35 protein-coding genes are annotated in these 45,465 nt (G+C 42.3%); 15 read left to right on the top strand and 20 right to left on the bottom strand.

Annotated features, from left to right (window positions below):
• Nucleotides 1–1,520: IS66 family transposase (gene tnpC, locus A1019T_RS05480; RefSeq protein WP_077450768.1), on the top strand; the 1,520-nt coding region annotated here is incomplete at its 5' end.
• A 142-nt stretch (nucleotides 1,521–1,662) separates the two neighbouring features.
• On the opposite strand, the gene A1019T_RS05475 is transcribed toward tnpC, so the two are convergent.
• The 6 genes from A1019T_RS05475 to A1019T_RS05450 all read right to left on the bottom strand — a co-directional run bounded on the left by A1019T_RS05475 (nucleotide 1,663) and on the right by A1019T_RS05450 (nucleotide 9,340).
• Nucleotides 1,663–2,268 (bottom strand): 3'-5' exonuclease, encoded by a 606-nt coding sequence (locus A1019T_RS05475; protein ID WP_077450767.1) that lies wholly within the window; start codon nucleotides 2,266–2,268, stop codon nucleotides 1,663–1,665.
• Nucleotides 2,269–2,284: 16 nt separating this feature from the next.
• Entirely contained in the window at nucleotides 2,285–4,273 is a 1,989-nt protein-coding gene (locus A1019T_RS05470; RefSeq protein ID WP_077450766.1) for a DUF294 nucleotidyltransferase-like domain-containing protein, read from the bottom strand.
• A 90-nt stretch (nucleotides 4,274–4,363) separates the two neighbouring features.
• Complete coding sequence (gene dapC / locus A1019T_RS05465) at nucleotides 4,364–5,587, bottom strand: succinyldiaminopimelate transaminase (RefSeq protein WP_077450765.1); 1,224 nt, start codon at nucleotides 5,585–5,587, stop codon at nucleotides 4,364–4,366.
• A 126-nt stretch (nucleotides 5,588–5,713) separates the two neighbouring features.
• Nucleotides 5,714–8,413 (bottom strand): [protein-PII] uridylyltransferase, encoded by a 2,700-nt coding sequence (glnD, locus tag A1019T_RS05460; RefSeq protein WP_077450764.1) that lies wholly within the window; start codon nucleotides 8,411–8,413, stop codon nucleotides 5,714–5,716.
• 311 nt (nucleotides 8,414–8,724) lie between these two features.
• Entirely contained in the window at nucleotides 8,725–8,928 is a 204-nt protein-coding gene (locus A1019T_RS05455; protein ID WP_143514088.1) for a hypothetical protein, read from the bottom strand.
• The gene (locus tag A1019T_RS05450) at nucleotides 8,903–9,340 is read right to left on the bottom strand and encodes a hypothetical protein (RefSeq protein ID WP_077450763.1); all 438 of its coding nucleotides are present in this window, start codon (nucleotides 9,338–9,340) and stop codon (nucleotides 8,903–8,905) included. Before A1019T_RS05450 ends, A1019T_RS05455 begins: the two co-directional genes overlap by 26 nt.
• A 305-nt stretch (nucleotides 9,341–9,645) precedes the next feature.
• On the opposite strand from A1019T_RS05450, the gene A1019T_RS05445 reads away from it, so the two are divergent.
• A complete protein-coding gene (locus A1019T_RS05445) occupies nucleotides 9,646–10,038 on the top strand; it encodes a surface-adhesin E family protein (protein ID WP_077450762.1) in 393 nt (130 codons plus the stop codon).
• 238 nt (nucleotides 10,039–10,276) lie between these two features.
• On the opposite strand, the gene map is transcribed toward A1019T_RS05445, so the two are convergent.
• Nucleotides 10,277–11,140, bottom strand: coding sequence for a type I methionyl aminopeptidase (gene map / locus A1019T_RS05440; RefSeq protein ID WP_279626172.1), 864 nt, complete (start codon nucleotides 11,138–11,140; stop codon nucleotides 10,277–10,279).
• 560 nt (nucleotides 11,141–11,700) lie between these two features.
• On the opposite strand from map, the gene rpsB reads away from it, so the two are divergent.
• The 3 genes from rpsB to A1019T_RS05425 all read left to right on the top strand — a co-directional run bounded on the left by rpsB (nucleotide 11,701) and on the right by A1019T_RS05425 (nucleotide 14,721).
• On the top strand, nucleotides 11,701–12,489 hold the full coding sequence (gene rpsB, locus A1019T_RS05435) for a 30S ribosomal protein S2 (protein WP_077450761.1): 789 nt from the start codon (nucleotides 11,701–11,703) through the stop codon (nucleotides 12,487–12,489).
• A gap of 245 nt (nucleotides 12,490–12,734) precedes the next feature.
• Nucleotides 12,735–13,613, top strand: coding sequence for a translation elongation factor Ts (tsf, locus tag A1019T_RS05430; RefSeq protein WP_077450760.1), 879 nt, complete (start codon nucleotides 12,735–12,737; stop codon nucleotides 13,611–13,613).
• Between the two features lie 217 nt (nucleotides 13,614–13,830).
• Nucleotides 13,831–14,721, top strand: a complete 891-nt coding sequence (locus tag A1019T_RS05425) for a hypothetical protein (protein WP_244156549.1) — start codon at nucleotides 13,831–13,833, stop codon at nucleotides 14,719–14,721.
• 129 nt (nucleotides 14,722–14,850) lie between these two features.
• On the opposite strand, the gene ppc is transcribed toward A1019T_RS05425, so the two are convergent.
• Nucleotides 14,851–17,631 carry a phosphoenolpyruvate carboxylase gene (gene ppc, locus A1019T_RS05420; protein WP_077450758.1) on the bottom strand — a complete coding sequence of 927 codons (2,781 nt, stop codon included), beginning with the start codon at nucleotides 17,629–17,631 and terminating at the stop codon, nucleotides 14,851–14,853.
• A 204-nt stretch (nucleotides 17,632–17,835) separates the two neighbouring features.
• Nucleotides 17,836–18,138, bottom strand: coding sequence for a monooxygenase (locus A1019T_RS05415; protein WP_077450757.1), 303 nt, complete (start codon nucleotides 18,136–18,138; stop codon nucleotides 17,836–17,838).
• A 117-nt stretch (nucleotides 18,139–18,255) separates the two neighbouring features.
• Here A1019T_RS05415 and A1019T_RS05410 point away from each other — a divergent pair, with 117 nt between their 5' ends.
• The gene (locus tag A1019T_RS05410) at nucleotides 18,256–19,242 is read left to right on the top strand and encodes a DMT family transporter (RefSeq protein ID WP_077450756.1); all 987 of its coding nucleotides are present in this window, start codon (nucleotides 18,256–18,258) and stop codon (nucleotides 19,240–19,242) included.
• An 83-nt stretch (nucleotides 19,243–19,325) separates the two neighbouring features.
• On the opposite strand, the gene A1019T_RS05405 is transcribed toward A1019T_RS05410, so the two are convergent.
• Complete coding sequence (locus tag A1019T_RS05405) at nucleotides 19,326–20,711, bottom strand: solute carrier family 23 protein (RefSeq protein ID WP_077450755.1); 1,386 nt, start codon at nucleotides 20,709–20,711, stop codon at nucleotides 19,326–19,328.
• 312 nt (nucleotides 20,712–21,023) lie between these two features.
• Between A1019T_RS05405 and A1019T_RS05400 the strand changes: the two genes are divergently transcribed.
• Nucleotides 21,024–22,325 (top strand): oxygenase MpaB family protein, encoded by a 1,302-nt coding sequence (locus A1019T_RS05400; RefSeq protein ID WP_077450754.1) that lies wholly within the window; start codon nucleotides 21,024–21,026, stop codon nucleotides 22,323–22,325.
• 62 nt (nucleotides 22,326–22,387) lie between these two features.
• On the opposite strand, the gene A1019T_RS05395 is transcribed toward A1019T_RS05400, so the two are convergent.
• Together A1019T_RS05395 and A1019T_RS05390 are read right to left on the bottom strand one after the other, a co-directional pair.
• Nucleotides 22,388–22,939 carry a protein disulfide oxidoreductase gene (locus A1019T_RS05395; protein WP_077450753.1) on the bottom strand — a complete coding sequence of 184 codons (552 nt, stop codon included), beginning with the start codon at nucleotides 22,937–22,939 and terminating at the stop codon, nucleotides 22,388–22,390.
• A gap of 66 nt (nucleotides 22,940–23,005) precedes the next feature.
• Nucleotides 23,006–24,643, bottom strand: a complete 1,638-nt coding sequence (locus A1019T_RS05390) for a carbon-nitrogen hydrolase family protein (RefSeq protein ID WP_077450752.1) — start codon at nucleotides 24,641–24,643, stop codon at nucleotides 23,006–23,008.
• 571 nt (nucleotides 24,644–25,214) lie between these two features.
• On the opposite strand from A1019T_RS05390, the gene A1019T_RS05385 reads away from it, so the two are divergent.
• Nucleotides 25,215–25,856, top strand: coding sequence for a BLUF domain-containing protein (locus A1019T_RS05385; RefSeq protein ID WP_077450751.1), 642 nt, complete (start codon nucleotides 25,215–25,217; stop codon nucleotides 25,854–25,856).
• A 95-nt stretch (nucleotides 25,857–25,951) separates the two neighbouring features.
• Here A1019T_RS05385 and A1019T_RS05380 read toward each other — a convergent pair whose 3' ends face one another.
• Nucleotides 25,952–27,364, bottom strand: a complete 1,413-nt coding sequence (locus A1019T_RS05380) for an FAD-binding oxidoreductase (protein WP_077450772.1) — start codon at nucleotides 27,362–27,364, stop codon at nucleotides 25,952–25,954.
• A 463-nt stretch (nucleotides 27,365–27,827) separates the two neighbouring features.
• Here A1019T_RS05380 and serA point away from each other — a divergent pair, with 463 nt between their 5' ends.
• From serA to A1019T_RS05365, 3 genes are all read left to right on the top strand, one after another.
• Nucleotides 27,828–29,054: a phosphoglycerate dehydrogenase gene (gene serA, locus A1019T_RS05375; protein WP_077450750.1), complete on the top strand. Its 1,227-nt coding sequence runs from the start codon at nucleotides 27,828–27,830 to the stop codon at nucleotides 29,052–29,054.
• A 281-nt stretch (nucleotides 29,055–29,335) separates the two neighbouring features.
• Nucleotides 29,336–30,214: an MBL fold metallo-hydrolase gene (locus A1019T_RS05370; RefSeq protein WP_077450749.1), complete on the top strand. Its 879-nt coding sequence runs from the start codon at nucleotides 29,336–29,338 to the stop codon at nucleotides 30,212–30,214.
• A 307-nt stretch (nucleotides 30,215–30,521) separates the two neighbouring features.
• Nucleotides 30,522–30,884: a hypothetical protein gene (locus A1019T_RS05365; protein WP_244156548.1), complete on the top strand. Its 363-nt coding sequence runs from the start codon at nucleotides 30,522–30,524 to the stop codon at nucleotides 30,882–30,884.
• A gap of 140 nt (nucleotides 30,885–31,024) precedes the next feature.
• On the opposite strand, the gene A1019T_RS05360 is transcribed toward A1019T_RS05365, so the two are convergent.
• The 6 genes from A1019T_RS05360 to gmk form a co-directional block, all read right to left on the bottom strand.
• On the bottom strand, nucleotides 31,025–32,083 hold the full coding sequence (locus A1019T_RS05360) for a cation diffusion facilitator family transporter (protein WP_077450748.1): 1,059 nt from the start codon (nucleotides 32,081–32,083) through the stop codon (nucleotides 31,025–31,027).
• 64 nt (nucleotides 32,084–32,147) lie between these two features.
• On the bottom strand, nucleotides 32,148–34,478 hold the full coding sequence (locus tag A1019T_RS05355) for a primosomal protein N' (RefSeq protein ID WP_077450747.1): 2,331 nt from the start codon (nucleotides 34,476–34,478) through the stop codon (nucleotides 32,148–32,150).
• A gap of 101 nt (nucleotides 34,479–34,579) precedes the next feature.
• Entirely contained in the window at nucleotides 34,580–34,975 is a 396-nt protein-coding gene (locus A1019T_RS05350; RefSeq protein ID WP_077450746.1) for a Rid family detoxifying hydrolase, read from the bottom strand.
• A gap of 67 nt (nucleotides 34,976–35,042) precedes the next feature.
• On the bottom strand, nucleotides 35,043–37,232 hold the full coding sequence (locus A1019T_RS05345) for a RelA/SpoT family protein (protein ID WP_077450770.1): 2,190 nt from the start codon (nucleotides 37,230–37,232) through the stop codon (nucleotides 35,043–35,045).
• Nucleotides 37,233–37,945: 713 nt separating this feature from the next.
• Nucleotides 37,946–38,206 carry a DNA-directed RNA polymerase subunit omega gene (gene rpoZ / locus A1019T_RS05340; protein WP_077450745.1) on the bottom strand — a complete coding sequence of 87 codons (261 nt, stop codon included), beginning with the start codon at nucleotides 38,204–38,206 and terminating at the stop codon, nucleotides 37,946–37,948.
• Nucleotides 38,207–38,363: 157 nt separating this feature from the next.
• Nucleotides 38,364–38,978 (bottom strand): guanylate kinase, encoded by a 615-nt coding sequence (gmk, locus tag A1019T_RS05335; protein WP_077450744.1) that lies wholly within the window; start codon nucleotides 38,976–38,978, stop codon nucleotides 38,364–38,366.
• A 257-nt stretch (nucleotides 38,979–39,235) separates the two neighbouring features.
• On the opposite strand from gmk, the gene ispH reads away from it, so the two are divergent.
• The 4 genes from ispH (at nucleotide 39,236) to pncB (ending at nucleotide 44,914) form a co-directional block, all read left to right on the top strand.
• Entirely contained in the window at nucleotides 39,236–40,192 is a 957-nt protein-coding gene (gene ispH, locus A1019T_RS05330) for a 4-hydroxy-3-methylbut-2-enyl diphosphate reductase (protein WP_077450743.1), read from the top strand.
• Nucleotides 40,193–40,364: 172 nt separating this feature from the next.
• Nucleotides 40,365–41,177, top strand: a complete 813-nt coding sequence (locus A1019T_RS05325; protein WP_077450742.1) for a thioesterase family protein — start codon at nucleotides 40,365–40,367, stop codon at nucleotides 41,175–41,177.
• 336 nt (nucleotides 41,178–41,513) lie between these two features.
• Nucleotides 41,514–43,484, top strand: coding sequence for a molecular chaperone HtpG (htpG, locus tag A1019T_RS05320; RefSeq protein WP_077450741.1), 1,971 nt, complete (start codon nucleotides 41,514–41,516; stop codon nucleotides 43,482–43,484).
• Nucleotides 43,485–43,699: 215 nt separating this feature from the next.
• On the top strand, nucleotides 43,700–44,914 hold the full coding sequence (gene pncB / locus A1019T_RS05315; RefSeq protein WP_077450769.1) for a nicotinate phosphoribosyltransferase: 1,215 nt from the start codon (nucleotides 43,700–43,702) through the stop codon (nucleotides 44,912–44,914).
• A gap of 196 nt (nucleotides 44,915–45,110) precedes the next feature.
• Here pncB and A1019T_RS05310 read toward each other — a convergent pair.
• A partial coding sequence (locus A1019T_RS05310; RefSeq protein WP_143514087.1) for a transposase occupies nucleotides 45,111–45,465 on the bottom strand: 355 nt, incomplete at its 5' end.

The raw sequence follows: 45,465 nt of genomic DNA, 5'->3' as shown, positions 1-45,465 counted from the left end.
GACAAAAAAGCGAAGGCATCACTGCCAGACAAACCCACTTAAACTATGAGGCGGCGCAAGAGGACTTAGCGCAGCTTGAACAAATCCGAGATGACTACCGGAGTGGCTTAAGCAAAGATGAGCTTGCCAAGCTGCCTGCGATTGATCGTACTGAGGCAGAAACCCTCATTAATGAGGGTGAGCTTAAAGCCGCCAAAGAGAACACAGATGAGCTGCCAGCTTCAACCACTGGTCAGCCTAAAAAAACAAAGCGTGCCAAATACACAGTGATTCCTGACAACCTTGAGGTCAAAACCTGGGTTCATGAACCACTCACCACCGTCTGTGACTGCGGCTGTCAAATGAAGCGAATTGGGGAGGATAAACAAGACAAACTTGGCATTATCCCTAAGCAGTTTTATATTGAGCGTCACATCTATCCTAAATGGGTATGCCGTGAGTGTGACATCATTCATCAAGCGGTTGCCCCCAAGCAGATTATTAACAAAAGCATCGCCACCCCAGAGCTGCTTGCACACATCCTTATTAGCAAATATGCAGACCATCAGCCGCTATATCGGCAGAATATTATCTATCAGCGAAGTGGGGTAAATATCCCCGATGCTACTATGGCAGACTGGGTAGGACGCTGCGGCGTTGCCCTTGAGCCTTTAGTCAGTCGCTTGCATGAACTATTACTGTCTGAGCCTATCTTACATGCCGATGAAACCCCGGTATCTATCATGAAGAACCATGTAAAGGTAGGTGGTAAATCATTAAAAAAAGGCTATGTCTGCGCGTATCTTACGCCACAGCAAAGCTCCTTAAAGGCGGTGGTCTATGACTTTGCCGAAAGTCGTCGTAATGAGCACCCTAAAGCCTTTTTAGATAAGTGGCGCGGTAAGCTGGTTTGCGATGATTACAGCGGCTATAAGTTCTTATTTCATCAAGGTGTGACAGAAATCGGTTGTCTGGCCCATGCACGGCGTAAATTTCATGAACTGCATATCACTGGGCAAAGTATCGTGAGTATTGAGGCATTAACGTTATTTAGGCAGTTGTATGCCATTGAACGTGAGATTGATGAGCGCTTTGAAAAAAATACACCCCCAATACCAAGAGATCCCCAAATAGTTCGGCAAATCAGGCAAGATAAAGCCAAACCAATTGCCGATAAGCTGCACCAATGGCTACAAGAAAAAAGGCAGTTAACCACTAAAAATGCCAGTATTAGTAAGGCGATGGATTATTGCCTGAAACGTTGGCAGGCGCTGACTCAGTATCTAGATGATGGCAGGCTGCCGATTGATAATAATTGGGCGGAGAATCAGATGCGTCCGTGGGCACTTGGGCGTAAAAACTGGTTGTTTGCCGGTTCGCTGCGAAGTGGGCAGCGGGCTGCAAATATTATGTCCATCATTCAGTCAGCTCGCTTAAATGGCTTGGATGTGTCTGCTTATTTGACAGACGTGCTAAGACGCCTGCCTACTCAAGAGGATCTGGATGAGTTGTTACCTCATCGCTGGGTGCCACCGCAATAGGGGTTGGTCGGATGCTTACATTATAACGGTTCAGACAGTTAATAAACACAGGGGCAGGGACAAATAGTCAGTCAAAGGCATTGTTAAAGCAGCGGTGGGCTAGCAGTACTCAAAGGACTTAAAGCGATATTATATGAGGAGTTTATTTAAGATGTAAAAAGGCCATAGCCGTCATTAAGGCGTCATTGTAAGCATCATGGGCTGCTAGCTCAGGCAGTTTTAATTGCTGACAAATGGCACTTAGCTGCTGAGCTTGATGCGAGATACCTTGAGTACGATTGCCACTATATCGGCTATATAAGTCCCGTATATCGATAACGGGGTTAGGCAGAGCAGTCCCCATATAGGATTTGGTTATCTGATTCAAAAACCCTAAATCCAATTGCGGGCAGTAACCCACAATGGGTCTATTGCCAATAAAGGGTAGTAACCTCTCGAGCATTTGTTCATAACTTAAGCCGTTTTCCACGTCCAGCGGACGTAAGCCATGAATGACAATGGTGTCTTTTTTTGGCATAACAGGCGGACGGCAAATGAGATGTAGACCCTCACCACTTTGTATTTGTGAGCCATTGATATGAATGGCGGCAATGGACAGCAGATGATCTTTTTTTGGATTTAATCCAGTCATTTCACAATCAATAGCCACCCATTGATTCGGCTGTGGTGGCTGAAACATCCCCTTATACTCAGGACGAGTCAACTTCTTTAGATACCAAGCGGACTTTAGGTTCTGTACTAAGTTCATGATTGCCGCCTTTAGGTCAAGCGATATCTAATTGATAGCGTTGACGCAGTTCATTTTTGAAACTTTTTACCACATTGAGGCACTCTTTTAATAAGTCTCTTTCTAACGCGGATAACATGGCAGGGTCTACTTCTCGAGCCAGTTTATTATCGGTAGCAAGGGCAATATCTAACCGTCTTGCCATAAAAAACTCTAACGCTTCATTTAAAGTTTCTGCCCGTTTAGGAGTAATAACGCCCAACTGGGCTAATTGTTGTAGCCGATCTTTGGTACTGGTAGCCTCAAAGATATCGTTTTCTAAGGCCAAGGCACGAATACCATGTACCAAAGGAAAAATACCGGCCTTTTTTAAGTCAATGTCTTGTGGCATGGGTTTGCCGATTAAAGGCACGAACTTTTTCCACCACTGATTGATTTCACCAAACTGTAAAGCGGCTTGGGCAAAGCTGCGCACGAACATAGGGTCGGCACTGCGATGAGCGATCTGTAGGTGTTTACGTAGCCCCTCAAGCAGACGCTCATCACCGCAAACATATGAGGCATCTAATAAGGATGACAGCCATATGGCGTGTTCCGGCTCTTTTTGACTAAACCAAGTAGATACTTCAGATTTGAAACGGTTTAGAGGCTGTCGCCATAACGGGTTGGTCATCATAATATTGCCTTCGCACAGAGGATAGCCCATGTCGGCTAATGTCTGATTAAAGGTTTCTGCATAGTCAGCAAGATTGGGATCGCTAAAACCATTGCGAATAATAAGCGCGTTATCTTGGTCTGTGCGCATGATTTGTTCACCGCGGCCTTCAGAGCCCATGACGATTATACAAGTGTTTTCATAAACCATATCTGGAACAATTAACCGCCACAACTTAGCAAATACGTGCGCATTTAAGGCTTGGACGATACGACTGATGACGCCGATTTTAATGCCATTATTGTGCTGGGTACGGATATATTGACCGATAGATTCAACCGGCTGTTTTAGACCTTCGATACTGTTGGCCTGCTCAATTTGTAACGACAACAGCTGTGAGTGATGACTCAAAAATGCCAATAAATCACTTTGCCCCAGCACTCCGATAACCTCCTCATTTTCATCCAAAACGGGAAGACGGTGCACTCGATAGCGAATCATGGTCAATAATGCTTCACTAATATCTTGTTGATGAGAAATAGTGTGCAGTTTGAACTTGGCATAATCTCGGCACAGGGCTGTGCTCATGTCTACTTGCTCACTTACCGCACGGCAAATGTCTGCATCGGTCAGTATCCCCAGATTACTTTGATGGGAGCGGGTAGGGTGACGCTCTATCGTAGGGGTGCGTTTGACCAACACATGCTTTAAGCCAGCTTTGGTCATGGTCATCGCCGCTTCAAATAAGGTAGCGGTCTCTGAAATGGTATGCACCTCTAGCATACGAATGGCGGTGACGGGCTGTAGCATCAGCTGCTGCGACTCAGCTTGATTACCTACTATAGACTGATTCAAAGAATAATTAAGATGTTGAGCAGCTGTACTGCTCTGGCTTCGCTCGCTATAAGCCTGCATCCTTTCAGCCAACTCGCCACTAAGAAGCTTGCGGATATGACGGTTTTGTACCGAAAGCTTATCAATGGCCTCAGAGTTTACCTGAAGTAATAAGCTGTCTTCTACGGCATGGTACTGATACTGATAGGCGTTATGCGGTTGATGTAGGGACAAAGTTGCGGCGGCTTCAGAGTTTATCTGATCGATAGATGAAATTGAGTTGAACTCATTTGTGGGCTGCTTTCGAGCATCAAACCAGTCATTGCTAAAGTTAGTAGCTGCAAAATCATGCAGCTCCTCGCCATTAAGCGTTTGCTGGATACGCCCTTTTAAAACCACATAAAAGTAGTTATGGTCCTCAGCCGTTAAGGCTTCGTTTTTGGCCAAATAGCGAATTTGGGTTTGCTTTTTGATACTTTCACGTTCGCTTGAGCTTAAAACGTCAAAAGGAGGCTGGGTAAAGTCTAGCCTTGTCATGAACCACTCCCTGGTTATGTTTTTGCGTAATTGTAATCGTTTTGGTTTTATCTTTAACTATTCAGCGGCAATTTTAATGATAGTACAGGCTTAGCTAAGTAGGGTCTTAATGCGAGTGATGGCATCCTGGCTTTCCTCAACACTGGCTACCAAAGCCAACCTGACAAAGCCTTTACCTGGATTAGTACCATCAACTTCTCGTGATAAATAACGACCGGCTAAGGCGTGGATATTTACCTTTTCAAATAAAGCCTTCACAAAAGCCTCATCATCTAGATTACCTTGTTCATCTTTAAATTGCTCGGGAACTTGTACCCAAAAGTAAAAGCCAGCATCCGGTTTATTAAGCTTTAGCAAGTCTGCAAGCTCACTCATCCATAAGTCGAACTTTTGGGCATAAAGCCGTCGGTTTTCCTCTACATGACTCTCATCTTGCCAAGCGGCAATAGACGCCAACTGATGGTGAATAGGAAGGGCACAGCCTTGATAAGTACGGTATTGAAGATAGGGCATGAGCAGTTCAGCATCACCGGCCACAAAGCCTGAGCGTAAACCTGGTAAGTTTGAGCGCTTTGATAAGGAGTGAAAAACGACACAGTTTTTATAGTCATGGCGACCCATATGGGCACAGGCCTCTAGCAGACCTACTGGTGGTTTATCAAAATAAAGCTCGCTATAACACTCATCACTGGCAATAATAAAGTCGTACTGATCAGATAACTCGATTAATACCTGCCAGTCAGCTTCACTAAATACGGCGCCAGTAGGGTTGTTAGGACTACAAACGAAGACCAGCTGAGTGCGCTGCCATATTTCACTCGGCACAGAGCGGTAATCGCCTTTAAAATCATTATCAGCATTACAGGAGACAAAATAGGGCTCTGCTCCAGCCAGTAACGTGGCTCCCTCATAGATTTGATAAAAAGGGTTGGGCATGACTACCAAAGGTTTGTCATTGCTGTTTGTCACTTTAGAATTATCAATGGCCGCTTGTACGAAGCTAAATAAAGCTTCACGAGTGCCCATAACCGGAATAATCTGTGAGTCGACATCAATGTTTGATAACTTAAAGCGGCGGCTTAACCATTGGGCAATCGCTTGGCGTAACTCCAGTAGTCCATTGGTGCTAGGATAGTTTTGTACCTTGTTTAAGTTATCGGCTAAGGCCTTAATAACAAAATCTGGAGGCGTATGCTTAGGCTCACCAATCCCTAATTTAATGGTTGGATACTCAGTAGCAGCTACTGAGTCCTGAAGCAGGGTGGCCATCTTGGCAAAAGGATAAGGGTGCAGCAAGTCTAATTTTGGGTTCATGGATTGCCTACTTATGGTCATCTTTGATTATTTATGCTCTTCTCTGAGCTTCTGTATTATATCTTGCCTGAATGGTTAGGTTAGTAAAAGCAGGAGGCTAACCCTCTAACCATTGGCTCTATTGGGCTAGCCGCAAGGCGTAAGCTGTTGTATCAAAATACTCTTTAAGCGCTCAAGCTTCGCTTCACTAAGCATCGCATCACCTCTATCACTAATATAAAACATATCTTCAGCGCGCTCCCCTAAAGTGGTAATTCGAGCTGCATGCACCTCAATTTGCTCATTCAAAAACACCTGACCAATACGGGCCAACAACCCTGGCTGATCGAGCGTGGTTAAACTCATTACGTGCTGACGACTCGCTTCATTATAGTGAAAATCAATAGTGGTTGGTACTTGGAAGTTCTTTAGTCGGCGCGGCAAACGCTTCTGTACCAACTTGGGAGATTGAGGGTTTTTAAAGGCCTCAATTAAGCGGCGACTTAATTCTGCTCGAGACTCAGGGTCGGTTAATAAAGTGCCATGACGGTCTAATAACACATAAGAGTCCAAAGCAAAATCACGGGTGGCAGTGATAATCCTAGCGTCTAATACATCCAAGTTCATTTGATCAAATACGGCCATGGTCACTGCAAATAGATTGGCCTGATTTTGAGTATAAATAAAGATTTGTACCGCATCTAGTGCCAGCTCTCGGTGCTCACGCAGCACAATAAGAGGCTCACTATTGCTGTCCGAGGCTCGACCAATAGGAGGGTGGTTTAAGATGGCTTCAGTATGCCACATGATGGCTTCAGGAATCTCTCGTAAGAAATACTCATCACCCAGCTCATCCCATAAGGCCAACACTTCTTCTCTATTCATATGCTGATTGTCTACTTTATCTAGCATGGCCAACGCTTGCTGACGGGTAGTGGCAATCATCTCTTGACGGTTGGTGGGGGCGTCTAAATCTGCTCGTAAGATTCGGCGTGTCTGGGTATAAAGCTGCTTCATTAGGCTGGCGCGCCAGCTGTTCCATAACTGAGGGTTGGTCGCATTCATATCAGCGACCGTCAACACATATAAGTGGTTCAAGTGAGTGACGTTACCCACAAGATTAGCGAATTTAGTGACCACTTCAGGGTCAGAGATGTCTTGTTTTTGGGCGGTCATCGACATCAATAAGTGATATCGAGTTAACCAGCCAATCAGCTTGGCATCGGCTTCACTCATGCCATGATTTAAACAAAACTCAATGGCGTCAATTTCTCCGAGTTCACTGTGATCGCCGCCACGCCCTTTAGCAATATCATGAAAAATAGCGGCTAATATAATGATTTCTTTGCGCTCGATACGTTTATAAATTGAGCCTACCAGGCCAAAATCATCTTTATACTTAGGATCGGTAAAACGATGCAGCATACGAACCAGTAATAAAATATGAGCATCTACGGTGTAACGATGGAATAAATCATACTGCATTAGCCCTACCAAATTAGCGAACTGAGGCATATAGTTGGTCAATACCCCGTAGCGTTTCATAATACGCAGGCGCTGATATAAGTAATTTTGCTCTTTGAGGTTGGCCAAAAATAGCTGTTTATGCAGCTCAGTATCGCGGTAACTTTGATCAATACCTCGAGCAGCAATTTTTAGTGCTCGTAAGGTGCGAGTACGAATCTTTTTAATACCTTGCTGTCCCATCAATAAGAACATCTCTAAGATGGCTTCAGGATGCTGAGCAAAGACATGGTGATGGGCGATACCGATTTGATCGCCTACTTGATTGAAGCGAGCGTTTAATACAGTTTTGGTGGGGCGCTCTGACTCAGGAAGACGGGCTTCAATTATAGTTTCATAATAATGAGAGGTAAGCATTTCCGAGAGCGTTGATATCTGCATGGCGCATCTATAATAGTCACGCATAAAGTTTTCAACAGCGGTATTAGGCTCGTCCTCTGCAGTTTGTTCATAGCCCATACGCTCGGCAATATCACGTTGGTAATCAAATAGCAGTTTGTTTTCATTGCGGCCGGTTAAGTGATGCAAATGATGACGGATAAGCCATAAGAAATCCTCAGCAAACATCAGCTCATCAAACTCTCTTTCAGTTAGGAACTCTTGTGGCACTAAGTCATAAAGCTTACCGATTCTAAAATAGCGCTTGGTTATCCAGCCAATGGTATGGATATCACGTAAGCCACCGGGCGATTTTTTGATATCAGGTTCAAGGTTGTACTCAGTGCCGTTATGACGGAGGTGACGGGCACGAGCTTCGGCCATTTTTGCTTCATAGAAATCTTTTTGAGACCACAGCTGCTGCACAATATCATTAGGAGCCTGGCTCAGACTTTCATTACCCACCAAGAGGCGGGCTTCGAGTAAGTTGGTGGCAACAGTTATGTCGGTGGCCACTTCTGCACAGTCTTGAACGCTACGCACTGACAATCCTGGTTCAATACCTATGTCCCATAGTCTGGCCACAAAAGCATCTACTTTTTTATTGTCCTCATCGTTTAAGGTATCAGGAGACAATAATAAAATATCGACATCAGAGTAGGGGGAGAGCTCACCACGCCCATAACCGCCGACTGCAAATAATGCCAACTCAGTCTGTTGTAACTCATGCAACTTGAACAGTTCAATGAGCAGGCTGTCTATCGCCTCAGCACGTGCCTCAACCAAACTCCTTATGTCTACGCCCTTCGCCAATGCAGCTGAGATGTCTTCTTCAATCTGTTTTAGCCAGTCAGGTATGCCTAAGTTCCTAGACTGGGCAGAGGAGACATTCGATAAATCAGGTAACTCAGTAATTAAAGTGTCGATTGAGTCGGCAATAAACATGTTGGAATCCAAGCAAGGTTTGTGAGTTGAGGATATTTAATTTATAAAACGGTTTAATTCATATCCACCGTTTATAGCATTATTCTTGTAAAAAGCAGGGCGTAATGAAGGTCTGCTTAATTTATACAGTATAGAGCCATGTTAATAAGGTTTACATCATTTTTGTCAAAAAAAAAGACTGTCTATCGTATTTCTTTTTAATAAATTATGCTCAGGTCTAGTCAAGCTGAACTGAAACATTGATTATTAATTGTAGCCATAAAAAAGTCCCACTCATTAAGGCAGGACTCTCTCATCTAGATTAAAATATTCTACTCTACATATTCGCTTACTTCAGTAGGATCAACTCTAAATGTAATAGCTAGTTTTGATACCTCAGCAACATAAGCATTACTACCTACCACATTAACCTCTCTTTGACTCTCTTGGGTCTCTACAAATTTACCAGTTACTCTCTCTAATGAACCCATTGAGACGTCTTGTGCTTTTTCATCTTCTAACTGCAGTGAATGCAAGGCTGCTTAATGTAAGTGCTGCACCGCTAGCGTCAATGGTAGGCAACATATATTGCAAACTTCTAAGCTCACCATTTTTATATACGGTGGCATTTAAAGTTATGTCTCTAGGATAGTCTTTGATTATTGAGTCAAAATACTCACCTTCATCATTAAACTTGCTCCAGTCACCGCTATTTATGCCAAGCTGACTCAAAATTGGATCAACTCTCTCTCCAAACTGTACTGGTGTTATACCAAGTGTTATGCCAAGACCTAAACTATCTTCGAGTGATGTCTTATTCGATTTTGCTGTAGACGTATCTTCAATTGAAGTCTTAGTTGACTCCACTGTAGAAGTATCTTCCGTTGGTTCTCCACCGCACCCAATTAAAGCTAAACTTAAAAAACCAATACTTAATAATTTATTCAAATCTAACTCCTTTTATATCGAATTAATATATCAGATATTCTAGATAGTCGCTTCAGATTATGATGCCTATAAAAATGACAATACTTAACCACAGCTAAACAGCATGAAAGAGTGGTAATTAATTCTAATGTTAGTATTATTATTGAAATTGATAATTTTGAGACAAGACAGACCCGATAGTTATAAAGCATTTATAGGTGAGTTTATTTCCTAGTGTGGGAGTCATACACACTTTTTGATGCTATTTGCTGGCAGGTGAAGTGTATTGCTTGAGGTATAATCAGAAAATTTGCAATGGGAGTGGTATGAAAAAGTTAGTGGTTTTAGCAGTGGCAGGTTTAATGTCAGTAACAGTAAGTGCAGCAAATTGGATTTTTATAGGTGAGGGTGATTCAGTAGCAGTAAAACTCTATGTTGATTTAGATTCCATTTCTCAATCAAATAATATCGCTAAGGCATTTATTAAAAACGAATATGAACAAAGCCAAGGTATTGGTGGATCTGCTTACGATAAAACTGTTACCTTAAGAGAATTTCATTGTAATGAGAAACCGATAAAACTTAGGACTCTATCAGTGCGCTCCTATTTAGGTGATAAAAGAGTGTTTGCACGTGATAAGCCAACAGAGTTTACATATAGCTATCCAGATACTTTTGGTGAAGCAGCGGCAAAATTCGTTTGCTCTATCAAAAAATGATATTTTGCGACAAGGGACTTGGATTAATTGCGGTATAAAATAAATCTTAATCACTATATTCCACCAATGACAAGCGATTGATAATTAAATTTAGCTCCTACAATTGCCACCATACCGAGCCACTTACTCCAATAAATAGCTACAAAAACGGCTACATAAACCTATAGTTAAAAAAACTTATAAAACAATAGTTTAGGTTATATAAAAAAAGACTGCCTAAGCAGCCTTTTCTATTGAATTAAGCAGTTAAGAAGCTTAAGTCTTCTTCTGGACGGGTAGTGAATACTTCACAGCCATTGTCCGTCACCATTAAGGTGTGTTCCCACTGAGCGGTTAATTTGCGGTCCTTGGTAATAGCTGTCCACTGATCAGGTAAGATTTTGGTCTTCCAAGTGCCCTGGTTGATCATCGGCTCAATAGTAAAGGTCATGCCAGTTTTTAACTCCATGCCAGTACCTTTACGGCCGTAGTGCATCACTTGTGGCTCATGGTGAAATTGATTACTGATACCATGACCACAGAATTCACGAACGATGCTAAAGCGTTCAGGCTCTACCACTTCTTGAATGGCTGCGCCAATATCGCCTAAGTGAGCGCCATTTTTTACCACGCTCATACCCGCATAAAGCGCCTTTTGTGCCACTTCACAGATACGCTGTGCCATGATTGAGCCTTCGCCAATAATCCACATCTTTGACGTATCACCATAATAGCCATCTTTAATTACAGTCACATCGATATTGATAATATCACCGTCTTTTAAGATTTTATTATCGCTAGGAATACCGTGACATACCACATGGTTTACTGAGGTACAGATAGATTTGGGGAAAGGGGGCTGGCCATAATTCAACGGCGCAGGAATCGCACCTTGCTCATTAACAATATAGTCATGAGCCAGTTGGTTTAAAGCTTCAGTAGTTACGCCTTCTTTAACATGCTCATCAAGCATGACTAGAACATCGCTGGCAAGTTTACCAGCAATACGCATTTTTTCGATGGCTTCTGGGCCAAGTATTAAATTGTCTGTTTTACTCATAATATTTTTGTTTTTCAAGTTGGTTTGGAGAAATAAAAGACGGCTGATATAGCATCGAGGCATAGCATTGGCCACGTGCAGGAAGGATCAGAGGTCTGATAACGAAAGCTGCTTACTTTGTACTTGCCTTGGCTTATCTTTTTACTAATCGCAAAAAATTGATAGCAGCAAAACTTTTATATATACAAGCCAAGCGCTTTTGGTAATGCCTTAATAAGGGGCCTATTATAGCATAGCCATCGTAATCATTTATTTATAGAAGTGTTATGCCACTTATTCTACGGACCGGTTGGACCTCTATTAAAGTGGGTGTAAATTGCCATTAAATAGGGTTAGGGCAAGACTTCTATATTTACTTTATTTGTGGTAAAATATCGACCTTATTTTCTTTCTGTCTTGTGGGCAACCAAAAGGTTAGTCTCTAAGACGTATCTAAAGTAAATATATATTCATTTATTTAACCAATGACACACACATTGCGTTTAAGAATTACTGGGTGTTTGTCGGCTTGATTAATTTGTTTGGTTATACGGCTTATAGCTGGTTAATAAAACAAATGCGTGTCGATAAATCGGTAGTTTTTGCAGTGTGGAGGCATAACCCAATTTTACTAAGGAATTCACATGTCAAACAGTCCAACTAATATGCCAATGCGCGACCTTCTACAAGCGGGCGCTCACTTCGGTCACCAAACTCGTTTTTGGAACCCAAAAATGAACCAATATATCTTTGGTGCTCGTAACAAAATTCATATCATCAACCTTGAGCACACTGTTAAAGCGTTCAACGAAGCATTGACTTACGTTAACGGTTTAGCGGCTAAGAACAACAAAATCTTATTTGTTGGTACTAAGCGTGCAGCAAGTGGTGTAATCCGTGAGCAAGCTTTACGTGCTGGCATGCCATACGTTGACCATCGCTGGTTAGGTGGTATGTTGACTAACTGGAAAACTTTACGTCAGTCAATCAACCGTTTAAAAGAGCTAGAAAAACAAGCAGAAGACGGTACTTTCGCTAAGCTAACTAAGCGTGAAGCGTTAGAGCGTACTCGTGCAATGGAAAAACTAGAGCGCTCTTTAGGTGGTATTAAAGACATGGGCGGTCTACCTGACGCTATCTTCGTTGTAGACGTTGATCACGAAGCTATCGCTATTAAAGAAGCTAAAAACTTAGGTATCCCAGTTATCGGTATCGTTGATACTAACTCAAACCCAGACAATGTTGACTACGTTATCCCAGCTAACGACGACGCTATCCGTGCTGTAACTTTATATGTTACTCGTATGGCTGACGCTATCATCGCTGGTAAAGAATACGCTAAAACACAAGCTGGCGGTGCTGCTGAAGCTCCTGCTGCTGAAGAAGTTCAAACTGAAGAAGCTGCAGCCCCTGAAGCTGATTCAGCTGAGTAATAGAAGTAACAAGCAGAAGAATTGAATTAAGTAACATTTTTTAGACGGTGCTGTAACTCAGCTTAAATAGCTGAATGATAAAAAACGGTATAACTCTAAACCGTTACTTAATCTCATAAGTACTCTATGACTTATTGCGGCATGATGTGGAAAACCTCGTCATGCCCTTGTCATTTTAGAAACTTACACTGCGCAATTGATCGAATAATTTTCTACACCATAACTACTCAAATAGAGGAAAAGATATGTCTAATATTTCTGCTAAATTAGTAAAAGAACTTCGCGACCGTACTGGTCTTGGCATGATGGAATGTAAAAAAGCACTAGAAGAAACTGGTGGTGATGTTGAACAAGCGATCGACAACCTACGTAAATCAGGTCAAGCTAAAGCTGCTAAAAAAGCAGGTAACATCGCAGCTGACGGTGCTATCGTTATCGCTCAAGAAGGCAACAAAGCTCTTTTATTAGAAGTAAACTGCCAAACTGACTTCGTAGCAAAAGACGACAACTTCACAGAATTTGCTAACAAAGTAGCTGAGCTAGCTCTAGCTAACAACACTACTGATGTAGCCGCTATCTCTGAGCTTGACTATGGTAATGGTCAAACTGTTGAAGAAGCTCGTGTATCTTTAGTACAAAAAATCGGTGAAAACATCCAAGTACGTCGTGCACAAATCGTTGAAGGTGACAACTTAGCTTCTTACCGTCACGGTCTACGTATCGGTGTTGTAGTATCAACTGAAGGTGGTAGCGAAGAAACTGGTAAGAGCCTAGCAATGCACATCGCCGCATTCAACCCAGTAGCTGCTAACGACACTGACGTACCAGCTGATGTTCTAGCTCGTGAAAAAGACATCGCTGAAGCCAAAGCTCGTGAATCTGGCAAGCCTGATAACATCATCGAAAAAATGATCGAAGGTAGCCTACGTAAGTACCTAGACGAAGTGGTATTGGTTCGTCAAGCATACGTAATGGACAACGACAAGAAAGTTGGCGATGTTCTAAAAGCTGAAGGCGTAACTGTTAAAAACTTCGTACGCTTTGAAGTTGGTGAAGGTATCGAGAAGAAAGAAGAAGACTTCGCTGCTGAAGTTGCTGCTGCTCAAGCCGCTGCTGCTAAGTAAGTTTAAGGTCAGTCTCATATAGTTTGTCTGGATTAGAGAGTATCAGCTTAGCCTAATATAATCTGATATCACGACTGAACTAATGATACGAAAAGCCCATCACAATGTGATGGGCTTTTTTATTATCGTTTATTTGTACTTGCTTTAGTTAATAGTAAGATATTTAATATAATATAGTCGCTTAATATACATTTTATTTTCACCACATTATGAGAACATGCCAAATACGGATATTATTTTCAAGGATCTAAACAGCAAGGATAGGCCCTTCTTTTCACATCCTTCCACTCATGCCGCTTTAAGGATTCGACAGCGTACTTCAATGCTACCTCATGAGCTAATGCATTTTTTAGATCTAAATATTTGTATTGATATCACTCAAGAATATGGAACGTATGGCAATCATAAAAAGCATCTATTATTTTATAGCCCTAAAGATTATTTTTATTATGTGGCCATACAAGATGGGTTGAGTGGTAAAGTTATTACCGTACTTCACTTAGGTTTTCACAAGACTCTAGCTTGGCCTGTTACTGATGAGCAATGTAAAGCTGCGCGTCAAGTCTACTTTGACTATATTTCCCAGCTTGAACAAGAGATGAGCACTGTTAAAAGTGAGTCTAATATTAATCAAAATTTAAATTATCAACAGGCTAAAGATAAAGTAGAGAATGACCGAAAGTTTAAAGAAATAACGAATTTTAAAAGAACGTATAAGGTTTTAGTCAACGCACTGTATATTTGTGAAGAGGGTCAAGCTAAGAGAAGAACTTTATTTAAATTGTCTGTCGATTATTATATCAATGATTTTGAAAAAAGTATTAAGCAACTGCTTTATAACAACATTGAGATTACCAAGAGAATTGATCATCATATTAGGCGAAAAAGACTATTTCACGAGACGATTTATAGATTAGTTTTTGAGAATAAAAAGAATAGAAATGAAAACTATGTTTTTGATTTTAGGCCCTCATGGGAAGCCCAAGAGCATGCTGCGCACTATGCAAGACAAAGAAAAATAATGAATCAATGGTTAAGTGGTTATCAAACTAAATGCTTAGCCTTACCAGTCCCTAGCTCTATGAAGCTATTAAGACTGTCGTACTAATTTAGCTCACAACTTTGAGTCACAAGATAGTCTACGCCGTGCCTCCTATCATAGTAGTCAAAAGCAGCAGTAAAAAGCCCATCACATTGTGATGGGCTTTTTTGTGTTGCTAAGTTTATTTATAAGCTCTTAGCCCGTATTACGTAGGCCTGCAGCCAAGGCGTTGATACTGCGAATTAAGGGGTCTTCCACATCTAAGCTGTTGTGAGCCTCTTGTTGCGCTTTATCAGAACGACGCAGACGCTTTAGCAGCTCAATCTGGATGTAGTTCATGGGGTCTAAGTAAGCATTACGCCACTCCAAGGAGTTTGCCAGCTCCTGTTGCCCAGAGAGTAGGGATTGCTGCTCAAGTAAGGAGTTTAGCCCTGACTGAGTCAACTCATGCTCCTTAATGACGGCTTGCATCACCGTTTCACGTAAGGTCTCATCTTCGCATAACTGGCTATAAGCGCGGGCAATATTCATTTCGGACTTGGTGAATGCCATTTCAATATTACTGATAAAGGCTTTAAAAAATGGCCAGTTATCATTCATCTCTTTCATTAGCGCTTCATCTTGCTTAACACTATCAAGAGCACTGCCTACACCGTACCACGCTGGTAAGGTGAAGCGGGCCAAAGACCAACCAAATACCCACGGAATAGCGCGAATGGTCGATTTGCTGGGTAAGCCTTTTTTGCGGTGAGCCGGTCGGGAGCCAATATTTAATAATGAAATTTCTTGAACGGGCGTCGCTTGCGAATAAAACTCATAGAAGCCTTCAGTATTATCGGTAAGCGCACGGTACTGCTGTTCTCCAGCTTCTGCTAAGCGCGCAAATAAGGACTCATAGCTCGTTAGCTGCTTGGGTTGCTCAACAAAGCGAGACGAACTGGCCTTTAAGGCACCCGTGATACCCATGGTCAACTCGAATACTGCTGTGTCTGGATTGGCGTATTTGGCGTAGAGCACTTCCCCTTGCTCAGTAAATTTAATTTGGCCATTTAGGGTGCCTGCTGGCTGAGCAGCAATGGCTTGGTGAGTTGAGCCACCCCCACGGCTAACAGATCCGCCGCGGCCGTGAAATAAGCGGGTTTGGATGCCGTACTTTTTCGCAATCTCAGTGATGGTCTGTTGGGCGCTGTATAGTTGCCAAGCGGAGGTAATAATGCCCCCATCTTTCGATGAATCTGAATAGCCCAACATAATCTCTTGGATATTGTCTGAGCCTTGCAATAGTTGACGATACAGTGGGTTGTCTAATACTGCAGGCATAATATGATCGATGTTCTTTAAGTCATCGATGGTTTCAAACAGAGGGGCTACAGGTAAGGCTGCAAATAAATTGCCCTCCTCATCTACACCAGATAGGCCAGCAAAGCGCATTAATAATAAAACTTCCAACAGTTGACTGGCATTGTTGGTCATCGAGATGATATAGCTGCCAAAGGTGTCTTCACCAACCAGTTTTCTGAGCTTAGCAATAGAGTTCATTAAAGCCAGCTGTTCATGAGTTTGCTCACTTAAGTTGTCGCTATAAATGAGCGGTGTGCCGGGCTGCTGCAGAAGACGAGTTAACCACTGCTGACGCTCTTCTTCACTAAGATTACGATAGTCGGGTAGGTTAGAGGCGCTGTCAAAGATATCTGCAATAACTTCACCATGATAAGCGGAGTCTTGACGAATATCTAAGGAGGCAAGGTGGAAGCCACAAGTTTTGACCAAGCGAATCATATCTAGCAGCAACCCTTTTGAGTGGGCTTCATCATGAATACTGACACTTTGTCTAATTAGACGTAAGTCATCTAATAGCGCCTCAGGACTGGCGTAAGCATAAGCTGCGGCCTCTAAATCCTCTCCTCGGCTTTGAATATATTGATTGGTGGCTGAAATTTTTTCAAGTATTAGGGATAGAAGCCTACGGTAAGGTTCATGGTTGTAGTCCTCTGGGTTGTAGTAAAACACCTTTTGATCCAGGTCACGGTAGTCCTCAATACGCTGATAGATTTCAGGAGAAATATCAACGATGGTGTCACTGTGAATCAGTTCACGGCGTAACTTTTTGAGGACAACGCGGTAATGACGCAGCACAGTATTGGCATGCATCAACACTGCCATTTCTGTGGTTTCGTGAGTAACAAAAGGGTTGCCATCTCTATCACCGCCAATCCAAGAGCCAAAGCGTAAGAAGGCTGGTAACGGGTAGTCAGACAATTCCGGGTAAATGTCTACAATGGCATTTGTTATATTGCGATATACCTGAGGAATGGCGGTAAATAAGCTGGCATTAAAGTAGTGCAGCCCGTTATTAATCTCATCAAAAACTAAGGGCTTGCGAGTGCGAACCTCATCCGATGACCACAGCAAATCAATGGCTTCAGCTGTTTTTTGTTTGGCTTCTTCATAAGCTAAGCTGCCTTCAGGTAGCTCATTTAGGGTATTGCTATGAGCGTAAAGGTTCTGCAAGATGTTCATCGTAGTGCGGCGACGAGCTTCGGTAGGGTGAGCAGTAAATACCGGTATAAACTTCAGGTGATCGATCAACTCTTTGATTTGATCCGCTTCAATATTGCGCTCTTTGCACTCTAATAAAGTGTGGCGAAATGAGCCCTCCCAATAATGGTAAGAGTTCTGTTTTAGGGTGCGCCGCTCTTGTTGTAAGAAGTTTTCTTCTGTGAGGTTGGCTAAAAAGAAATAAATTGAAAAGCCACGAATAACATTTTGTAGCGTCTTATTGTCTAAAGAGGCAATGAGATCTATTAGTTTTTGCTTATTTTTTGGATCAGGGGAGCGACGCTCTTGAATGAAGCCCTTGCGTAATACTTCAATGGTTTCAACCGTCTCTTGCCCTGATTGGCGAGCAATAGCTTCCCCTAAAAACGACCCGAGTAATCTGACGCGCGAACGCAAAATATTATTATTCGATGGCATTTATTTGTCCTTAAATTCACAGCTTATGTCTAATATGCTGAATCTTTTATGTGATGGTGTGTCTTATTTAATTCATTCTATTCTGTTTTTCGCTTTAAGGGCGGGTTATTGCCCTATAAAAAACTTTATAGAAATCTTCTAATTAAAACAATACCTGAAAATTAAGGACGTATCATCTATTTAATATTAAATAGTAATTACTTACTAAAATTTGGCATGACAAATCGCACTTAGCTCTTCATTGATTTTAAATACTTTGGCTTTAATGTCGGTAAATCCAAAAGAGTGTAGCCTTTGGGTATGCTTATCTAGGTAGCGATGGGCATCCTTTAGATTGTCAAAGACATAAATACCCCCTGCCTCTTGAGTCTCTTCGTTTTCGGTCCAAATTTTTGAGACAAGGCCAGGTTCAGTAGCAATGTCTTCAGCCAATTCTTTCATGGCTGTAAAAAACTCATTACCAAAAGGGCCTGAGTAGGGAAAATCTACTTGTAGTAAATATTTCATAGCGGTTCCTAAATAATATTGTTCAAAGAGTATCTTCTATCTCTAAGGTAAGGTTATACTTATCACTATTCAAGCTGATTTCGCGTTATTTTATAAGGGATAGTGTTAGGTCGATTTATGATACAACAAAAGGACAACTCTCAGTTGCCAGCGATTGGGCTGATTATTGGGTGCGTGATATTTGGGTTAGGCAGTCTTATCGTTGCCCATGTTGAGGTAGGGGGCTATGCCATGGCCTTTTGGCGATTGGCAGTATCTGGCATAGTCTTTACTATCTTGGCTACAGTATTTCGCCAAAAAATGCCCAATGTCAATGACAACAACCCTAACATTACCAACAGCCGCCTAAATAATAAAAAAGCACTTGTTTTCGCCCTGCTGTCTGGTGCCTTTTTAGGTTTGGATTTGGCGTTATGGCATGAAAGTATTTATGCGGTCGGCCCAGGGATATCTACCTTACTCAATAGCTTACAAATATTCTTTTTGGCGGCTATAGGCTTTTTAATATTTAAAGAGCGTCAGACCATATTACAGTTAATAAGTTTGGTTATTGCCCTGATGGGTGTGGTATTTATTGCCAGCCCAGAGTTTGCCAGTAACGATCACGCTGCGTATGGTTTTATAACCGGTATCGTCTCAGCCAGTATGTTGGCAGCATCGATGACCTTTATTCGCTTAACCCACCAAGCCTCACCAACGCCCATATTTTTATTAATGCAGCGAATTAGTATTGGGGGCAGCTTGGCTATGCTGATCCCCATGTTTTTGTTTGATAAAGGCCAAATACTGCCAAACTCGCTCTCTGATTTGGGCTGGATTATCGTTTATGGCACGGTGATGCAGTGCTTGGCTTGGGGTTTGATTGCTTATTCAATCCCAAAACTATCGTTAGCATTAACTGGGTTATTACTCTTAAGTGAGCCTGTTGCAGCCTTATTCATCGACTATTTTTGGTTACACAAGTCGATTAATATCTTGCAGTGGACGGGTGCTGGATTAACCATGTTTGCTATTTATCTAGGCTCATTAAAACCCAAGCCATTAACTCAAACTACCAAAATGCGACGCTATCGGTTTTTCTCCAGGTTCTATCGCCGCAAATAAAAAAAGCCCACAGCGTTAACTGTGGGCTTTTTTATATTCAGACTATTAACAGGGTTAACAAATAATTGGCGTAACCAATCCGCCTAAGCTGGACGCTTATTGGCAATTTCACGATTGAATAAAGCGTTTAGCACGATGGCCGCTAAAGTGGCTGTACCAATGCCGCCTAAGTCAAAGCCACCCAAATGTAGGCTAAAGTTACCGGCCCCCATAATAACGGTCACAGCAGCAATAATGAGGTTACTGTTTTTGCTAAAGTCGATCTTATTATCAATCCAGATTTTCACACCAGCCACAGCAATTAAGCCAAACACCACAATGGAAGCGCCGCCCAGTAGTGCAGGGGGGATGCTTTGAATAATAGCGCCAAACTTCGGTGATAAACCTAAGAAGATAGCCACAATACCAGCCATAACGAAAATGGTGGTGCTGTAAACCTTAGTCACCGCCATAACCCCAATGTTCTCCGCATAAGTGGTTACCCCAGTACCACCAAAGCCTGCAGAGAAAGTGGTGGCCAGACCATCCGCTAAAAAGCCACGACCAATATAAGGGGTAACATGAGACTTGGTCATGCCCTCTACTGCCTTAAAGTGACCTAGGTTTTCAGCGATTAGAATAAAAGCAATTGGGGCAATAAGAATAATGGCATTCAAGCTAAACTCTGGCTTATGTGTCGTAGGTATACCAAACCAGGCCGCTTGTTGGACGCCACTAAAGTCAATAGGAGTCCCAAAGCCCATAACGTTGGTTACCAGATAATAAATCACATAAGACAGAATTAAGCCTACAAGTAGCAGTAGACGGCGCAGCATACCTCGGGTAAATATGGCCACACTACTAATCAATACTACGGTCAACGTCGCCATCCAAGCATCAAACTGGTTGGCCGAAACTCCCTGTACCGTAACAGGCGCAAGGTTCAGACCAATAATCATCACAATTGCACCGGTAACCACTGGAGGCATTAATTTTTCAATCCAGTTGGTACCGATTTTCATCACCAGCAGACCCACTAGAGCATAAAGAATACCACACACCATAATGGCGCCCAGTGCCACATTTAAATTGGTATTAGGACCACTGCCGGCATAAGCCGTGGCTGCAATAACAGGGCCAATAAAAGCAAAGCTAGAGCCTAAATAACTGGGCATACGTCCGCCCGTCATCAAGAAGAATAAGATAGTACAGATACCTGACATTAAGATGGCAAGGTTAACATCAAAGCCCATTAATAAAGGCGCTAGCACGGTTGCCCCAAACATAGCAAACGTATGCTGTACTCCTAGCATGATACTTTTACCGGCAGGTAAGTACTCATTAATAGCGACAGGATGCTGATCTAGATCCCCTTGGAAAGGCTTCCAAGTCGGAAACCATTTTCCATTACTAAAGTCAGGGTCATACTCATATAAAGGGGTGGGTTCTACAGTGTGAGATGTGGGAGTATCCACAGGGCGAGGGTCCATAGGTAGTCCTTAGTGTGGGGTTATATTGATGTATTAATGACGCTAATAGAGGAGAAGTTGACAGTAGTATTGTAAGGAAATGTATTATAGACGAATTTAATAGGTTATAAGTAGAGTGTTGCGATGACAATTTAAAATAAACAATGAAATAATGGAAGTGTTGATAAAGATGAATCTTAAGCAACTTGTATAGAATAAGTAATATTAACTCAATAATAGTTAAGTCAGGCTATACTAATATTTAAAACCATATTTAAATGCATATTTTTTATCCCCTGTTATCATCTTTATATTCAGTAGGATAAATCTAACATGAGTAACTCAATGATTCGAAAGCATGGTCGTACCACACAGATAACTCAGCATGCTGAGTTACAGGTATTAAAGCGAATTCGCAAATTCTTATTACCAAAGGATTTTACAGTATCTTCAGCATTGCTTGAAGAAATGGCAGAAGGCTATGACATCGGTGATCCGGTTGTCGATAGACTACTGGCGAATAATCGAAAATTTGCCAAACCATTGCAAGCTTACATTCTTCAAAAACCCTCAAGCACTGCATCGAGTCAATTAGATGCTCAGTCTAATAATCCTTTAAATATTGAATCAAACCCTAATTTAGATTTAGAGATAAACTTAAGCTTAAAAAAAGACTTAACCGATAACCCTGATTTTCAGCAGCTGATTAGCCAATTTTCTACTCATCCAGAGTGGTTTGATGTGGACTTGGCTGAAATTGGTGCCATAGCCTATCGCCGTTACCCCTTAATGCTGATTTGGCTATTAAGGAATGTGGCTTTAATGGCAGGATACAGTATTCCTGCTTTATCATTGCCATTAATACAGACCGGTGCTTTGGTTCATGAGGCATTGCCTAGACTGATGCGCACTTACTCATATATTTTGGCAGTTTCAGAACACCCTGGACTTAATGATGCCCCAACAGTGTTGGCCATCGGTAGTGAAGGGTGGCGTCAGAGCATCAACGTACGTCAAATACATGCCATAGTGCGTCAAAAGCTTATTGAGGAAGGCTGGGATAGCGACTATTGGGGCACACCTATCAATCAGACCGACATGGTGGCCACGCATCTACAGTTTTCGCTGCTTATCATGCGTGGACTAAGAATATTAGGCGCAAGAATTAGCGCAGAGGAGGCCAAAGGTATCCTACATTTATGGCACTTAGCCAGTTGGTGGATGGGTATTGATTTGAAGCGTCTGCCACAGAATGAGACGGATTGCTGGGCGTGGCTCTATACTTATTTGGCGACGCAGCATTTAGACTTTGAAGTAGGTAAACCCTTGGCAGATGCACTGCATAGATTACCGTCACAAATTATGGGTGAGGACAATAGAAAGGGCAGGTTTGTAGAGCTGGTCAATGCCAGTGTGACCCGCACGCTTGTCGGTGATGATATTAGCGATGGGCTGGGGTTGCCTAAGTCTCGGCTACGTCACGTGGTATTGGTCAGTGTGCCTATATTGTTTGGGTTAGATACTTTAAGGCGTCATAATAGCAAGGCGGCTATCAAGCTTGAAGATTTTAGAGCGAAACGACAAAATAATATGAACTGGTGGCTGCGAAAAAATGACAGCTATTATAGTCAGTAGCTGTTACCAACCCAAAATGTATATCAATAGAAATTGATAGGTAAGTGTTTAGAATCAAGAGATTAAAATAAAGAAGATAGCCATAGTCTTAACTTAAGTGACCACTCAGGTTGAATACCGGTTAAGCCTTGCTTCATCTCGCCATCTTTAAGAACCACATAAGAGGGAGTAACTTGCCCCTCCCAGTCACTAAATATCTTGCCAGACTCATCATTAATGGTGGTGAATGAGTAGTTGTGCTCAGTCATATACTGCTCAATATCCTTATTACTGCCAGACTGAACAGCAATGCTTACCACAGGGTAGTTGCCTGATTGCGCCAATGAATTTATTTTTGGAGAGGTGGTGCTACAGATAGGGCACCAAGTTCCCCAAAAATAAACCAACACCGGCGACTCGTGGCTCAGAGCTTCGATATCAACGCTTTGTCCTTGGTAGTCTGTCAATTGCAGCTGAGGATCGGCTGGCATGACCGGTTGTCGCCACCAGTTAATCGCAGTGTAGATAACCGCAAAGAGCGCCAAGAACTTAAGAGCAGACCAGCCCCAAGAGAGCAGTTTTGACTTTGGTTTTTCAAGTTGTAAGCCATCTACTGACTTTTGATCCTGTATCATAGTTATTCATATCTTTAATAAATAAATGGGTTCAAAAGCCAGAGAAATTCTATATCAAGCTTTTACTTAAAAGGGTTTGGTCGCTCTATCGTGCAGAGGCACCCCTTCTGTGACGCTATGAGAGTTTTGTTTTAACTCTTCTGGTGAGCTGTGTTCCACAGATTTCTTAGCTTTCTTTTTCCATTTAAGGGTAAATAAGTCTTCACGGCGGTCTTTTAAGTTATTGACCGATCCTTCGTTACGCACATGGATAAGCTTATCTAAGTCTAAATCTGAGAAGAATACCATCTCCGTATTCGGGGTGGTTTCCGCCATGATTGCGTCGTGTGGGAAAGCAAAGTCAGACGGAGAAAATACCGAAGACTGAGCATATTGAATATCTAAGCTTTCAACTTGAGGTAAGTTACCCACAGAGCCGCAGATCATAACATAGCATTCGTTTTCAATAGCACGAGCTTGGGCACAGTGGCGAACGCGTAAATAGCCGTTTTTGGTATCTGTCCAGAAAGGAACGAACAAGATATCCATGTCTTCTAGGGCCAATAAACGAGCGAGCTCTGGGAACTCTACATCATAACAAATCAAAATGCCAATGCGCCCAGCATCCGTATCGAATACTTGTACCTTGTTGCCACCCTCAATAACCCAAGCACTACGCTCATGTGGGGTAATATGGATTTTGCGTTGTTCTTCAACGGTACCATCACGGCGACATAAGTAGCTGACGTTATAAAGCACTTCTTCGTTTTCATCAAACAATGGCATAGAGCCGGTGATGACGTTAACGTTATAACTGACGGCTAAATTTGAAATCTCATTTTTGAACCACTCGGTGTAGTCGGCTAAAAAACGAATCGCAATGTTTTGATCGGTTGACTCACACAGCCCCATAAGTGGCGCATTGAAGAATTCTGGTAGACAAGCAAAGTCAGCATTATAGTCGGCCATAATGTCTACGAAGAACTCAACTTGTTGTAATAACTCTTCAGGAGACTCCACCTCACGCATCTGCCACTGAATGCCACCAATGCGCACATCGGTTTTACGAGTATTGGGCTTATAATCCTGAGGCTCATAATAGATGTTGGCCCACTCTAATAAAGTCGCAAAACCTTTAGACTGCTGATCATCAGGGAGATAGCCAGTCAATATGCGTTTAACGATGAAGCCATTAGACAGTTGGAAAGATAGAGTGGGGTCGTATATCTCACGGTTTTCAACAGCATCAATATACTCACCTGGAGTCATGTCTTGGTAACTGTGGTATTTGGGAATACGACCCCCTGCCAAAATAGCTCTGAAGTTCATCTGACGGCACAATTCTTTGCGAGCATCATAAAGACGGCGCCCTAAGCGATAACCACGATAGTCTGGATCAATTAGAGCATCAATACCATATAGAGCATCGCCTTCGGGATCATCTTTAATAATCTCACGTTGCCCCAGTAGGTCATCATAAGTATGCGGGTTAGAGAATTTTTGATAATTAACACGCATGGTTAACACCATACCGATTAATTTATCATGGTCAAATAAAGCGATTTGTCCTTCAGGGAAAGAGTCAATCAAGGTATGGATGGTATTTTTTGACCAGGCACCGCCTAAGTTAACGTAAACGCGGTCCATCAAAGTTTTCAGTTGAGGATAATCTTTTTTCTTAATTTCAGCTATTTTTAAGTGAAAGTCTTCAGTTTTTTGGGTCATAGGATTACTCGTCGCGAGGATAGAAAAGTTTGGATTTAAAGCTTTTATAAATATAAAGAGGCTATAGCGTGATCAACTTAGCTAGTGTCATCAATAAGTAAATGATTAGTAAATAAATAAGTGAATCTAAATAATTTACAGCTAGCCAAGACAAAAGAGGCCGCTGCTTAAGTGCTCATTAATAACAGCCAATACTGAGCAGTGGTTACTAACAACAGGGTACTGTGCAGTAAATTATTATAAAAAAACATATTATAAGGGTCAGGAAGTAGATGAAAACTAAAGAATTGTAACCTATATATTATTGTTGTGAACCTGCGTTAATCCGCTTGATGGCTTTCAGACTACAAATTGAGTTAGTCCCGACAGACAATCTATCTGGTCTATATAAAAATTAAAATTTATAGCAGGTATAGCTAGGCTTAAAAACAGTTGAAACAACAAATATTTAATTTATATGTTAATAAGTATATAAAAAACGTAATTTATTGTATTATTGACATTAAATTATGTATGCCCTATTTAATTCTGCTTTGGATAACAAACTGTGATGCATACTAAGGACTGAATTATGCCTCTCAACGAACACAGTACAGCCACGGCGTTAAGCAAAATAGAAGATAACGCTTTGGTTCGTTTGGTCTATGCTAGTAGCCTGACTTTCAAAAGCCGTTTTAAGCCCGCTATTTTCCAGACTGTAGAGCAAGATGCTCGTCGATATAATCAACAACATGGGATTACAGGGACACTTTGCTACGGAAATGGTCAGTTTTTGCAGTGCTTGGAAGGACAAAAAAAGGTGTTGCTGCCTTTGCTGCAAGAGATTTTTGATGATACCCGGCACAAAGAAGCAAAAATACTGATAGTGCAACCTATTGAGCAGCGAGAGTTCAGCAATTGGGGTATGCGCTTGATGTTTTTAGAGCGTTGGCTATGGTCTCCTGAGACCAAAAAACAGGCCGATACTTTGTCTAGGTTTCTTCCTTTTAAACCCAGTCAATGGAATAAGGAGGAAACAGAAGAGTTCCTACACGCCATTCAAAAAATTCAAACACCACCGCATGTTCAGGAGTCGGGCATTAGCCTCAATGCCTTGGGAAACATGATTCAGCATGTGGTAGGACCGCATCAGGCCTTTATCTTGGTTCAAAGTGTGTTGGCTATTTTGACCCTTGTCGCCATAGTGCTATTGTTTCGATTGCCCTTTAATTAAATAAAGGGCAATTTTTTAAGAAACATCATGATTTAAAAAAGGAGTTAAAAAGAAAGACAGCTTAAACAGCATTAGCTTGATGCTATAAAGCTGACTTAAACATCAAAAATCTTCCCACGGTTCATAATACCTTTTGGATCAAATACCTTCTTCAATTCTTTTAAATACTCAATCTCAGTTTCACTGCGGCTATAGCTTAGATAAGGCTTTTTGGTCATGCCCACGCCGTGTTCTGCTGATACCGAGCCGCCGTATTTTTGCACAGTTTGGAACACTAAATCATTCACGCTTTGGCACTTCTCGAAGAACTCATCTTTAGATAGGTTCTCCGGCTTTAAGATGTTTAGATGCAAGTTGCCATCGCCAATATGACCAAACCAACAAATCTCAAAGTCAGGATAATTGGCGTTTACCACGGCCTCAATGTCTTTAATAAACTCAGGCACATAGCTAATTAGAACTGACACATCGTTTTTGTAGGGAGTGAATACAGAGATGGTCTCTGAGATATACTCACGCAATTTCCACAGCTCCGCCGCTTGCGATAGGCTTTGACTCATCACCCCATCCACAATCCAGCCGTTCTCCATACACTGCTCAAACATGGCCATCGCTTTTTCCATAATCGGCTCGTAGGGGGCTTCAAATTCTAGCAGGGCATAGTATTTGGTACGCGCCTCAAATGGCTGTTGAACATGACCGGTGGCCATTAATTTATCAATTGCCACTTCATCAAAGAATTCAAAGGCGGTTAAATCTAGTTGTGATTGGAAAGCGGACAACACGTTCATCACGTGCTCAAACTCATCCATGCCAAATACCATCACTGTTAAATCTTGCGGCGCTCGCTCAAGCTTGATCTGTGCTTTGGTAACGATACCTAAAGTACCTTCAGCGCCGATAAACAAATGACGTAAGTCATAACCGGTGGCGTTTTTAATCATACCGCGGTTCAGCTCTAAAATATCGCCTTTACCAGTAACCACAGTCAGACCTAATACCCAGTTACGAGTCATGCCATAACGAATCACTTTAATACCGCCGGCATTGGTACCGATATTACCGCCTATTTGACTAGAGCCGGCTGAAGCAAAGTCGACTGGGTAATATAAGCCTTTGTCTTCAGCAAACTGCTGTAATTGCTCAGTGATGACACCGGCTTCAATCTCAACCATTCTATCGGCTGGGTAGAATTCACCAATCTTATTCATTTTATCTAGGCTAATGACAATCTCACCATTACTGGCCACAGCACCAGCAGACAGACCGGTACGGCCACCGCTCGGAGTGACAACAATGTTGTGCTCATTCGCAAGCTTTATTACCGCTTGCACTTGTTCAGTGGATTTGGGAAAAACAATGGCACAAGGGGCAGGGGCAAAATGTTTGGTCCAGTCTTTACCCCAATGCTCTAGGCTCTCAGCATCGGTTTTAATTTGGCTGTTGTCAAAGCCGTGGCTAGTAGTTAGGCTGGTGAGTAGAGCGGTTAATGCTGCAGGGTCAGTTATTTGTTGTTTTGAAAGCTCTGGAGCATCAACTAAGGATTGATCTGAACTGTGTGCCAGCTCATGAGCAGCGGAAGCATTATTTAAAACATTGGGTGCAGTCATATTGGTCTCTACAAAAGTTTATGATACAAAACAAGTTACAAACAAACAAAAGCCAGTTGCGACAAACCGCATAACTGAAAGTTTACCATTATAGTCGCATTTGACAGGGCTTTATTCATAATTTAGTCTGCCAAAATAATAAAATATGTTATAAGATAGTTATATTATGACATAGTGCTAATAGAGGATGTAAGTCGCAGTTCGAGACGAGCGACTTTAGTTTTAGGGCGGTCACAAAAATAGTGGCTCACTCAACGTCATATTTTTCACTTTTTGGCTTTTTATGGCAAAGTGATACCAGATAAGGTTAGTTGTTAATAACCCATTAAAATTAATAACCCATCAAAATAAGGGCAAAGACATGGCATTATCGCTTGAGAAAGATAAAATACGTTTTTTACTGCTAGAGGGTTTACACGAAAACTCACTGAAAGTTTTAAATGATGCGGGTTACACCAATATTGAATATCTATCGCATGCTTTAGATCCTGATGAATTAGCAGAAAAAATTAAAGATGCTCATTTTATCGGTATTCGCTCACGTACTCAGTTGACTCGTGACATTCTTGAGCAGGCAGAAAAACTTATTGCAATCGGTTGTTTCTGTATTGGGACTAACCAAGTAGACTTAGAAGCTGCTCGTGAGTTCGGTATTCCTGTATTTAATGCCCCTTATTCAAACACCCGTTCAGTGGCTGAGCTGGTACTGGCAGAAGCGATTATGCTTTACCGTGGTATCCCTGAGAAAAATGCTGTGGTACACCGCGGCGGTTGGGGCAAATCCGCTAAGAACTCACATGAAATTCGTGGTAAAGTGATGGGTATTGTGGGTTATGGTTCAATTGGCTCACAATTGTCAGTACTTGCTGAAAGCTTAGGTATGAAAGTCATTTATCATGATGCAGTGACCAAGCTACCTTTAGGTAATGCGGTACAAGTTGGCAGTCTAGAAGAATTATTACAAAATGCAGATATTGTGACTTTACACGTACCAGACCTACCAAGTACGCGTTATATGATGAAAAAAGAGCAGTTTGATCTTATGAAAGATGGCAGCTACTTTATTAATGCCGCCCGTGGTACTTGTGTCGAAATTGATGACTTAGCCGCTGCAATAGAGTCAGGTAAAATCTTAGGGGCTGCAGTAGACGTCTTCCCGAAAGAGCCAAAATCAGCAGAAGAAGAGTTTGAATCTCCACTGCGTAAATTTGATAATGTTATCTTAACACCGCACATCGGGGGCTCTACTCAAGAAGCACAAGCCAATATTGGTCTTGAAGTGGCAGAGAAGTTCGTTAAATACTCTGATGCGGGTGATACCACAACTTCTGTGAACTTCCCTGAAGTTAGTATTCCAGTTAAAGAAGGCTCACACCGCTTACTACACATTCACCAAAACGTACCAGGCGTACTGTCTCAAATTAACAGCTCATTTGCTACCGCTGGTATTAACATCTTGGCACAAAGCTTAATGACTGAAGGCGATGTGGGTTATTTGGTTATGGATGTGGACAACCGTAACTCAAAAGAAGCCTTGGATCAGTTAAGAAACATCAAAGAGACCATCCGCGTTCGTGTTTTATTCTAACTAATTAAGTCTAAGGGCTTAAAGTACATTACTTGTGTAAGAAAAAAGCTGGCCATTGCCAGCTTTTTTTATGCGTCTAATTTTATGGATCTAATGTTATAAGATCCATACTATCAAGACTAATATAATGTTATGAGATCGAGCTGGCACTTACACCAACAATTAATCCGCTGTTACTATGTCTATATATATTACATATTTATATATACTATAATATGGTAATTATAACCGTTTTCAGGCATTATAAAGTTAAATAGAATTTAAAATAGAAGGGTAGTCCTATGCAAATTAAATCGTTCTTACATGAGGATACAGAGACTTATACTCACGTATTAATTGATGAGGCTAATAAGCTGTGTGCCATTATTGACCCTGTATTGGATTATGATTTTAAATCAGGCTATACCAGTACCGAGTCGGCGGATGAGGTTATCAACTATGTCAAAGAGCAAGGTCTAACCGTAAAGTACATTATTGAAACCCATGCTCATGCAGACCATCTTAGTTCGGCACCGCATATAAAACATCAGCTGGGCGGTGAGTTGGTGATAGGTAAGCACATCACTGAGGTTCAAAAAATATTTAAAGAGGTGTTTAACCTAGCCAACTACTTTAAGACAGATGCCAGTCAGTTTGATAAATTAACCGAAGAAGGCACTGAGTTTATGCTAGGGGATATCAAGCTTAGCGTGATGCATGTACCAGGTCACACACCAGCTGATATGGCCTATGTAGCACAAGATACGACCGATAGTGAGCGTGCGTTGGCTATTTTTGTGGGAGATACGCTATTTGCTCCGGATGTGGGCACAGCCCGAGTAGACTTCCCAGGGGGAGATGTCGATGATCTGTATCACTCTATCCAAAAGATATTATCGCTACCTGGAGATACAGAAATTTATCTGTGCCATGATTATCCGCCAGAAGGGCGAGAGCATTGTCCAGTGACTACAGTGGCTGCAGAAAAGGCTGGCAACATTCATGTCAGAGATGGAATCAGTCAAGCTGAATTTGCGAAGATGCGCACTGAACGAGATGCCACCCTTGAGATGCCAAGACTGATTATCCCTTCGGTTCAGGTCAATATTCGTGCCGGCGAGATGCCAGAACCAGAAGATAATGGCGTTCGTTATTTAAGGGTACCGATTAATACTCTTTAGTGACTGACTTGCCTTAAAATAATTGCTGAGATAACTTAAAGGTATTCAAATTAAAGGTAGGCAAAAGCTCAGGCTGGTAAAATAGCCTGAGCTTTTATTTATTCAGCTAAAACTTTGTGATAAGATAATAAATCAACATCGTGGGTTTAATGGATAGCTGATTTATTAATTAGGTTATTAATAACTGCTATCCCTGCAACTTCCAGCACGATATAAAACAACTCTGGTAAAGCGCATGAACCTGTACTCCGACACGGTCCGTTGTGCCTTTTAAGATTCGTTTAAGTCGGAGTTCTAGGAGTCTATCATGTGTAAATTTCAGTCCCTTACTGCCACCGCAGTCCCCGCCAATACTTTCCAGTATGCGCCTCGATACAAACCAAAATGCCCACTGGCAGTATTGGCTGTGCAACAAATTATCTCACTTCAACTTCGATCGGCTGATATCGTAAAATCGATGGGTTATCCTAGGAAGCACACTTTTGCCGCCACGGATCGCCTGCGTTATGTGCTTTGTAGTCAAAATCTAGGATTAGATGGCAGCTATATCGATCCTTTTTATAGGGCTGATGAATTTGTACTTGAGCTGTTTCGTATTTTGCAAATAAAGCCTGAACAATACCGAGAAGAGATTGAGTCCCTTCGTCAAACGCTACAGCCGTTAAAATAAGAGTGCGGTCGGTTACAGTATATAGCTGCTTATTTAGCTGAGACATTAGTTAGCTGAGACAACTCATTTAGATGTAGAAGCAGACATAGACAGCCTATTACAAGGGTAGGTGTCTATGTCTGTATGTGCGGTCAAGAGTATTAATGATGATGACCAATATGGCTGTGTCCCGTATTAGGGCTGTCTACCTCATCTAAAGCACACACTATGGCGTCTAATCGGTTATGAGGGTGCTCTACTGATTCAACCTGAATGGTAGTGTGGCTAATACCTAATTCGGCCAAACTGTGTTCAATATCATGAATCAACTCACTGGCTTGTAGGATACGCATATCACCATCAACCACTACGTGACAAGATAGGGCATGAATACCACTGGTAATACTCCACACATGCAGGTCATGAACGGTAATAATGTGCTCATGAGACTCAATGGTCTCTTTTACCTCGTCTAAACAAATCTCTTCTGGGGTACCCTCCATCAAGATATGTGTTGATGCTTTTACCACCCTAAAACCACTGATCAAGATTAAAATCGCCACCACAACTGACGCCACGGGGTCAGCCCACGCCCAGCCCATCCACATCATTGCTAAAGCCGCAATAATGGCCGCCACTGACCCTAATAAGTCGCCTAATACATGCAAGTAGGCACTGTGCATATTAAGGTTTTGCGATCCTGACTCGGGATCCTCATGGTCATGACTGTGAGAAGCACCGCCACGATGTAGCATATAGGCTACTATCAAGTTAATGGTTAATCCAATAGTGGCAATGATTAACATACCCTTAGAGGCAATCTCTGGGGGAGATGAAAAACGGCCTATAGCTTCCCAAACAATCATTAAAGCAATAATGATTAAGGTTGCGCCATTGGCTCCTGCGACCAATATTTCAAAACGTTTGTAGCCATAAGTCTTTTCTTTATTGGCTTCTTTTTCACCTATTTTAAAGGCCAGTAAAGTGGCTCCCAAGGCAGCCGCATCAGACAGCATGTGCCCGGCGTCTGATAATAGGGCCAAACTGTTGGTTAGTACACCACCGACAGCTTCTACCAACATAAATATTGTGACTAGAACGAAGCTGAACAGCAAAGTACGACGCTGCTTACTCATATCTCGAGCACCGGGCTCATCGTGAAAGTGGGGTGGGTCATGAGCATGAATAGGCTCATGGTTATGATCACTATTAGAGGTCATGGCTGCTATTAATCTCCGAAAAGTTATGAGTAGTATATCTATATTATAAATCAAATTTTGGTGGCTACCAGCCGACGGGATCCACATCCAAAGTCAGCTTGAGATACTTGGCTGAAGGCAATTGTAAGACCTGGGGCCACCAAAAGTTTAATAGCTGATGCAAAGGTTGGCGCTGCTTGGATAGCAATAAAAGCTGACTGTGATAGCGACTGTTTTTCATTTTCATTGGGGCGTCAATGGGGCCCAAAATAGCCAAGTCATTCTGAGGCATCAGAGCAATGGCATCTTTTAAGACCTGAGTGGCCCGTTGTAAAGTTTTCGCTTCACAGCGAATCAGTGCCCCATGGGTGTAGGGAGGTAGACCTAGCATTTTGCGCTCTTTTAATAGCTCTAAAGCAAAAGGCTGATAACCATCACGGACCAGTTTGCGTAGTAAAGGATTTTCAGGCTGTACCGTCTGAATTAAGACTTTACCAGGCTTGCTACCTCGGCCTGAGCGGCCAGCTACTTGGACAATTAATTGTGCGGTGTGCTCTGGTGAGCGAAAGTCTGGGGACAAAAACCCGCGATCCGCATTTGGCAAGCACACCAGAGTAACATTGGGAAAGTGGTGTCCTTTGGCCACCATTTGGGTCCCCACTAAGATAGCAGGGTCACCACTATTAATGCGCCGGTAGATGTCCTCCCAACTGTCCTTTCTTCTTGTGGTATCTCGGTCAATTTGAATGATGGGATAGGTTTTTTTGCTGGTTTGAGGGTTTGAGAAAAGAGCGTGTAAGCTTTCTGTCAATCGAGTTGTTCCCATACCCACAGCATTTAAGTTGACGCTTGCACAGTCTGGGCAGGCTAGTGGGATAGAGGCTTGCCAGTCACAATGATGGCATTTTAAATAGCTGGGCTGATTGGTATTGAGCTGACTGTGATGCACCGTTAAGTGGGCCTCACAGCGGACACAATCGGCTTGCCAACCACAGGCTTCACACAGCAAGATAGGGGCATAGCCACGGCGGTTCAAAAAAACCAATACTTGATCACCGGATTCTAAAGTGTCTCGAATAGCACTTATGGTATCTTCTGTCAGTCCTGTATTTTGTGAGTGCTTTAAATTTGGTAATAAGGAAGCTTGCTCACTAGGAGCGGCAGGCAAGTTACTGTATTGCGTGGCCTTATCACGGGCATCGACCAACTGCAAGGTAGCCGCTTGGGCATTACCAGCACGCTGTGTGAGAACAAGCTCGGTCAATTTGCCGTCTTGAACCAATTTTAAATGCTCCAATGAAGGAGTCGCAGTACCTAATACCACAGGAATACCCAGTTGATAGCCTCGATATACCGCCACATCTGCCGCATGATAGCGCAAAGTGTCTTGCTGCTTGTAAGACTGATCATGCGACTCATCGACCACTATCAACCCTAAGTCAGCAAAAGGATGCAAGATGGAGGAGCGGGTGCCGATAATAATCTGGGCACGTCCTTCACGGCAATCCTCCCAGCCATGCATACGCTGAGTATTATTAAGCCCAGAGTGTAGCAGTAAAATGTTGGCTGCAAAGCGCTCTGCAAAGCGAGCTCTGGTTTGTGGTGTTAATCCAATTTCGGGGACCAGTACCAAGACTTGTTTCCCAGCTTCCAACACAGATTGCATGGCCTGCAAATAGACTTCAGTTTTACCGCTGCCTGTCACCCCGTTTAATAAATATCCGCAGTATTTGCTCTCTTTAGCGGTGGCCACAATACTGTCAACGGCGTGCTTTTGTTGGTCATTAAGTGTCAGTGGCATCTTGGCCAAGGTAACCGGACTGGGCGCTGCTTTCGGTTGTACATAGTGCTCAATTAGACCGTTTTCTTCTAACAGTTTTAAAAAAGGACGCTGCATCCCTTCTAACAGTAAGGTATCTTCGCTCGCTCCATGTTTCCCATGTAATTTTAGCAGTGCAAATTGCTGTCTTTGCTTATGTGCGTTGCTATGGAAATCATCGTCACTAACATTGGGTAGGATGCGCCAATGAGTAATCAATAAATCGAGAGGTTTGCCTTGGCGAATCAAGGTTGGTAACATGACGGAAATCACATCGCCTAAGGGGTAATGATAATACCCTGCCAACCAGCGCGCTAAAGACAGCATCTGCTGACTTAATAAGGGCTCAGTATCAATAACCTGTTTTATGGCTTTTAGTTTATTGACTGGGATTTCGCTATGTCTGCGGTCAATATGATCAACGACGATTCCGATTAAGGTTTGCCGGCCAAAGGAAACTTGTACTCTTCCTCCAATAGGGGGAAGGGCAGAAGCGGTGTCATCCGCAGTACTTAGTTTATCTGAAGGTTTATCTGAGGAAGGAAGATAGTCAAATTCACGATAAAGAGGAACCGGTAGGGCGATACGAATCAGCATCAGGTGGAAGCCTCCTTAAGGGAAAGGTTATAAACTAAAGCCTGTTTAGTTTATAACCTAGTTTATCAGCTAGAAATAGCTACAAGCCAATGCTTGAGCCATTAGTCTTCGATAAATAAGATAGATTCAATCTCAACGATGCCACCTTTAGGTAGTGCAGCTACTTGTACTGCAGCACGCGCAGGGAATGGTTCAGACAGGCGCTCAGAGAAGATAGCATTTAGTGCGGCGAAATCATTTAAATCGGTTAGCGATACGTTAAATTTCACCACATCACTTAGTTTACCACCTGCAGCTTCACAGATAGCTTCGATATTGTCCATAACTTGAGCGGCTTGGGCATCAAAGCCGTCACGAAGTTCCATAGTTTCTGGATCAAAACCCAATTGACCTGAGATATATACCAAACTACCGCCAGCTGATGGAATTTTTACTGCTTGTGAATAGGCGCCAACGGCTGCTGGAGCTTTATCGGTATGAATAATTTGACGGGCCATAATTATTTCCTTTTTATTGATTAAAATGAACAGTTCATTTGTTTAAAAGTTGAGAAGAAATATACCTTTATAAGCGGTATAGACGGCGAATACTACCAAAGCCCACATGAGGACGTAAAGCCTCAATACCTTCTAAGACATGGCTGCGACTGCGCACTATCACATGAATAATCGTTGAGTCAGAGCGAACGTCTACTTTTTCGATCCCAATACTTAGCTGTCTTAAAGTATATAGCACATGCGAGACCTGCTCATCGGTTAAGGCCAGATTGATTTTTAGATAAGCCGTGAAATGCGGGCGCTCACTAGGGTGCTCAATACTTTTTTCTATTTCTTCTTCACTGTACCAGTTGAGTTGGACCAACTCATACGGCTTCTCAACATATTTGTTGACGATAGAATAACAGCGATGACGGTGTAATACCAAGCCATGCATGGTTAAGTGACCAATAATAGGGTCACCAAAGATGGGTCGACAACAACCAGCGAAGTGGACTTCAACGCCGTTGGCGTTAGACAAAAGCTGATTGGGACGATCAAAGCCTTTTTGGCTGGCTTGTTGGTGTGTCTTGGTGACATCATCACTAAACAGCCTTGAGACCACCAACTGGGGCAGTAAGGCACCCGCACTCATACGCTCGTATAAGTCTTCCTTCTTATCGACATTTTGCCAGAGTAATAAGTCTTGCCAGTCCGCTTCGGTGACATCATCAAGAGATTTGCCATAGGTTTGTAAGGCACGGTCTAAAGCTTGCTTACCATGTTGTTGCTGCTCTTCTATAGGTAGGCTACTGAACCAGCGTTTTAGTGAGCGCTGTGCTTTACTGGTCACCACAATGCCTAGCCACTCAGCTTTAGGCTTGGCATTGGAATCAACTTCGATCTCTACAGTGGCACCAGGTTTCAAGGTAGAGCCGAGTTTGGCGTTTTCACCATTGATTTTGGCCCCAACCGCGATATTGCCCACTTTAGGACCCACCGCATAAGCGAAGTCTAACGCTGTGGCACCACGCGGCAGCTCATAGGCCCGACCTTTAGGACTGTAACACAGTATTTTTCGGGTGTTTAGATAAGAGATCAGCTCATCAATGGTTTCCACCATCTCATCATAGTCAGGATTGCCTTCTTTGCCTTCGCGCTCTGCGTCATAATCGATGAGCTCTTTCATATTTCGTAAAGAAGCTTTAATGACAGAGCGGCTCAATTCAGAGGCTTGCTCTGCCCCAATAACACCCAGGCGAGAAACAGCCTCCATCTTACGGGTAAGCAAAGTGACTTTAATGGTATCGTTATCACGCTTATAGGTCAGGGTTAATGATTGGTTACCACCGGGTAGCGGATGGCGAATATTGTCTTCAACGAAGTTATCAGAAATACGATACTTCTTGATCAGATACTCTGCCAATGAATCACAATCTTCAATGGTATTAGTGACGATTTCAAAGGCATAGTGACGTAATAAATCATCGATTTCTCCGCGGTTGCGGAAAAATTGACGGTACATAATGACCGTATTTTCTAAGGTACGCACATGACCTGAGATATTGTGTCGATCTAGTACATAATTGAGGTACTGCTGGATCGTCTCTTTTTGATATTTTCGGCCCAAACCATGCTGTAAAAGCTTGTCTGACATCTTGGTATACATAACGGGATCTAGGTTACGGTAACACAAGATTTCCATATAGTCGGCTATGTCATTCATCCCCATTAAACGGGCGAACGGCACATAAAACTCTAGAGTTTCAGAGGCGGTAGACTTTTGTTTTTCTCGGCGTACTGAGTCTAAGGTCGACATATTATGCAGGCGGTCAGCAAGCTTAATAATTAACACTCTAGGATCATCTAAAGTGGCAGACATGATCTTATGGAAAGTGGCCGCTTTGTTTTGTCTTTTATTATGACTGGAGGACTTTAGTTTGGTCACCCCATCGACCAAGCTTGCTACAGTTTCGCCAAATATCTGGGCTATTTCTTCTGAAGTTACTTCTGTGTCTTCTACCGTATCATGCAATATTGCTGCGATAATGCTGTCTCTATCAAGACGGAAGCCCGCTAGGATCTCCGCAACGGCAATAGGGTGAGTGATATACGGTTCACCAGATTTTCTTTTGTCTTTGATATGTGCTTTATCCCCGTAAGCACAAGCCTTTAGCACATCTTGCTTCTCAGTATCATTTAAGTAGGCGACAGCACGCATTAAGTTGCGCTGAGCTTCATCTACCAAATGATGGCTAAGCTTAGGTAGGTTTTGCATATAAGAGGTTTGATTTAAGTGCTCATCATCGTATGAGTTTGGCAAGATGATATCTGGACTTAGTGAGGTGTCCACAATGTTGTTTGAATTGGCAATATTGTTGATGACATTGCTATCAATATCAGTTTTTAGAGAATCAATCATATCGGCTTCAGAGTCAGATAAACTTGCATCAGGATTAGAAGTATTTTTAACATTTGAGGTTAACATCATTTAATCATCCTTCAGCCAGGCAACAGACAATAATAGGCAATCAGTTTAGAGTGTAAGTCTATAAGTAATTTAATAATTCCCTGTTGAGACTTATTCAAGGGGTATCAAGTCCATCCCAGGTCAAATTATAAAAATAAAGTAATAAAATTAATATTTAGCTAATAAAATTACACCGCGTTTAATACCTTAATTAATCTTAAAAATAGCTGCGTGTCAACCAATAAGCTAGGAATGCTTTAAAAAAAATAAAATAATCGCCCTAAAGGGTCCTAAAAGTCAGCTAAGGTGCAGCACAGAGCGCGGTATAAGACTTTTTTTAATTCGATAAAACACAGCTTTAACGAGGTTTAGAGAACAAGTACTGCTCATGAAAATCAATTAGAATATAAAAAACCACGACTTGCTTAACGCTTATCGTGGTTTTTATATTCAAGGGCTTAAAGAAGAGGGGGCTTTTTCATAAATAACTTACTCTTCTTTAGCATTTAGCCAGTCAGTTACTAAAAACCTTGGCCACCGCTTAATGCTAAGTCTAATGAGTTGGTAGCAAAATGATGATCAGGTTGGTCTAGGATATCTCTAGATACCAAACCTTCTGCGATTTCACGTAACGCTAATACCGTTGGCTTATCATTATTGACTTCAACTAATGGCTCAGAGATGCCTTTGGCCAATTGATGGGCGCGCTTGCTGGCAACCAATACCAGCTCAAAGCGGTTGTCTACTGCATGTAAGCAGTCTTCTACGGTTACACGTGCCATAAAGTCCTCTTGTTATCACTAGGTGATATATAAAAATTCGATAGTTAATCAGTTATTATAGCAAATTTACTGCATGAAGTGGGTAGCTTTATTTCAACAAGCCCCTAGAAACTTTATTAATAAAATTAAAGGGCTGCTTTATTGCAGTGATTTTGGGCTACTCACTGATCAGATCGCTAATAGTATCCCCATAACGGGCTTGCTGACGACTTAGCGTCTGACGTTTGGCGACAATAATAGATTTCAGCTCAGTTAGGGCAGCTTCAAATTGGTCGTTAATGACTACGTAATCAAAATGAACATACTGCTGCATCTCGGTTACCGCGCCGGCCAGACGTTTTTCGATAACCTCTTGCGAATCTTGACCACGTGAAGATAAACGTTGACGCAAAGTGGCTTTACTGGGTGGAAGAATGAAGATCATAGTCACATCGTCATACAGCTCTTTAACTTGCAACGCGCCTTGCCAGTCAATCTCCAGAATCACATCAATACCTGAGTTTAACTGGTTATTTACGCTTTGTTGTGAGGTTCCGTAATAGTTATCGAAGACCTGCGCGTGCTCAAGAAAATCTCCCGCTTCAATCCCCTTGGTAAAGGTCTCAGTGTCGGTAAAGTGATAGTGGTGGCCATCAACCTCACCTGGGCGAGGCTCTCGGGTAGTATGAGAGACGCTGACAGCTAAGTCATTGGTGGTGGCGATAAGCTGCTTAACTAGGGATGTTTTACCGGTGCCTGAAGCAGCAGTGACAATAAATAGTGAACCTTTCATATAAGAAAATCTCTTAGGGTTGGGATTTGAAATAATAATTGCGGTGAATAGTAATGGTGAATAAGGATTATGAAAAATAGATGTTTATTACACCAAAATAGAAGCTTCTATGCGTGCTATTTTACTGGATATGTTAAAGTAGTCACAAAATAGTTTGCCCAATCTGGTTAAAAGCCTACTAATTTGGTTAAAAGCCTAAAGGTTTAGCTGGCGTTGGCCTACTTTATTTATCTGATTATCTATTGTGAAGGTCTGTTATGCAAATTTATCTTGCCAATCCACGTGGTTTTTGTGCTGGTGTTGACCGTGCTATTGCTATTGTAAATGAGGCATTGACACGTTTTGAGCCCCCTATCTATGTGCGTCATGAAGTAGTACACAATAAATTTGTGGTTTCTGACTTGGCCAATCGGGGAGCGGTATTTGTCGAAGAGCTGCACGAAGTGCCGGATGGGTCTATTGTTATTTTTTCAGCGCATGGGGTTTCTAAAGCGGTGGAAGATGAAGCCAAGCGCCGTGATTTGACCGTATTTGATGCCACTTGTCCACTGGTTACTAAAGTTCATATTGAAGTGGCAAAATTTGCTCGTGACAATATGGATGCTATTTTAATTGGTCACCAAGGCCACCCTGAAGTAGAAGGCACCATGGGTCGTTTTAGCGCTCAATATGGGGGCGAGATTTATCTGGTAGAGAACGAAGAGGATGTGGCAAAGCTTGAGGTTAAAAACCCTGATCATTTGGCATTTGTGACCCAAACCACCTTGTCTATGGATGATACAGCTAAAGTTATCGATGCTTTGCGTGAGAAGTTCCCTAACATTCAAGGGCCGCGTAAAGATGATATCTGCTATGCTACCCAAAACCGTCAAGATGCGGTCAAAGATTTGGCTGCACGCTGTGAAGTGGTATTGGTAGTAGGCTCGCCAAACTCTTCTAACTCAAACCGTCTGCGTGAGCTGGCTGAGCGCATGAACTGCAAAGCCTACCTTATTGATAATGCGGGTGAAATGAAAAAAGAATGGTTTGACGGGGTCAATGCGGTGGGAGTAACCGCCGGTGCTTCTGCTCCAGAGATTCTTATTCAAGAGGTGCTAAACCAGTTACAAGATTGGGGCGGGGACATACCTGATGAATTGAAGGGCATTGAAGAAAATGTTACCTTTAGTTTGCCCAAAGAGTTACGTATCCCTGTGAAGCAGGTTAGGGTGTAATCTAAAATAATAATAGAAAAAGCTGTGGCTTATTGAAAAATAGCCACAGTTTTTTAAGTATTAAAACGGCCATTTTTTAAACTAATTGCCTTTTGTAAGCTCGCTGTCTTTTTACAAAAAGCTGTAGCCTTAATTCCGATAATCAATAGTCAATAAAAGTTAAGGATGACTTATGACTTCATATTACCAACTTCTTAAACGAGAAACTCAGTCCGATAATAGTACAGTCGCACATTATAAACCGACGTTACATGCTCAGGGTGCCTGGAATGAACATGAGCAACACATGGCACCAGCCACGGGGATTCTAGCCCGCGAGCTTGAGCTTTTCTCTCCTCAGTCAAACCTGCGCATAGCACGGATAAGCTTAGATATCCTAGGCCTAATACCTCTACAAGAATTTACTATTACCACCCGCTGTATTCGCCCCGGCAAAACCATCGAGCTTATCGAAGCGGTAATGAGCAGTGGCGGACGAGATTGTATCATCGCCCGAGCTTGGCGCTTATTGACTCAAGATACGGCTGAAATTGCGGGTCTAGAGGATCTGGTAGCCACCTCGCATCCTGAGAATTTACCTGTGTGGGATGAGATGAAGGGCTGGCCTGGCGGCTTTATTGAGAGTATCAAACTGGCTTCAGACCCTGCTCGACGTCCTGGTAAAGGGCTGGTTTGGTTGACCACAGAGCTTGATATGGTTCAAGGTGAGAACACCTCAGACTTAGTGCGTCTTATAGGCTTAGTCGATACTGCCAATGGCGTGGTACCCCGAAATGGGCTAAGAATGTCTGAGATGCAGTGGGCTTTCCCCAACACTGACTTGCAAATCCATATGCACCGACTGCCGCAAGGTAAATGGCTAGGGATTGAAGCAGTGCAGCAGTATGGTGAGGATGGTATTGGCTTAACCAGTACCATTTTGCACGATTTACAAGGGCCTTTTGGGCGTAGTGAACAGATTTTGACTATTCGTGCCATGGCCTAAGTTGCTTTTTAATATATTAATCATTACGGATTGTAACCAGACTAGTAGCAAAATACAGTTTATAGAATTGCACAGTTGCAAAAAAACGCCGGTTAATTTGACTGGCGTTTTTTGTATAAGTCTAGGTGAAAATATTTAGACAAGTCGTTACAGGTCAGGGGAGTAAAATTAATCACTTGTTGCTTGAAAAATTTAGTATGTGCCCCTATTAGAGAGTTATCCCAAGCTAGTCTATAGATCCGGCTGCTGAACTTTATGTTCAATAAGCATATTAAGTAATAAGCAGCAAGGTATCTATTAGCATAAAAATAATTATGGATAAACCAAGAGGATATTATGAGCGACACTCAAACTGATAATCAACAAAATGACAGTCAAAACGCCACACAGCATGTCTTTGAAGCTGAAGTAGCACAACTGCTAAATTTAGTGACTCACTCACTGTATTCAAACTCTGATATTTTTGTGCGTGAGCTGGTCTCAAACGCTTCAGATGCTTGCGATAAGCTGCGCTTTGAAGCTACCAGTGACGACAGTCTTTATGAAGAAGATGGCGAGCTAAAAGTTCGTATCGATGTCGATACAGACGCTAAGACCATTACCTTTATCGACAATGGTATCGGTATGAGTGAGGCGGATGCCATTGAAAACTTAGGAACCATTGCAAAATCAGGTACCAAAGCGTTCTTGGAGCAATTATCTGAATCACAAAAGCAAGATGGCCAACTAATTGGTCAGTTTGGTGTGGGTTTCTATTCAGGCTTTATTGTTGCCGATACCATCAGCGTTGAATCACGTAAAGCGGGCGAGCCTGCCGATCAAGGGGTGCGCTGGATTTCTGACGGTACTGGTAAATTCACTACCGAGACCATCACCAAAGACAGCCGTGGTACCTCTATTACACTACACCTAAAAGAAGAGTACACCGAAGGCGAAGATAATTATCTGGACCGCAATAAAATCAAATCTTTGGTCAATAAGTACTCAGACCACATCAGCTTGCCGATTCAGATGCGTAAAGAAGTGTGGCAGGAAGATGTCAAAGAAGAGGGCGATGACAGCGACACGCCAGTAGGCGGTCAGATGGTGGTTACTGATGAGTGGGAAACCATCAACAAAGCCAGTGCCCTGTGGACGCGTTCAAGCTCTGAAATTGAAGATGAAGAATATACTGAGTTTTATAAAAATATCAGCTATGACTTCCAAGATCCTTTAGCTTGGACTCATAACCGGGTAGAAGGTCGTGTGCAATACACACAGCTGTTATATATCCCTGCCAAAGCCCCATTTGATTTGTATGCTCGTGAGCAGCAGCATGGCTTAAAGCTGTACGTAAAACGCGTCTTTATTATGGATGATGCTGAGCAGTTATTGCCTATGTATTTGCGTTTCGTAAAAGGGGTTATCGATTCAGCAGACCTACCGCTTAACGTGAGCCGTGAAATTCTACAAGAGTCACGTGATGTGAAGTCTATCCGTGATGGTAACGCGCGCCGTGTGTTAACTCTGCTGGCGAGTCTTGCCAACAGTGAAGATGCGGATAAGCAAGAGAAGTTTAAGCAGTTCTACAGCGAATTTGGTGATGTGATTAAAGAAGGTCTTGGTGAGGATATGACCAACCAAGCCCGTATCGCTAAATTACTGCGTTATGCGACCAGCACTCATGAAGGTCTAGAGACTGGCTTTGAAGACTACAAAGCTCGCATGAAAGACGGTCAGAAAGCCATCTACTATCTAACCGCTGAAAACTTAGCCGCTGCGAAGAATAGCCCTCAGCTTGAGCTATTTAAGAAAAAAGGTATTGAAGTTATCTTGATGACCAGTCGTGTTGACGAGTGGGCGATGAACTTCTTACATGAGTTTGAGGGAACACCGCTACAGAATATCGCTAAAGGCGCGGTAGATTTAGGCGACCTGCAAGATGAAGCTGAAAAAGAAGAAGCTAAAAAAGCGGAAGAGAACCTAAAACCAGTAGTAGATAAGCTAAAAACAGCATTGGGCGACCGTGCTAAAGATGTTCAGGTCTCAACCCGTCTGGTTGATAGCCCTGCTTGCTTGGTAGTGGGCGAGGGTGAACTGACTCCACAAATGGTACAAATGCTGAAGCAAATGGGTCAAGAAGTACCTGACATTAAGCCTACGCTTGAAGTTAACCCAAATCACCCACTAATTCAGAAGTTAGAGACTAGCGAACAGTTTGATGATTTGGCGCAAGTTATCTTTGACCAAGCGTTGCTTGCAGATGGTGGACAATTAGATGATCCGGCGGCTTATTTGAAACGTGTTAATGAGCTGTTGTTGAAATAGGTATTGAGCATTCGATAATGTCTATTTGAGAACATTAACCAATAGCTAATTATAAAAAAGGATCCAGATTACCTGGGTCCTTTTTTATTGTTAAATTATTTATAACTCAAGCTTTTTATTATCAATAATAAAGCTAAATAGCTTTAATTCGCTGAAACAGTCATAATATTAGTATGGATAAAAATAAATCGCCTACCAAACCTTTGAGCAAGCCTATGACCCAGCCCATTATTACCTCTCTATTAGATAATGACTTGTATAAATTCACCATGCTACAAGCCATGCTGCATCAGTTCCCGCAGACGCATGGGGTATACCGCTTCCGCTGTCGTAATTATGAAGATACCGCTTATCCTTTGCCTGACATCAAAGAAGCTTTAGAGCAGCAATTAGATTATCTATGTGAGCTTAGTTTCACCCAAGATGAGCTCGAATATTTAAGCAGCTTGCGTTTTATTCGCTCAGATTTCGTGGATTATCTAGAATTATTTAAGTTAAAACGTCGTCATATTACGGTTAGCATTGATGAGAAAAACCGGCTAAATATTGATATTGAAGGGCCAATGATTCAGGCCATGTTCTTCGAAGTTTTTGTATTAGCGATTGTGAATGAGCTGTATTATCAGCAGTTAACCACGCCAGCCGTACTCGAGGAAGGTGAACGCCGTCTACAGCAAAAAGTGGTTACCTTACAAGAATATGCGCTAAAAGCTGACCGAGGAGAACCTCCTTTTATCATTGCTGACTTTGGAACCCGCCGCCGCTTTAGCAAAGCTTGGCATACACATGTAGTTGAGACGTTGCACAAAGCAGCACCGAGTATCGTCCGCGGTACCTCTAACGTTTACTTAGCCAAAAAGCTAAAAATTACGCCTATTGGTACCATGGCGCACGAATTTATGCAGGCGTTTCAAGCATTAGATGTGCGTCTACGCGATTCACAGAAAGCGGCATTAGAGGCATGGGTACATGAATATAGAGGTGACTTGGGGATTGCTTTGACCGATGTGGTAGGAATGGAGGCCTTCTTACGTGATTTTGATTTGTACTTTGCTAAGTTATTTGATGGCTTGCGTCATGACAGTGGTGATCCGTATGCGTGGGGTGATAAAGCCATTGCTCATTATCAGAAGCTAAAAATTGACCCAAAAACAAAGATATTAACTTTCAGTGATGGCCTTGATATCGAAAAAGCTTGGGAGTTGCATCAGTACTTTAAGCAACGCATACAGACCAGCTTTGGCATCGGTACTAATTTGACCAATGATATGGGGCTTACCCAGCTAAATATCGTGCTGAAGCTGGTTGAATGTAATGGTCAGCCTGTTGCTAAGCTGTCCGATAGCCCAGGGAAAACCATGATTCATAATGACACTTACTTGGCGTATCTGCGTCAGGTGTTTGAGATTGAAGATATTTCCGAAGAATAGCAATGTGCTGTCTTGATTAACCAAAAGAGGACTCATAACAGTCCTCTTTTTAGTTATAGATTAAATAGTCTTCAGGCTTCGACAGCGATAGCCCATGTTAAATGTGGAAGGTTGGGTGGACCATGTTAGCTAGGCAGGGGGCAAGAGTAAGTAACCTGAGTTCGGGATAAGAGCTTGCCTAAATCATTGAAACAGCTTAGTTTTTTGCAGCTTGTCCATAAGCCGACACGTTTTTGAGTGTCGGCTTAAAGGGAAACCAACAGTAAGCAATGAGTCCTGCTAAAAGATTAGCAGCGAACCCTGTGAAGCTTCGATGCCTTGAGTGTTCAATCTGACACAAGTTTTTAAGCTCATCAAAAACAGTTTCAATTAACGAGCGTCCGTTAAGTAACGCCTCATCAATAGGTTTAAGAGTCTGCTGTTTCATACTCCTTCGAAGCTTGGTTATAAAATCGATATTGAAGTCATTAAACAGTTTATCTTTTAAATCCTGACTGACATAACCTCGATCACCAAACAGTTTACCGAATATATCATTTGCTAGGCCCTGT

This window comes from Psychrobacter piechaudii (assembly GCF_900162825.1).
Lineage (GTDB): Bacteria > Pseudomonadota > Gammaproteobacteria > Pseudomonadales > Moraxellaceae > Psychrobacter > Psychrobacter piechaudii.
Note: the sequence above shows the minus strand (reverse complement) of the source record. Positions and strands in the feature narration are given on the sequence as shown.

Coding starts and splice junctions, on each gene's coding strand:
- A1019T_RS05475 (WP_077450767.1), bottom strand. CDS start 2,268: ATGAACTTAGTACAGAACCTAAAGTCCGCTTGGTATCTAAAGAAGTTG.
- A1019T_RS05470 (WP_077450766.1), bottom strand. CDS start 4,273: ATGACAAGGCTAGACTTTACCCAGCCTCCTTTTGACGTTTTAAGCTCA.
- dapC (WP_077450765.1), bottom strand. CDS start 5,587: ATGAACCCAAAATTAGACTTGCTGCACCCTTATCCTTTTGCCAAGATG.
- glnD (WP_077450764.1), bottom strand. CDS start 8,413: ATGTTTATTGCCGACTCAATCGACACTTTAATTACTGAGTTACCTGAT.
- A1019T_RS05445 (WP_077450762.1), top strand. CDS start 9,646: ATGAAAAAGTTAGTGGTTTTAGCAGTGGCAGGTTTAATGTCAGTAACA.
- map (WP_279626172.1), bottom strand. CDS start 11,140: ATGCCTCGATGCTATATCAGCCGTCTTTTATTTCTCCAAACCAACTTG.
- rpsB (WP_077450761.1), top strand. CDS start 11,701: ATGTCAAACAGTCCAACTAATATGCCAATGCGCGACCTTCTACAAGCG.
- tsf (WP_077450760.1), top strand. CDS start 12,735: ATGTCTAATATTTCTGCTAAATTAGTAAAAGAACTTCGCGACCGTACT.
- A1019T_RS05425 (WP_244156549.1), top strand. CDS start 13,831: ATGCCAAATACGGATATTATTTTCAAGGATCTAAACAGCAAGGATAGG.
- ppc (WP_077450758.1), bottom strand. CDS start 17,631: ATGCCATCGAATAATAATATTTTGCGTTCGCGCGTCAGATTACTCGGG.
- A1019T_RS05415 (WP_077450757.1), bottom strand. CDS start 18,138: ATGAAATATTTACTACAAGTAGATTTTCCCTACTCAGGCCCTTTTGGT.
- A1019T_RS05410 (WP_077450756.1), top strand. CDS start 18,256: ATGATACAACAAAAGGACAACTCTCAGTTGCCAGCGATTGGGCTGATT.
- A1019T_RS05405 (WP_077450755.1), bottom strand. CDS start 20,711: ATGGACCCTCGCCCTGTGGATACTCCCACATCTCACACTGTAGAACCC.
- A1019T_RS05400 (WP_077450754.1), top strand. CDS start 21,024: ATGAGTAACTCAATGATTCGAAAGCATGGTCGTACCACACAGATAACT.
- A1019T_RS05395 (WP_077450753.1), bottom strand. CDS start 22,939: ATGATACAGGATCAAAAGTCAGTAGATGGCTTACAACTTGAAAAACCA.
- A1019T_RS05390 (WP_077450752.1), bottom strand. CDS start 24,643: ATGACCCAAAAAACTGAAGACTTTCACTTAAAAATAGCTGAAATTAAG.
- A1019T_RS05385 (WP_077450751.1), top strand. CDS start 25,215: ATGCCTCTCAACGAACACAGTACAGCCACGGCGTTAAGCAAAATAGAA.
- serA (WP_077450750.1), top strand. CDS start 27,828: ATGGCATTATCGCTTGAGAAAGATAAAATACGTTTTTTACTGCTAGAG.
- A1019T_RS05370 (WP_077450749.1), top strand. CDS start 29,336: ATGCAAATTAAATCGTTCTTACATGAGGATACAGAGACTTATACTCAC.
- A1019T_RS05365 (WP_244156548.1), top strand. CDS start 30,522: ATGTGTAAATTTCAGTCCCTTACTGCCACCGCAGTCCCCGCCAATACT.
- A1019T_RS05360 (WP_077450748.1), bottom strand. CDS start 32,083: ATGACCTCTAATAGTGATCATAACCATGAGCCTATTCATGCTCATGAC.
- A1019T_RS05355 (WP_077450747.1), bottom strand. CDS start 34,478: ATGCTGATTCGTATCGCCCTACCGGTTCCTCTTTATCGTGAATTTGAC.
- A1019T_RS05350 (WP_077450746.1), bottom strand. CDS start 34,975: ATGGCCCGTCAAATTATTCATACCGATAAAGCTCCAGCAGCCGTTGGC.
- A1019T_RS05345 (WP_077450770.1), bottom strand. CDS start 37,232: ATGCAAAACCTACCTAAGCTTAGCCATCATTTGGTAGATGAAGCTCAG.
- rpoZ (WP_077450745.1), bottom strand. CDS start 38,206: ATGGCACGTGTAACCGTAGAAGACTGCTTACATGCAGTAGACAACCGC.
- gmk (WP_077450744.1), bottom strand. CDS start 38,978: ATGAAAGGTTCACTATTTATTGTCACTGCTGCTTCAGGCACCGGTAAA.
- ispH (WP_077450743.1), top strand. CDS start 39,236: ATGCAAATTTATCTTGCCAATCCACGTGGTTTTTGTGCTGGTGTTGAC.
- A1019T_RS05325 (WP_077450742.1), top strand. CDS start 40,365: ATGACTTCATATTACCAACTTCTTAAACGAGAAACTCAGTCCGATAAT.
- htpG (WP_077450741.1), top strand. CDS start 41,514: ATGAGCGACACTCAAACTGATAATCAACAAAATGACAGTCAAAACGCC.
- pncB (WP_077450769.1), top strand. CDS start 43,700: ATGACCCAGCCCATTATTACCTCTCTATTAGATAATGACTTGTATAAA.